Origin of the sequence: Streptomonospora sp. PA3 (genome assembly GCF_009728995.1) — a bacterium.
GTDB lineage: Bacteria > Actinomycetota > Actinomycetes > Streptosporangiales > Streptosporangiaceae > Streptomonospora.
Window position 1 is genome coordinate 533,745 of the sequence record NZ_VTZW01000016.1, and the last position, 55,648, is coordinate 589,392.

55 protein-coding genes (1 of these 55 running past the window's edge) are annotated in these 55,648 nt (G+C 71.1%); 22 read left to right on the top strand and 33 right to left on the bottom strand.

The window, feature by feature from the left end:
* The 4 genes in view from FZ103_RS18805 to FZ103_RS18820 are tightly spaced (at most 26 nt apart) and all read right to left on the bottom strand, a layout consistent with a single transcriptional unit that may run on beyond the window.
* Nucleotides 1-424, bottom strand: the 5' portion of a protein-coding gene (locus tag FZ103_RS18805) for a glycosyltransferase family A protein (protein WP_186356508.1). The gene continues 551 nt to the left of window position 1, outside the view; only the first 424 of its 975 coding nucleotides appear in the window; its start codon is at nt 422-424; its stop codon lies beyond the left edge, outside the window.
* Nucleotides 417-2,879 carry an FAD/NAD(P)-binding protein gene (locus FZ103_RS18810; RefSeq protein WP_343233599.1) on the bottom strand — a complete coding sequence of 821 codons (2,463 nt, stop codon included), beginning with the start codon at nt 2,877-2,879 and terminating at the stop codon, nt 417-419. The genes FZ103_RS18805 and FZ103_RS18810 overlap by 8 nt, the downstream gene beginning before the upstream one ends.
* The gene (locus FZ103_RS18815) at nt 2,830-3,951 is read right to left on the bottom strand and encodes an alanine--glyoxylate aminotransferase family protein (RefSeq protein ID WP_156002868.1); all 1,122 of its coding nucleotides are present in this window, start codon (nt 3,949-3,951) and stop codon (nt 2,830-2,832) included. The genes FZ103_RS18810 and FZ103_RS18815 overlap by 50 nt, the downstream gene beginning before the upstream one ends.
* Before the next feature lie 26 nt (nt 3,952-3,977).
* Nucleotides 3,978-4,922, bottom strand: coding sequence for an isocitrate lyase/phosphoenolpyruvate mutase family protein (locus tag FZ103_RS18820; RefSeq protein ID WP_156002869.1), 945 nt, complete (start codon nt 4,920-4,922; stop codon nt 3,978-3,980).
* Nucleotides 4,923-5,692: 770 nt separating this feature from the next.
* Between FZ103_RS18820 and FZ103_RS18825 the strand changes: the two genes are divergently transcribed.
* Together FZ103_RS18825 and FZ103_RS18830 are read left to right on the top strand one after the other, a co-directional pair.
* On the top strand, nt 5,693-6,619 hold the full coding sequence (locus tag FZ103_RS18825) for an NAD(P)-dependent oxidoreductase (RefSeq protein WP_186356509.1): 927 nt from the start codon (nt 5,693-5,695) through the stop codon (nt 6,617-6,619).
* A gap of 74 nt (nt 6,620-6,693) precedes the next feature.
* On the top strand, nt 6,694-7,812 hold the full coding sequence (locus tag FZ103_RS18830; protein ID WP_156002870.1) for an iron-containing alcohol dehydrogenase: 1,119 nt from the start codon (nt 6,694-6,696) through the stop codon (nt 7,810-7,812).
* A 101-nt stretch (nt 7,813-7,913) separates the two neighbouring features.
* On the opposite strand, the gene FZ103_RS18835 is transcribed toward FZ103_RS18830, so the two are convergent.
* The gene (locus FZ103_RS18835; protein WP_156002871.1) at nt 7,914-8,570 is read right to left on the bottom strand and encodes a maleylpyruvate isomerase family mycothiol-dependent enzyme; all 657 of its coding nucleotides are present in this window, start codon (nt 8,568-8,570) and stop codon (nt 7,914-7,916) included.
* 185 nt (nt 8,571-8,755) lie between these two features.
* On the opposite strand from FZ103_RS18835, the gene FZ103_RS18840 reads away from it, so the two are divergent.
* The 7 genes from FZ103_RS18840 (at nt 8,756) to FZ103_RS18870 (ending at nt 17,130) form a co-directional block, all read left to right on the top strand.
* Entirely contained in the window at nt 8,756-10,366 is a 1,611-nt protein-coding gene (locus FZ103_RS18840) for a nucleotidyltransferase family protein (RefSeq protein WP_186356510.1), read from the top strand.
* A 51-nt stretch (nt 10,367-10,417) separates the two neighbouring features.
* Nucleotides 10,418-11,299, top strand: a complete 882-nt coding sequence (locus FZ103_RS18845; RefSeq protein WP_156002873.1) for a hypothetical protein — start codon at nt 10,418-10,420, stop codon at nt 11,297-11,299.
* Complete coding sequence (locus tag FZ103_RS18850) at nt 11,296-12,525, top strand: MFS transporter (RefSeq protein ID WP_186356511.1); 1,230 nt, start codon at nt 11,296-11,298, stop codon at nt 12,523-12,525. The genes FZ103_RS18845 and FZ103_RS18850 overlap by 4 nt, the downstream gene beginning before the upstream one ends.
* Nucleotides 12,526-12,542: 17 nt before the next feature.
* Nucleotides 12,543-13,964, top strand: coding sequence for an NAD(P)/FAD-dependent oxidoreductase (locus FZ103_RS18855; protein WP_156002875.1), 1,422 nt, complete (start codon nt 12,543-12,545; stop codon nt 13,962-13,964).
* A gap of 54 nt (nt 13,965-14,018) precedes the next feature.
* Complete coding sequence (locus FZ103_RS18860; RefSeq protein WP_156002876.1) at nt 14,019-14,681, top strand: pyridoxal 5'-phosphate synthase; 663 nt, start codon at nt 14,019-14,021, stop codon at nt 14,679-14,681.
* Between the two features lie 194 nt (nt 14,682-14,875).
* On the top strand, nt 14,876-15,469 hold the full coding sequence (locus FZ103_RS18865) for a DUF402 domain-containing protein (RefSeq protein ID WP_222936786.1): 594 nt from the start codon (nt 14,876-14,878) through the stop codon (nt 15,467-15,469).
* Nucleotides 15,470-15,885: 416 nt separating this feature from the next.
* Complete coding sequence (locus FZ103_RS18870) at nt 15,886-17,130, top strand: acyltransferase (RefSeq protein ID WP_156002878.1); 1,245 nt, start codon at nt 15,886-15,888, stop codon at nt 17,128-17,130.
* A 70-nt stretch (nt 17,131-17,200) separates the two neighbouring features.
* Here the strand turns inward: FZ103_RS18870 and FZ103_RS18875 are convergent, their stop codons facing one another.
* From FZ103_RS18875 to FZ103_RS18885, 3 genes are read right to left on the bottom strand one after another with little or no spacing between them, the layout of a single operon-like run.
* Entirely contained in the window at nt 17,201-17,680 is a 480-nt protein-coding gene (locus FZ103_RS18875) for a hypothetical protein (protein WP_156002879.1), read from the bottom strand.
* The gene (locus FZ103_RS18880) at nt 17,677-19,158 is read right to left on the bottom strand and encodes a HAMP domain-containing sensor histidine kinase (protein WP_156002880.1); all 1,482 of its coding nucleotides are present in this window, start codon (nt 19,156-19,158) and stop codon (nt 17,677-17,679) included. The genes FZ103_RS18875 and FZ103_RS18880 overlap by 4 nt, the downstream gene beginning before the upstream one ends.
* 32 nt (nt 19,159-19,190) lie before the next feature.
* Nucleotides 19,191-19,865: a response regulator transcription factor gene (locus FZ103_RS18885; RefSeq protein WP_186356512.1), complete on the bottom strand. Its 675-nt coding sequence runs from the start codon at nt 19,863-19,865 to the stop codon at nt 19,191-19,193.
* Nucleotides 19,866-19,988: 123 nt separating this feature from the next.
* On the opposite strand from FZ103_RS18885, the gene FZ103_RS18890 reads away from it, so the two are divergent.
* A complete protein-coding gene (locus tag FZ103_RS18890) occupies nt 19,989-20,819 on the top strand; it encodes an SGNH/GDSL hydrolase family protein (RefSeq protein ID WP_255430101.1) in 831 nt (276 codons plus the stop codon).
* Nucleotides 20,820-21,010: 191 nt separating this feature from the next.
* On the opposite strand, the gene FZ103_RS18895 is transcribed toward FZ103_RS18890, so the two are convergent.
* A complete protein-coding gene (locus FZ103_RS18895) occupies nt 21,011-21,982 on the bottom strand; it encodes an NAD(P)-dependent oxidoreductase (RefSeq protein WP_186356513.1) in 972 nt (323 codons plus the stop codon).
* A gap of 126 nt (nt 21,983-22,108) precedes the next feature.
* Between FZ103_RS18895 and FZ103_RS18900 the strand changes: the two genes are divergently transcribed.
* On the top strand, nt 22,109-22,906 hold the full coding sequence (locus tag FZ103_RS18900; protein ID WP_222936788.1) for a GntR family transcriptional regulator: 798 nt from the start codon (nt 22,109-22,111) through the stop codon (nt 22,904-22,906).
* 173 nt (nt 22,907-23,079) lie between these two features.
* Here the strand turns inward: FZ103_RS18900 and FZ103_RS18905 are convergent, their stop codons facing one another.
* From FZ103_RS18905 to FZ103_RS18925, 5 genes are all read right to left on the bottom strand, one after another.
* Nucleotides 23,080-23,424 carry a DUF4387 domain-containing protein gene (locus tag FZ103_RS18905; protein ID WP_156002881.1) on the bottom strand — a complete coding sequence of 115 codons (345 nt, stop codon included), beginning with the start codon at nt 23,422-23,424 and terminating at the stop codon, nt 23,080-23,082.
* Entirely contained in the window at nt 23,417-24,793 is a 1,377-nt protein-coding gene (locus FZ103_RS18910; protein ID WP_222936789.1) for an acyclic terpene utilization AtuA family protein, read from the bottom strand. The genes FZ103_RS18905 and FZ103_RS18910 overlap by 8 nt, the downstream gene beginning before the upstream one ends.
* Nucleotides 24,794-24,973: 180 nt before the next feature.
* Nucleotides 24,974-26,251, bottom strand: coding sequence for an MFS transporter (locus FZ103_RS18915; RefSeq protein ID WP_156002883.1), 1,278 nt, complete (start codon nt 26,249-26,251; stop codon nt 24,974-24,976).
* A 306-nt stretch (nt 26,252-26,557) separates the two neighbouring features.
* Nucleotides 26,558-27,349, bottom strand: coding sequence for an alpha/beta fold hydrolase (locus FZ103_RS18920; protein ID WP_156002884.1), 792 nt, complete (start codon nt 27,347-27,349; stop codon nt 26,558-26,560).
* 160 nt (nt 27,350-27,509) lie between these two features.
* Nucleotides 27,510-28,319: a class I SAM-dependent methyltransferase gene (locus tag FZ103_RS18925; RefSeq protein WP_255430149.1), complete on the bottom strand. Its 810-nt coding sequence runs from the start codon at nt 28,317-28,319 to the stop codon at nt 27,510-27,512.
* Between the two features lie 188 nt (nt 28,320-28,507).
* On the opposite strand from FZ103_RS18925, the gene FZ103_RS18930 reads away from it, so the two are divergent.
* Nucleotides 28,508-29,434 (top strand): LysR family transcriptional regulator, encoded by a 927-nt coding sequence (locus tag FZ103_RS18930; protein WP_186356515.1) that lies wholly within the window; start codon nt 28,508-28,510, stop codon nt 29,432-29,434.
* Between the two features lie 70 nt (nt 29,435-29,504).
* On the opposite strand, the gene FZ103_RS18935 is transcribed toward FZ103_RS18930, so the two are convergent.
* On the bottom strand, nt 29,505-30,815 hold the full coding sequence (locus FZ103_RS18935; protein WP_156002887.1) for a sensor histidine kinase: 1,311 nt from the start codon (nt 30,813-30,815) through the stop codon (nt 29,505-29,507).
* Between the two features lie 109 nt (nt 30,816-30,924).
* Here FZ103_RS18935 and FZ103_RS18940 point away from each other — a divergent pair, with 109 nt between their 5' ends.
* Both FZ103_RS18940 and FZ103_RS18945 read left to right on the top strand, forming a co-directional pair.
* Complete coding sequence (locus FZ103_RS18940) at nt 30,925-31,839, top strand: ATP-binding cassette domain-containing protein (protein WP_156002888.1); 915 nt, start codon at nt 30,925-30,927, stop codon at nt 31,837-31,839.
* Nucleotides 31,836-32,594, top strand: coding sequence for a hypothetical protein (locus tag FZ103_RS18945; protein WP_156002889.1), 759 nt, complete (start codon nt 31,836-31,838; stop codon nt 32,592-32,594). Before FZ103_RS18940 ends, FZ103_RS18945 begins: the two co-directional genes overlap by 4 nt.
* Nucleotide 32,595: 1 nt before the next feature.
* On the opposite strand, the gene FZ103_RS18950 is transcribed toward FZ103_RS18945, so the two are convergent.
* Nucleotides 32,596-33,291 carry a response regulator transcription factor gene (locus FZ103_RS18950; RefSeq protein ID WP_186356537.1) on the bottom strand — a complete coding sequence of 232 codons (696 nt, stop codon included), beginning with the start codon at nt 33,289-33,291 and terminating at the stop codon, nt 32,596-32,598.
* A 64-nt stretch (nt 33,292-33,355) separates the two neighbouring features.
* Nucleotides 33,356-34,312 carry an NAD(P)-dependent alcohol dehydrogenase gene (locus FZ103_RS18955; RefSeq protein ID WP_186356516.1) on the bottom strand — a complete coding sequence of 319 codons (957 nt, stop codon included), beginning with the start codon at nt 34,310-34,312 and terminating at the stop codon, nt 33,356-33,358.
* Nucleotides 34,313-34,635: 323 nt separating this feature from the next.
* Here FZ103_RS18955 and FZ103_RS18960 point away from each other — a divergent pair, with 323 nt between their 5' ends.
* Both FZ103_RS18960 and FZ103_RS18965 read left to right on the top strand, forming a co-directional pair.
* Nucleotides 34,636-34,995, top strand: coding sequence for a phosphotransferase (locus FZ103_RS18960; RefSeq protein ID WP_222936790.1), 360 nt, complete (start codon nt 34,636-34,638; stop codon nt 34,993-34,995).
* Nucleotides 34,996-35,005: 10 nt separating this feature from the next.
* Nucleotides 35,006-35,899 carry an LLM class F420-dependent oxidoreductase gene (locus FZ103_RS18965; RefSeq protein WP_156002892.1) on the top strand — a complete coding sequence of 298 codons (894 nt, stop codon included), beginning with the start codon at nt 35,006-35,008 and terminating at the stop codon, nt 35,897-35,899.
* Nucleotides 35,900-36,263: 364 nt separating this feature from the next.
* Here FZ103_RS18965 and FZ103_RS24945 read toward each other — a convergent pair whose 3' ends face one another.
* Nucleotides 36,264-36,896 (bottom strand): isochorismatase family protein, encoded by a 633-nt coding sequence (locus FZ103_RS24945; protein WP_186356517.1) that lies wholly within the window; start codon nt 36,894-36,896, stop codon nt 36,264-36,266.
* 334 nt (nt 36,897-37,230) lie between these two features.
* Between FZ103_RS24945 and FZ103_RS18975 the strand changes: the two genes are divergently transcribed.
* Entirely contained in the window at nt 37,231-37,686 is a 456-nt protein-coding gene (locus FZ103_RS18975) for a MarR family winged helix-turn-helix transcriptional regulator (RefSeq protein WP_222936791.1), read from the top strand.
* Between the two features lie 150 nt (nt 37,687-37,836).
* On the opposite strand, the gene FZ103_RS18980 is transcribed toward FZ103_RS18975, so the two are convergent.
* From FZ103_RS18980 to FZ103_RS19010, 7 genes are all read right to left on the bottom strand, one after another.
* On the bottom strand, nt 37,837-38,277 hold the full coding sequence (locus FZ103_RS18980) for a hypothetical protein (RefSeq protein ID WP_156002895.1): 441 nt from the start codon (nt 38,275-38,277) through the stop codon (nt 37,837-37,839).
* 610 nt (nt 38,278-38,887) lie between these two features.
* Nucleotides 38,888-40,093 (bottom strand): sigma-70 family RNA polymerase sigma factor, encoded by a 1,206-nt coding sequence (locus tag FZ103_RS18985; RefSeq protein ID WP_343233600.1) that lies wholly within the window; start codon nt 40,091-40,093, stop codon nt 38,888-38,890.
* Nucleotides 40,090-40,440 (bottom strand): YciI family protein, encoded by a 351-nt coding sequence (locus tag FZ103_RS18990; protein WP_186356518.1) that lies wholly within the window; start codon nt 40,438-40,440, stop codon nt 40,090-40,092. Before FZ103_RS18990 ends, FZ103_RS18985 begins: the two co-directional genes overlap by 4 nt.
* A 53-nt stretch (nt 40,441-40,493) precedes the next feature.
* Nucleotides 40,494-40,982 (bottom strand): VOC family protein, encoded by a 489-nt coding sequence (locus tag FZ103_RS18995; protein WP_156002897.1) that lies wholly within the window; start codon nt 40,980-40,982, stop codon nt 40,494-40,496.
* Nucleotides 40,983-41,331: 349 nt separating this feature from the next.
* Nucleotides 41,332-43,395: a choline BCCT transporter BetT gene (gene betT / locus FZ103_RS19000; protein ID WP_156003020.1), complete on the bottom strand. Its 2,064-nt coding sequence runs from the start codon at nt 43,393-43,395 to the stop codon at nt 41,332-41,334.
* Nucleotides 43,396-43,714: 319 nt separating this feature from the next.
* Complete coding sequence (locus FZ103_RS19005; protein ID WP_156002898.1) at nt 43,715-45,241, bottom strand: GMC family oxidoreductase; 1,527 nt, start codon at nt 45,239-45,241, stop codon at nt 43,715-43,717.
* Between the two features lie 278 nt (nt 45,242-45,519).
* Nucleotides 45,520-45,951 carry a hypothetical protein gene (locus tag FZ103_RS19010; protein WP_156002899.1) on the bottom strand — a complete coding sequence of 144 codons (432 nt, stop codon included), beginning with the start codon at nt 45,949-45,951 and terminating at the stop codon, nt 45,520-45,522.
* Nucleotides 45,952-46,115: 164 nt separating this feature from the next.
* Between FZ103_RS19010 and FZ103_RS19015 the strand changes: the two genes are divergently transcribed.
* Nucleotides 46,116-46,787: a DNA alkylation repair protein gene (locus FZ103_RS19015; RefSeq protein ID WP_156002900.1), complete on the top strand. Its 672-nt coding sequence runs from the start codon at nt 46,116-46,118 to the stop codon at nt 46,785-46,787.
* Here FZ103_RS19015 and map read toward each other — a convergent pair.
* Nucleotides 46,753-47,595, bottom strand: a complete 843-nt coding sequence (gene map, locus FZ103_RS19020; protein WP_186356519.1) for a type I methionyl aminopeptidase — start codon at nt 47,593-47,595, stop codon at nt 46,753-46,755. The two genes, FZ103_RS19015 and map, sit on opposite strands and share 35 nt — an antisense overlap.
* 84 nt (nt 47,596-47,679) lie before the next feature.
* Between map and FZ103_RS19025 the strand changes: the two genes are divergently transcribed.
* Both FZ103_RS19025 and FZ103_RS19030 read left to right on the top strand, forming a co-directional pair.
* Nucleotides 47,680-47,949, top strand: coding sequence for a helix-turn-helix domain-containing protein (locus FZ103_RS19025; protein ID WP_156002901.1), 270 nt, complete (start codon nt 47,680-47,682; stop codon nt 47,947-47,949).
* A gap of 152 nt (nt 47,950-48,101) precedes the next feature.
* Nucleotides 48,102-48,974, top strand: a complete 873-nt coding sequence (locus FZ103_RS19030; RefSeq protein ID WP_156002902.1) for a fructosamine kinase family protein — start codon at nt 48,102-48,104, stop codon at nt 48,972-48,974.
* Nucleotides 48,975-49,052: 78 nt separating this feature from the next.
* Here the strand turns inward: FZ103_RS19030 and FZ103_RS19035 are convergent, their stop codons facing one another.
* The 4 genes from FZ103_RS19035 to FZ103_RS19050 are packed head-to-tail and all read right to left on the bottom strand — an operon-like array spanning nt 49,053 to nt 50,937.
* Entirely contained in the window at nt 49,053-49,448 is a 396-nt protein-coding gene (locus FZ103_RS19035; protein WP_156002903.1) for a hypothetical protein, read from the bottom strand.
* A 29-nt stretch (nt 49,449-49,477) separates the two neighbouring features.
* Nucleotides 49,478-49,894, bottom strand: coding sequence for a hypothetical protein (locus tag FZ103_RS19040; RefSeq protein WP_156002904.1), 417 nt, complete (start codon nt 49,892-49,894; stop codon nt 49,478-49,480).
* 21 nt (nt 49,895-49,915) lie between these two features.
* Nucleotides 49,916-50,401, bottom strand: coding sequence for a stress protein (locus FZ103_RS19045; RefSeq protein ID WP_156002905.1), 486 nt, complete (start codon nt 50,399-50,401; stop codon nt 49,916-49,918).
* A gap of 23 nt (nt 50,402-50,424) precedes the next feature.
* Nucleotides 50,425-50,937 carry a stress protein gene (locus FZ103_RS19050; protein WP_156002906.1) on the bottom strand — a complete coding sequence of 171 codons (513 nt, stop codon included), beginning with the start codon at nt 50,935-50,937 and terminating at the stop codon, nt 50,425-50,427.
* Nucleotides 50,938-52,107: 1,170 nt separating this feature from the next.
* On the opposite strand from FZ103_RS19050, the gene FZ103_RS19055 reads away from it, so the two are divergent.
* Both FZ103_RS19055 and FZ103_RS19060 read left to right on the top strand, forming a co-directional pair.
* Entirely contained in the window at nt 52,108-52,515 is a 408-nt protein-coding gene (locus FZ103_RS19055) for a YciI family protein (RefSeq protein WP_156002907.1), read from the top strand.
* Between the two features lie 6 nt (nt 52,516-52,521).
* Nucleotides 52,522-53,667, top strand: coding sequence for a DUF6596 domain-containing protein (locus FZ103_RS19060; protein ID WP_186356520.1), 1,146 nt, complete (start codon nt 52,522-52,524; stop codon nt 53,665-53,667).
* Between the two features lie 73 nt (nt 53,668-53,740).
* Here FZ103_RS19060 and FZ103_RS19065 read toward each other — a convergent pair whose 3' ends face one another.
* From FZ103_RS19065 to FZ103_RS19075, 3 genes are read right to left on the bottom strand one after another with little or no spacing between them, the layout of a single operon-like run.
* A complete protein-coding gene (locus FZ103_RS19065; RefSeq protein WP_186356521.1) occupies nt 53,741-54,478 on the bottom strand; it encodes an SRPBCC domain-containing protein in 738 nt (245 codons plus the stop codon).
* Nucleotides 54,479-54,483: 5 nt separating this feature from the next.
* Entirely contained in the window at nt 54,484-54,897 is a 414-nt protein-coding gene (locus FZ103_RS19070; RefSeq protein ID WP_156003024.1) for a VOC family protein, read from the bottom strand.
* Between the two features lie 2 nt (nt 54,898-54,899).
* The gene (locus FZ103_RS19075; RefSeq protein ID WP_156002908.1) at nt 54,900-55,496 is read right to left on the bottom strand and encodes a helix-turn-helix domain-containing protein; all 597 of its coding nucleotides are present in this window, start codon (nt 55,494-55,496) and stop codon (nt 54,900-54,902) included.
* Between the last annotated feature and the right edge of the window lie 152 nt (nt 55,497-55,648).

Here is a 55,648-nt window from a genome sequence, read left to right on the forward strand (position 1 = left end):
GTTCGCCGTTCTCGTCGACCACCTCGAACGCGGAGTAGACCATGTCGGTGGCCGGGCGGGTGTCGAAATGGCGGCGGGTCGCGCGCAGTCGGTCGGGGTCGGCCAGGTCGTCGGCGTCCTGGAACAGGATGAAGGGGGCTCCGCGTGCGGCCGCCCACTCCGTTCCGGTGTTGCGGCAGGCCCCCGGTCCCCGGTTGCCGGCGTGCCGCACCGCGTGCACCTTTCCGCCGGCCTGCTCGCGGACGGCCGCGAGCACCGGAGCGGTCTCCATCGGGGAGGCGTCGTCGACCACGATCGCCTCCCACTCCGGATCCGACTGCATGACCAGGCTCTCGACCGTCTGTTCGAGGAACCGGCACTGCCGCGGGTGGTCGGCGAAGAAGGGGATGACGAACACCGGGTGCGGCCGGGCGTGCTCAGCCATTGACCGCCTCCCCGCTCGCGCCCGACCGGCTTGCTCCGGCGTCCTGGCGGACATGTGCGGCGGGCGCGGAGAAACGGGGCTGAAGCTCCCGCCAGAACGCCTGGAACCAGCACAGAATGTCGCGCATGACGTGGTGGTTCTGCTGCGGTCTGAGTGCTCCAAGCTGGAAGAACATGACTCCTTCGCTCGGCGGCCCGATCAGTGTCAGCCTCGTCTCGACCGATCCGTCCGCACGGTAGGGGTGGAAGTCGGGCGTGAGGTCGAGGCCTCCGGGTTCGAACGCGGAGCCGTCGCGGGCGGGATTTCGCCACTTGCGCACCAGGCCGCGGCGGAGCATGTTCGGATACAGCGGACGCCGATCGGTTTCGGGGTCGAAGGGGTGCACCTTCCCGTCGACGAGTACGTCGATCCGGTGCGCCGCTCCGGTCTGGGGCCCGACGACGGTCAGTCCCTCGGCGGTCTTCTCCACGCGCGCGCCGGGTCCGGTGCTGACGTCGACGACGCCCGCTTCGACGAGGGCCAGGATCTTCTCCATCACCTCCAGTGCCGCGCCGTTGGCAAGACGGTTGTGGTACCGCATATAGGTCCCCAGGAACTCCCGGTGGGACTCGGCCGTCAGGCCGCCGAAGTCGACCGCGTCCGCCAGCACCGGGCGCAGGTCGCGCCACACTCCGTCGGCGGCCGCCTTCGCCGGATTCAGCACGTTGCCCTGCTCCGCCCAGAGGTGGTCGCGCCGCATGAATGCGACCACGGCGGCGGCGTACCCGTCCGGGGAGGTACGTTCGCGCGGCGGGATCGGGGTGATCGTGTCCGTCCACGAGAATCGGTGGTCCGCGGGATCGACGGACTGGCCCCAGGGGCCGCTCCCCGCAGCGAACGGGTCGGCGGTGGGGCGGCCTGCGGAGACGTCGGCGATCCACCGGTCCGCCGCCTCGGAGCCGAGCACGACGGTGAGGAACCGCCCGGCGGCGTTGACGGCCGCCCGTCCGTGGCGCTGTAGTGCGTCGGGCCCGCGGTCGCGCAGCAGCGACTCGAGTTTCGGTCGGAAGCCGTCGAACACGGCGTTCATCGACTCCGCCAGGCATCGGGGGGAGGCGTCGGGGCGGACGGCGCCACCGCTGGCGACGAACTCCTCGAACACCGGCGCGACGGGGACGCAGGCGGCATCGGCCCACGCGGCTCCCAGCAAAGTCGCGTAGTGAAGATAGGCCATCTCCAGCAGCAGGACGGGGAACACCTGGGTCTCGAAGTCAAGCTGGTGCCGCATGCCCTGGCGGCCGACCGCCACGACGCAGCCGCCGTTCCTCCGCAGCCGCTCGATGGTCTCTTCGACGAGGAAGACGCCGCGGTGCTCCAGCCGAGCGGGGTCCCGCTCCTTGGCGTTGTAAGGCCGGGCGAACGTGAACAGCCCCGAGCCGCTGAAGGCCACGATGCGCCGGGGTTCCCGGCCCGAGGGCCGGTAGTCCAATCCGCCCGTGCTGCGGCGGTCGAAGGCCCCGCCGCGCCCTTCCGTGAGGTGGAGGATGACATCGATGGCTGTCAGGCCCATACCGCCGCAACCGGTGACACTGCCGGGCGGCACGACCGATTCGGGGAGTTCCCGCTCCAGCGGGTAGGCCGTGGGCACATAGGTGGAGCCGCTTTCACGGGCGTAATCCAGCAGCGCCCGCGTATCGGCGAAGCGGCTCGGGTCGTTGGCGGAGTGGCCGGTGACCAGGAGCACGCGGTCCGCGTGGTAGCGCTCCCCCGATGCGGTGACCAGGCGCAGTGAGCCGCCGGTGTCGTCGAGGTCGGTCACTTCGTCGTGGTGCAGGTGGAGTCGCACGCCCGGAGCGTTGCCGACGATGCGCGTGAACTCCTGGAACGCCTCCTGCAGCGCCAATCCGTGCATGAACCGCTTCGGCCAGTCCTCGGGTTCGAGGGAGAACCGTTCGTCGCCGGTTTCTTCGAACCGCCGCCGGCACCAGCCGTGGAGTGTGTATCTCAGCCGCTCGTCGAGAAGCGGTCCCGCCTCCTGCACACTCTCGTCGGCGGCGAACGAGACCTGCCCGGCGATCCGGTTGAGGTAGCTGGTCTCCGGCTGGTCGGGGCTGTGGACCTCCCCCGCCCCGAAGAAGCCCGAGCTGTCGAAGACGCGCACCTCGAGCGACGGTGTCCAGTCGGCCGCCGACAAATGTGCGGCGAGGCGATCCATGACGTAGGTACAGCTCGGTCCCGCTCCGATGATCGCTAACCGCATTGGGGCCACGCGGATCCATCCTTCCTGGGGTCGTGTGGGGGCTCTCGGCGACCGCCTGTTCCCGGGGCGCGCCCTGGGCCTGCCGGCCGCCCCGTGAGTGCACCGCATGGAGGGTCCTGGGAGCGGCGGTCCACTCCCGTCGGCGGGTATCGGCCGCCGACCGGGATCACCGAGCTCCCTCCCCGAGAACCCGGTCGAGCGCCGACAAGAACTCATCGATGTCGGTTTCGTCGAGCCGGCCCATCGTGGCGACGCGGAATACGTCGGGAAGCCGGTCCTGGCACGCGTAGATCACGAAACCCTCGGCTTTGAGCGCGTCGTGAAGCGACGTGTAGGTGAACCCGTCGGGCACGTGGACGTTGGTGACTGCGCGGCACATGTGCTCCTCAGGCAGCAGGAAGCGCAGGCCCCGCTCCCTCAGCCCCGTCCGCAGCGCTTCCGCCAGACGCCCGTAGCGCTTCGCGCGGCCGGCCGTGCCTTCGGCGAGCGCCAGGTCCAGCGCACGGTCGAAGGCGTAGAGGATCTGCACGGCCGGAGTGAACAGGGGCGCGTTCGCCTTGTCCTGCGCTGCGTAGTGCCCGTACAGGTCCAGATACAGCGTTGCCGGGGAGCGGTCGGCCAGCCTTTCGAATGCGGCGTGCGAAGCGCAGACGAAACTCATGCCGGGAAAACCCTCCAGGCACTTGTTGGCCGTGCCTACGCACCAGTCGACCCCGTGCGATTCCAGGCCGAATTCCTCGGCACCCAGGCTGCTGATGGCGTCGACCGCAAGTTCGCATCCGTGGCGCTCGGCGATCTCACCGACCTCGCGCAGCGGGTTCAGCATTCCGGTGCTGGTCTCGTGGTGGACCATGCCCACATGGGTGAATCCGGGATTCCCCGCCAGGACCTCGTCGATCCGCGCAAGATCGAAGGGAACGGTCCAGCCGAACTCCAGACGCTCGTGGCGGACGCCGTGGACGTCGACGATCCGTTGGAGGCGCTGTCCGTAGTTTCCGTTGTCGAGAATGAGTATCTTGCCCTCGGGCGGGACGATCGACGCGAAGGCCGCTTCCAGCGCCGCGGTTCCGGATCCGGTCAGCAGGACGCTCGTGTGCCGCTCGGTTCCTTCGCACAACCGTGTCACCTTCGCGCGGACCGCGTTCATCAGTGCGGCGGCCTCGTCCTCCCGATGGCACACATCGGGATAGCTCAGAGCGGCCCGCACGCGCTCATCGGTCATGACGGGTCCCGGATTGAGCAGCGTCAAGCGGGGCGGTGGCAGGCTGGGGCCACTGGAATCCGCCATCTCCCATCCTTCCGGACTCGGCGGAGTCACTGGATCGCTTCCGCGAAGCTCGCCCGGCCGGTACCGGGGGACTCCGCTCCGCGGAGTTCCATCACCTTCTTGTTGAACCAGGACTCGGTGATCTCGATTTCTGCAGTCCGGGTCAGTTCGAACACCTCGTGGACACTGCTGATCTCGGGTTCGATCGGGAGGCTGGTGCCGTTCTTCTGGATCGAATTCAGCGCTTCGTCCATCGCGTGAATCGATGCCCTCAACGTCTGGTTCGCGTAGATCACGCCGCTGATTCCGGCGTTCTTGAGCTCGTCGATGGTGATGTCCGGGTAGGTCGTCGGAACGACGAGGACCGGGACCCGTCCCCCGCGCGATCGCCACAGCTCGGCGAACTCCGTGACCTGGTCCGCCGTCTTGGCCTTGGAGTGGACGAGAATCGCGTCCGCGCCGGCAGCTGTGTAGCGGCAGGCACGGTCGAAGGCGTCGTCGACTCCCACGCCGGCGATCAGGGACTCCAGCCGCGCGATCACCGTGAAATCCGGGTCCTCCGAGGCCTCTTTGACCATCGCGATCCGAGCGGCGAACTCGTAGCGATCGGCAAGCCGGTGCCCGTCCCGGAAGCTGTTGCGCTTGGGGTACTCCTTGTCCTCGATACACACCGCGGAGATACCTGCGGCCTCGTATTCGCGCACCATACGGCGGGCGTTGTTGATGTCGCCGAACCCGGTGTCGCAATCGCTGATGACCGGAAGCCCGCAAGTCCGGTTCACCACGGAGGCCGACTGCAGCATTTCGGTCATCGTAAGAATGCTGGCGTCCGGCACACCCCAGGCCGTCGAAATGCCGAGCCCGGATGCCCACAACGCGTCGAATCCGCGCCGCTCCGCCAGCAACCCGCCGATGGAGTCGTTCACCCCGACGATCCGCGTGACCTCGTCACTGTTCAGCAGCTCGCGAAATACCGAATTTTTATTAGGCAACCTTCACCCTCCTGTCAACCGAGCTCGTCCTCAGGTTGCTTCCAGCGCAGGTGCCGCGGCCTTTTAGGCGCACACCCCGCGCGATCCGGCCGCCCTCCGGCGGATCAAAAGGACCCCCTGCGCCGCACCGCCGCCACTCTCCACACTCCTTCACCAGCACGTTTCTCCCGATGCCGGGACCCTGCAGCCTTACGCCGGCGGCAACGTTCTCCAAGATTCCTGGGAGCGCTCCCAGGACGTGCGCAGAAGCCAGACTCAGGCACGCTCAAGCCAATGTCAAGCACTCGCCATCCGATTGGAGTTAGCCGGAAGTTCGCACGCCAGACACTTCCCCAGGGAAGCATTCGTCCTGGTCGTCGCGAGATACGGGCCCCCGACTCCGAAATCCGGCGATCTTGCCGGCGATCTCCCGGCTTCGCACTCCCGGAAGATCAATATCTTCCTGAACACCACATACAGCAGAGAACGAAAAACATCCCACCCCTGCCGCCCCGCTCCACTCCGAGCACGGTGGCCGCATCCGGACATTGCCAACTTCATTTTTCCGTTGTTACTGTCGCCGACGGCTTCCCGCATTCGCCTGCGCACCTCCCCTGCCGCTGCCTGGATTTCACGGAGACTTCCAGACGAAACGGGCCTGGAAAATCCTGACAACTCGGAGAGGAATCGACGTGGCGCATCCACTAGAGGCCGCCGGCAGCGGTGACACGGCCGGCGCGGAATCCGGCCTCCGGGCGGGGCCGGGCCGACCGCGGAGGGCGCGCGTGGTCGTGGCCGATCCACTGGATCCGGCGGCCCTGGCTGAACTGAGCCGCACCTACGACCTCGTCGATCGCCCCGGGTGCTCTCAGCCGGAATTGCAGACCCTGGTCCAGGAGGCCGAGGTGCTCGTGGTCCGCAGCGGCGTGCAGGTCACCGCCGAGATCATCGCGGCCGCGCCGCGGTTGCGCGTGCTCGCCCGGGCGGGATCGGGGCTGGACAACATCGATCTCGCCGCCGCGGCCGATGCCGGGGTAACCGTCTTCAACGTGCCCGGCGCTTCGGCGGGCGCGGTCGCCGAACTCGGGCTGGGGATGCTCATGGGTCTCATGCGCCAGATCCCCTCGGCCGACCGCGGGATGCGCTCCGGCCGGTGGCAGAAAAGGGCGCTGACGGGCAGGGAGGTCGCGGGCTCCGCGATCGGCGTCGTCGGCCTCGGACGGATCGGTATGCGGTTCGCCGAACTCGCGCTCCGCTTGGACGCACGCGTGCGCGCCACGGTGCGCCGGTCCGCGCCCGAACGCGCACGGGAGCTGGGTGAGCAGGGAATCGACCTGGTCTCCCTCGAGGAGCTGCTGGCGGAGTCGGACGCGGTCTGCCTCGCCGTGCCCCTGACCGCGGAGACCCGGGAACTGGTCGGCGGAGCGGAGCTCAGGCTCATGGGCGGATCCGCCTACCTCGTCAACGTCTCCCGGGGTGGTGTCGTGGACGAGCGCGCCCTGTTCGACGCGCTCGCGGCGGGGACCATCGCCGGTGCCGCCCTCGATGTGCACCAGCGGGAGGGCGGGACGACCCCCCTTGCCCAGCTGGAGAACGTGGTCCTGACTCCGCATATCGGGGCGATGACGCATGAGGCCCAGCAGCGCATCGGCAGAACCGTCGTCGACTTCATCGGCCGCGCGCTCGACGGTCGGCCGATACCCACGCGCCTGTGCTGAAGCACCGTTGGTCAGCGGCGCCGCGCCCCGGAGGCGGTGCGCGGCGTGTCCGCATCCGGCCGTTAGGAGAGTTCATGGACTTCGACTTCCACATACCGACTCGGATTCACTTCGGCAGCGGACGCCTCGCCGAAATAGGCGGACTCGCTTCGCGGCTGGGCCGAAAGGCCCTCGTCGTCAGCGGGCGTACCGCGATGCGGCGTGCGGGGGTGCTCGATCGGATCGCCGCGTCCCTCTCTGCGGCCGGAGTCGAGTCGGTGTTCTACGGAGAGGTCTCCCCGGATCCGCTCGCCGAGGAAGCGGACGCTGCGGCGGCACAGGCGCGTGATGAGGGATGCGACGTCGTCATCGGCGTGGGCGGTGGGAGCGCCATCGACGGCGCGAAGGCCGCAGCCGTGGGCGTGGTCGCCGGACCCGTCGGTCCGCTGGTCGGTACCGGGGTGCCGGACACACTGCGCGCCCTGCCGCTGATCGCGGTGCCCACCACCGCCGGCAGCGGTTCGGAGGTCACCAAGGGCGCGATCCTCACCGACGCGTCCCGCGACTTCAAATCGGGGATCCGCGGGCACGCGCTCTTCCCGGCGGACGCCCTCATCGATCCAGAGCTCACCGCCACCCTGCCGACCGAGGTCGCGGTGGAGACGGGGTTCGACACGTTCTGCCACGCGGTGGAGGGGTACCTCGCGTGCGGTACCGGACCCGTCAACGCGCCGCTGGCGCGGGAGGCCGTCGGAATCGTCGCGGAGTCGCTGCCCGCCATCGCCGCAGGCGCGAGCACACCGGCGCTTCGGGAGCGCATGGCGTATGCGGCTCTCCTGGGCGGGATCAACGTCGCGACCGCGAGCACCTGCTTGCCGCACCGCCTTCAGCAGGCCATGCCCCGGCTCCACGGCCGCCGGCTCTCGCACGGGCGCGGGCTGGCCGTGCTGTATCCCGCGTGGCTGCGTCTGATCGAACCGCATCGAAAGACGCGGTTGCGCGAACTCGCCGAGTGCATCGGCGCCACCGACTTCCGGTCGGGAGTGCTGGACCTGCTCGACCGGACCGGTTTGCGGAGCAGTCTGGCCGACTGGGGGTTCGCTCCGGACGACCTCGCCGCCTGCGAAGCGCGGGTCAGCGGAAACGTCGCCAACGATCCGACCCCCGACACGGGAGAAGCCGAGGTCCGCGCGATCTACGCGGGGTCTCTGTGATCGGCCCCGCGATCCGCACTGCCGCGGTCCGCACTCCGCGGTCGCCCCGCCGGCGCGCACTGCTCGCGACCGCGGGCCCCGACACGTTCGGGGGACCCGGCTCAGGGCCAGGCCGGCAGGCCGGGCAGGCCCGTGTCGGTGCTGCGCCCCAGCAGCCATGCGAGGCACTCGGACTCGGTCAGCCGTGCGGGAACGGTGACACCGGGGGCGCGGTCGGGCAACCGCTCGAGCTCTCGGGGCAGCAGGAACTCGACGAAGTCCACCGGCCAGTCCTGCGGCGTGTATCCGATGCGCAGATCGACACGGTGGATCTGCGCTTCGCGCCAGCGCGACACGAGCGCCTGGTGTGCCGGCTTCTCGCCCGCGCGGAACCGCAGGGGCCGATTCCACTCCGCCGGCGGTGTCGCCTCCATCGCGGAGACCAGCCGCTCCGCGGACGAGCGCAGGTCCGCGATCAGCGCGCCGGCGGAACGGCCCGCCCCGGCTTCGATCTCGGCCGACCGCTGCTCGGGTCCCCCCGGGTACTGCTCCACCAGGACGCCGGCGGCAGCCTGTTCGAGCATCCGCGACAGAGCGTCGGCGTGGCGGGCCAGGTGGGACAGCACGTGTCCGCGGCTCCAGCCCGGAAGCAGCGATGGGGCGCGTGCCGCCTCGTCGTCCGCCACCCTCTCCGCCGCGTGCTCGACAAGCGCGTTTTCGCAGTCGCGGACGCGGACGAGCCACGCACCGATCGATTCGGCGTCCGGAGTCCCGATCATCACCCGACCATCCCTTCCGCCGGCGGATCCGGGGCCTACGGCGGCCCCAACGCCGACCGGAGCCCGCCCCTGCGCCGGCCGATCACCCTAGCAGCCCGGCGAATTCCGTCACTCGGCCGTTCCACCGCCCGCGGAGCACGCGTTCTGAACGGCCACATCGGCACGGCGACGATCCGAGGAGAACCATGACAGAGCAGACGAGCGCAATGGCGGCGACCTCCTCCGACCGTGTCCGGCGGCTGCGGGAGGGGCTTGTCTGGGCCGCGGGCCGCCCCGGCGCGGCCCCCGACCTCCACGAGGCCGAACTCCCCCCTTTCCTGGAAGCGTTGGACGCGCATCGCCTGGACGGGCGGTTCCTGCGCAGGTGCGCAGCCGAACCCGACGCGTTTCCCGCCGAATTCACGGCGGCCGTCGCCGAACGGTTCGCCGGCGTCCAAGCCGGGGTCCGCAGTCAGTCGGAGGTGGCGGCTTCCGTCTCCGCCCGTCTCAGCCGTGACACCGGGCACCCTCCGATCGTGCTCAAGGGCAGCACGCTGTGGCAGATCACCGGGGATCCGTACACGATGCGGCGCAGCGGCGACATCGACTTCGTCGGCGCGGACCCGGAGGCGACCGTCGAAGCCGTCACGGCCGAGGACTACCGCCGGCATGGGCCGGTCGACATCCTCGACGAATACGCGGAACTGCGCTCCGAGGCCGGGCGGATCATCGAAGTCCACTCCTACTACGAGATCCCGCGGCTTCCCGCCGAGAGGGACCGGCGCCGGTACTCCCCCGCCGCGAACCCCGGTGGGTGGAGGCAGGAGCTCCGCCTCAGCGGACACCGGTGGGAGTATGCCCACCTGGACCGCCACCGGGCGCGCACCGCCGACCCGCCCGCATTGGTGCTCCGCCCAGAAGCCGCGATCTTCGTCAACGCGGCGCACATGTTCGGCGACTACGTCAGAACGCCGTTCGTGTGGCCCAAGGGGACGATCAAGCTGGACGAAGTGGCGACCGTCTGCGACCTGGCCGACCATTCCGCATTCGACCGCGGTCTCTTCCTGCGCCTCCTGCACGAGCTCGACGGACACGACGTCATCGCCTTCGTGCGCGCCCTCGCCCTCGACCTCCTGGGCCGGGATCCGCTGCCGGGACTGCCCGACACCGGATCGGACTGGCGGCTCCGCGAGCGCGCGTTCCCCGTGGACCTGTGGTGGGACGGCGTCGACGGCTACCTCGTCGACCTGGGGTGGCACCCGGAGCAACTGCTGATCCGCGACGAGCAGGTCTCCGCTGAAACCGTCCTGTACGGGCTCCACGTCAACGCCCTCGACGCCACCGCCCCCGACCGGGAGCTGCGGTTCTCCGCTTTGGACGGATCGGCCGCCGCGGTCGAGCATGCGGTGTTCCGCACGGAGAAGGGCGCAGCGTTCAGCGTCGCCGGCACCGTCGTCAGACACCCCTGGGGTCTGAGCATCGAGGTGGCGCTCCCTCCCGCTCCCACGGGCTGCATGAGCGCGATCTCCCTCAACTTCGGCGACTACCGCTACGAGGGCTTCTACACCCCCGAGGACGACGACTACCGCTGGGACGACTACTCGCTGTTCAACCCGGACGCCAACGGGGCCGACTCCGGTGCCTTCCGACGGGCCGGGCGCGACACGTTCTCGTTCACTCTGCCCTGGGACGCGCTCGGCGTGTCGAAGGACGCCGCCGCGGCCGCGCTCCCCTTGTTGCTGGGTGTCCGCCACCAGCGATTGCGCTGGGGGCCCATGCGGGCGGGCGCCGTCATACCGCTGCGCATAAGCGTCTAGGGCCGTCGTGGCCCGCCTCGTCTCAATGATCTTCGCAGAAAGGGAGCACAGGTGACGTCGTCTGCGCAGCGCGCTGTACCCCGCCGGCCCACCCCTCAGCCGCCGACGCCCTTCCTGATACTCAAGATCGGCGGAAGCCTCGTCTCGGACAAGGCCGCATCGGACAACATCGACCACGCCGCCGTGGCCGCGTACGCCCGGCAGGTCGCCGATCTGGCACGGAGCCGTCCCGGTCGGATGGCGCTGGTGGTGGGCGGCGGATCGATCGGCCACGGCGCGGTCCGGGAGCTGGATCCATGTGACCCCTTCGCAGCCCTCGTCCTGACCCGGGCCACCTTCGACGTCAAGTGGATCTGGACGCGGGAACTGCGCCGGCTCGGTATCCGCGCACTTCCGCTCCAACTCGCCGCCGCCTGTGTCCTGAGCCGCGGCCGCCCGGTCTTCGCCGACACGGCCGTCACCCGGCTCCTGGAGGTCGGCGGGCTGCCCGTGCTGTCGGGCGACAGCCTCCTCGACGACAGCGGCCGGCTCCAGGTCTTCGGCAGCGACTGGGTAACCGGGGTGATGCTCCAGCACAGCGCCGGCCCCCTCCGGATCGCGGCACTGACCGACGTGCCCGGGGTGCTGCGAGGCGGCCCGAGCGGGGCGGAGACCATCGCGGACCTCTCCCCCGACGACCTCGGCATCGCTCGGCGGCACCTGTGGGACAGCGGGGCGTGGGAGACCAGCGGCGCGATGGGAGGCAAGCTCGACGCGCTGGCGACGTGGGCGCGCCAGGGGGCGGAATGCTTCATCCTCCGCGGCGATCCCGACGCCGGCGACCTGGATTTTCTGTTCCGCCCCCGGGACGAGTGGCCCGCCGGCCTGCCCCACACGCGGATCGCCCCCGCTCAGGCGGCGGACCCGGCCGCCGCTCCGCAGGAGATCCGATGAGCCTGCTGGACCGCGCTCGCCGCCTTGCCCTGCCCTCCGCCGCGATCACCGCGGGAATCGTGGTCAACGCGACCTTCACCGGAATGATGGGCGTCCTGCTGCCCTTGCTGCTCGCCCAACGCGGCGTCGAAAAGGAGAACATCGCCCTCTTCTTCGTCGTCAACGCGCTGACAGCGGCCTGCCTGAACCTCGTGGTCGGCCGATGGCTGCGGAAGGCGGACGCGCCGCGGCAGGGCATCGCTGCGAGCTCGCTACTGGCGGCAGCGGGACTGGCGGTGCTGGCCGCTCCCCTGCCGGAGTGGACGATCTATCCCGCGGGCATGGCGGTGATGTGTATGAGCCTGGTCTTCCCGCAATACGTCGCTATCGCCGACAGCGCAAAGACCGGCTCCTCCGCCCGGACCATGGGCACGGTGCGCACGCTGTTCGTGTCGGGCTACGTGCTCGGGCTCGGGGTCTACTCCGCGGCCGCGCTGCTGGCCGAGGTCGAGCCCACCCTCCGACCGGTCCACACGGCGATGGCGATCGCGGCGCTCAACGCGCTGCTGTGCCTCGTTCCGCACAGGAAGCCGCCGGTTCCGGAGCCCGCACAGGCGGACGGGGAATCGGGCGGGCACAGCAGTCGCCCCAATCCGCTCCGGGTCATCGCCGTGGCGATCGCGGTCGTGCTGATGCTGCGCGCCGCGGACAGCCTGCGCCAGGTCTACCTGCCGCTGTACGCGCTCGCCACCGACGTGCCAGAACCGGCTATATCCGCCCTTTTCGCCGTGACGACGATCGTGGAACTCGTCGTGCTGGTGCCTCTCGGGATCATCAGTGAGCGATTCGGCAGCGTCCGCACACTGATCGCCGTATGCGCGTTCGGTGCGGTGTCGTTCACGGCCGTGGTCCTGTTCGGCGGCCTTCCCGCGCTGTTCGGGTCGCAGGTCGTGTACGCCGTGTTCACAGCGGGCTTCCAGAGCATCGCCGTCGTACTCCTCGGGGACGTGCTGCGTTCGGGCATCAGCGGCGGCGCGGGTGTCTACACGGCGGTCGTCCAAGCCGGGTCGATGATCGGATTCGTCGCGCCGCTCATGGTGCCCGGATACCAGGCCGAGGTGTTCTGGATCGGAGTCGCGCTCTGCGTCGCTCCGGCCGTACTGCTGGCCCTCCTCCCCCGGCTCGGCTTCACCGGCCCAGCAAAGGCGGAGGAGGCCCGGGTTCCGGGCTCAGGCCGCGCGCAATAACGCACAGAGAGGGCAGCATGAGGGAGAGCACACAGGTACTGGTCGCCGGCGGAGGCCCCGCCGGTTCGACGGCCGCGACACTACTTGCCCAGCAGGGATTCGACGTCGCGCTTCTCGAACGGGAGACGTTTCCCCGATACCACATCGGCGAGTCGCTGCCCGTATCCACGCTGCGGATACTCGACCTACTCGGTGTCCGCGAGAAGGTCGACGCCCACGGCTTCGTGCGGAAGTACGGCTCGTACTTCGAGTGGGGTGCTGAGCAGTGGTCGCTGCCGTTCAGCCACTTGGACGGCGAGGACAAGTACAGCTGGCAGGTCAAACGGTCGGAGTTCGACAAGATCCTGCTCGACCACGCCCGTTCCGTCGGCGTCGACGTGTCCGAGGGGACGCGGGTGGCGGATGTGGAGTTCGCCGACGGGGCACCGGCCGCCGCTCATTGGTCGACCGGCTCCTCCTCGGGACGCATCGGATTCGACTACCTGATCGACGCCTCGGGACGCGCCGGCGTGCTCTCGCGCGGCAAGCTCCAGGACCGGGTATTCCACGACGTGTTCAAGAACGTCGCCCTGTGGTCTTATTGGCGCGACGCATCGCCCACAGGGCGCGGGCCCCAGGGATCGGTCGCCGTCTGCTCCGTACCCGGGGGCTGGGTGTGGATCATTCCCCTGCATGATGGAACCACCAGTGTCGGCTTCGTCACCGGCAAGGACCGCCTGGCAAAGGAGCGGGAGCGCCTGGGCGGCCCCGACGAGGTCTACCGCGACGCGCTCAGGCGCTGCGAACTGGCGTCGCAGGTGCTGCACACGGCGAACCGGGTTTCCCCTCTGCAGGCGGAGACCGACTACTCCTACGCCGCGGCCAGGTTCTGCGGTTCCCGGTACTTCCTGGCGGGCGACGCCGCCTGCTTCCTGGATCCGCTGCTGTCCACCGGTGTCCACCTCGCCAACTTCAGCGGGATGCTCGCAGCGGCGGCCATCGGGAGCATACTCCGCGGTGAGGTGTCCGAAGACGACGCCCTGTCGTTCTACGAGCGCGTCTACCGGAACTCCTACACCAGGTTCCTCACCCTCGTATCGGTCTTCTACTCGGCTTACCGCGGCAAAGACGCGTACTTCTTCGAGGCTCAGTCCCTGACCCGGGAGAAACGGAGGGACCTCGGCGTCGGAAAGGCGTTCCTCGACATCGTCTCTGGTATCGAGGATCTTTCCGACGCCGACGACGAAACCGCTTTCGAATTCCTCCGGAACCGATTCACGGGAATGGAGGGCGGTTCACCTGTACCGCTCTCGCATCACAACACCTACCTTGACGAGCCCCCGACCGGCCCCGAGAGCGCAGTCTTCGGTATGTATCTGACACGCACTCCGGAACTTGGGCTACGATACTCCGCGAAGACTTCTCCCGTCCCGTATGCGACCCCTACCACCGACGCGTGAGGAAAAATGCCGGAACACACTTCTGAACAACACTCCGCCGGATTGTCCGAGAACATGCGCGAGGACACGCGCGCCCTCATGCGCGGCCTGGACGTCCTCAGCGGGCCGTTTCCCGACTTCGACCCGGACACCGCCCCCGACCATCCCGCACAACTGTTCGTCGCGTGGTTCATGAACGCCGTGGACACCAAGGTGGTCGAGCCGCACGCGATGACTCTCTCCACGGTCACCCCGGACGGACGGCCTGAAGCCCGCGTGCTGATCCTGAAGTCCGTCGACGCGGCCGGCTGGCGATTCGCCATCAGCAAGGCGAGCAGCAAGGGCCGCGAAATCGCGCAGAATCCCCACGTCGCCCTGACGTTCCACTGGCGCGAGGTCGGACGCCAGGTGCGGATTTCAGGCGTGGCCTGCGAGGAGAGCGCGGCAGACGGTTCCGCCGACTTTCTGGCCCGCTCCCGCGGATCCCGTGAGATGGCCCTCCTGCTCCGGCAGAGCCAGGTTCTCGAGGAACCGCAGCAGATCGACCGCGAACTGGAAGCGGTCCGCCGCAAGCTCGCGGAGGATCCCGACCTCGTCCCGCCGGAATGGACCTCCTATGTCGTCAAGGCCGACAAGGTCGAGTTCTGGCAGGCGGATGGCGGGCGCCGCCACACCAGGGTCCTCTACACCCGCGCGGACGAGACCGCCGCATGGTCGCGGTGCAGGCTGTGGCCCTGAACGGATTCACCGCGCCGATCACCCGCGGTTCCCGATTCGGCAGCCGCTGAACCTCCCCTGACGGGCCGCGGAATCGCAGGGGTGCAGGCGGACGGCGGGTCCGTGCAGAGGAGGCTCGGGGCCTCCCCTGCACGGACCCACGTGGGGTTGACCATCGAATCCGCCTGCATGCGGGTGGAGCGGAGAGGAACCTGATGAGCGAGCGCTACCGACCGGGGCAGGTCGTCACCCATTGGGAAACGGTGGACGGCGCCTCCTGGCTGAGCTATCCGGTCCGGGTCGTCGCCGACAACCCCGACCTGTTCGCCGTCTACCTCGCCGCGGGGACCCCCATGACATTCGGCGAGGGGACATTCCGCCTCGGCCCGCACCCGTGGCGCTCGTTCGGTCCGGCGTGGAAGTCGGCGGGCGTGGTGCAGCTGCACCGTCCCGGCGACTGGTATGCGGTGTGGGCGGTGACCGGTCGCCGGGACGGGTTCCGCGGGTGGTACGTCAACTTCCAAGAGCCTTTCCGGCGCGTTCCCGGCGGGTTCGAGACCCTCGACCACGACCTGGACCTGGAAATCCCGGCCGGCGATCCCGCCGCCTACCGCTGGAAGGACGTAGACGAATTCGAGGCGCGGGCCGCGCGCGGCGACTTCACCGAATCGGCGGTAGAGGCCGTCCGCGCCGATGCCGGACGCGTCGCCGCGATGCTCGACACGGGCACGACATGGTGGGACCGTTCATGGCTCGACTGGCGCGCCCCGAAGACATGGGATTATGAAGCCGTGCACGCCCCTCGTTGACGGAGGATCGCCGAGGGCGGATAGAGGTCAGGACAAGCCTGTCGCCACCAAGAGAGACGTGCGGGACGCCGCGGCACCGAGGTTGGGGACGCTGGCCCTTCGAACCGGGTCTTCGACTCCGTCTCCTGCCTGGCTTCTCCCGGCGGCGGGCATGCGGGACCGGTGCACGGGGATTCCGCTGTTCCGCACGCGTGTCCGCGGCGCGTGCCATCGGCGGTTCGCCGGCGTTCGTCCATTCCGTCGCGGCCGTGCCGCCGCGATCCGGTCCGAATCCGCGCCTACCCGCGGCCTTGCGACACGGCTGCGACATGACGGCGATATTCCGGTGAACCCGGGGCGGCACCGTCGCTTGCATGCACCTATCGCGCCTCCGTACCTCCTTCCGGCCTCCGGGAGTCGTCCCCGGTCCCGTGCGCATGCCGGCCCTGGACGGGTTGCGCGGCATCGCCGTGTCAGGGGTGCTGTTGTTCCACACCGGCAACCTGCCCGGCGGCTTCCTCGGTGTCGACCTGTTCTTCGTGCTATCGGGGTTCCTCATCACCGGGCTGCTCCTGCGCGAAGCCGAGACAGCCCGCGGGATCTCGCTCGTGTCGTTCTGGGGGCGCCGACTGCGGCGGCTGTTCCCCGCCCTGGCACTGGTGCTGGTCGTCGTGACCGTGACGGTCTGGGCGCTGCAGCGGGTCGGCTACCCGGTCACCGATCGCGGCATGGTCTCCACGACCGTGGCGGACGGCCTGTGGGTGCAACTGAATCTGGTCAACTGGCATCTGCTTGCCCAGGACGCGAGCTACTGGGACGCCTTCGGCCGATCGCGGGTGTTCGAGCACCTGTGGAGCATCGCGGTCGAGGAGCAGTTCTATCTGGTGTGGCCCTTCGTCATCGGCGCGATCGCATGGGTGGCGGCACGGTCGCGGCAGCGTGCCGGGACCGTCGATGCTGCCGCGCTGGCGGTCGCCGTCGCCGTCTCGGCCGTCTCGCTCGTCCTGATGGTCGCCCTGCTCGATCCCGCCGATCCCACGCGGGTGTACACCGGCACCGACACCAGAGCGTTCTCGCTGCTGCTGGGCGCCGCAGCGGCGACGGCACCGGTCCGCCGCGCGTTCCAGCACATCGTGTGGTCGTCCCGCAGTATCGCCGCGTGGGCGGTCGGGATCCTCACGGTGGGGATCCTCGCGTTCTGGGTGCTCGCGGACGGGACCACCACGCCGGGACTGTTCACCGGCGGTCTGTTGGCGCACGCGATCTCCTGCGCGATCCTCATCGGCTTGTGCGCCGCCGCCACCACCGCGCAGACGCAGAGCACCGCGGGGACGCCTCGCCTCCCGTTGCCGGTGGGGATGCTGCAGGCGGCGCCGCTGACCCGGCTCGGCGAAATCTCTTACAGCCTCTATCTGTGGCATTGGCCGGTGATCGTGCTCTTCTCCGCGCAGGAGCACCCGGAGCTGCCGCATTGGCTGCACTCCGCGATCGTCATCGGGATGTCGATCGCCTTCGCCACCGCGTCGAGGTATCTGGTGGAGGACCCGATCCGGTTCCGGGCGCGGTGGGCGCGAGGGCGCACCGGACTGGTCGTGTTCCTCTTCGCTTCGGCCGCGCTGCTCGCGATGTGGCTCGCACTGCCGATGCCCGCGGCGCCGCCGATCGACACCGGGCAGCTGTGACCCGCAGACGCATCGGCGGCGGCGGACGAGTCGGGATCGCGGTCCTGTCGGCCGCGGGCCGAGGGGCGGGTCAGCCCAGTACCGGGCAGGTTCGGGGCTCCAGTGCTGTATCGGTGAACCGGATGCCCGCTCGGGTTTCCGTGGAGCCTCCCGCCTGGATGTGGCCGGCGAGCGCGGTGCATACGATCTGATCCACACCGCCGGCGGTCACTTCGGTGGAGGCGACCGGCACCCGCACACTCATGCGCTCACCGCTGACGGTCACCTCGGTCCGGGTCACGGGCGTGGGGTCGATGCCGGTACGCACGTCCGAGTCGCCGGGGCCGGTCAACAGCACCGACACGGTCTCGGACACGGTCCCCAGCCGCCCGGTCTCCCGCTGCTGCGCGGTCAGGTTCCCGTCGTGGTCGAGGAAGTACAGGGTCATTCCGGGCGCGACACCCGTGGGCGCAGAGGGCCCGGCTTCGATGCCCGATGGCTGCGACCCGCAGCCCGCCGCCAAGGCGAGGACACCCCCGACCAGAGCCGCTGTGAGCGTTCGGTGGTTCATTCGCCCTGCTCCTGATGGACCTCGCCGGTGGCCGGCTCCGGGGCCCGTGGGAGCCGGAGCGTGAAGACGGCGCCGCCGCCGGGGTGGTTCGCGGCCGTGATCTCCCCGCCGTGGAGGAGCGCGTTCTCGCGGGCGATCGCCAGGCCAAGGCCGCTGCCGGGAGTGCGGGCGCGTGCGGCGTCGGCCTTGTAGAACCGGGAGAAGACATGCGGCAGAACATCGTCGGGCATCCCGGGGCCGGAATCGATCACCTGCACACTCGCCCCTTCACTCGTCGCCGTGATGACCACTCGCACCGGTGCGCCGCCGTGCGTGAGGGCGTTGCCGATGAGGTTCGCCATGGTCACGTCGATGCGACGCCGGTCAGCCATCACCGTGGGGCCGCCCGGGCCGGCGGCGGGCCCGGTGATGACCACGTCGTCGGACCAGCCGCGGGTGCGCACACAGGTGCTGATCACCTCGAACAGATCGGTCTCCTCCCAACGCGGTTGCGCTGTGCCGGCGTCGATCCGGGCGATGTCCAGAATGTCCTCGACGAGCTCCACCAGGCGCCGTGTTTCGATGACGGCCAGCTGTGCGGATTCCCGAGCCTCCTCCTCATCCGCGGAACGCGTGCTGTTCGCGCGCGGCAGTATGTCGTGCAGGACTTCGACCGTAGCGGTCAGGGTCGTCAGCGGCGTGCGCAGCTCGTGGGAGACATCGGCGGCGAAACGGCGGGAGTCTTCTTCCATCCTGGCCATCGACTCCATCGAGTCCTGCAGTGACGCGGCCATATCGTTGACGGTGCGGGTCAGCCGGGCCAGTTCGTCGACCCCGGCGGGTTCCGTACGTGCGGCCAGATCTCCCTGCGCGAGGCGCTGGGCCGTTTCCCGCAACCGGGCCACCGGACGCAGCACGCCTTGCGAGGCCAGCAGCGCGAGCAGCACCGCCAACGGCAGCACGGCCAGCGTCGTTGTCGCCGCACCGCGGACGAGACCGTCGACCTGCTCCTCCACGTCGGTGAGGTCGCGTGCCGCATACACCTCGATCCCCGAAGGGGCCTGGGTCCCGTCGGGTGCCGTGATCATCACCGGGGCGCCAATCAGCAGCCACGGCCTCCCGTCGATACGTACCCGCTGGGTCAGCACACGAGGATCCTCGCTGTCGGCTTGGGCGTTCATCGCCTGACGCAGTTCGGCCGGCACCACCTGCGCGCCCGAGGCGAAGACGCCATCGCCCGACGCCGCGTCGCCGTAGCGGACGAGCGAATGCTCACCCGCGGCGATCCGCAGCCGGTCGAGGGAACCGCGGCCTGGGGGATACTGCGCGGACGGGGCGGCCTGAGTGATCCGCCCGGCGAGGTCTTCGGTGTGGTAGCGCCGGTGCGCCTCGAACAGCGACGCCGTGGACTGCTGCACCCCCGCCCAGGCGGCCGCGGTCGCACCGAGTGCGGCGGCGAAGACGACAGTGACGATCAGCCGCCCTCGCAGCCCCGACATCCCGCGCAGGAGCCTTCGGATCCGGGAGGCCCTCACACCGGGCCGAACCTGTATCCGAATCCGCGCACGGTCTGTACGTACTCCGGTCGTGCCGGATCGGTCTCGATCTTCGCCCGCAGCCGCATCACGCCGTTGTCCACCAGCCGGGAATCGCCGAGGTACCCCTGCTCCCACACCTCTTCCAGAAGCTGCTCCCGACTGAACACCCGCCCCGGCGCTCTGGACAGGGCCAGCAGCAGGCGCAACTCCGTGGGCGTGAGCCCGACTTCCCGGCCGTCGACCGAGACCGCCAGCGCCTCGGTGTCGATGCGCAGCCCGCGGTGCGTGCGCACCCCGTCGGGATCGCCCACCGCCCGGCGCAGGACGGCACGGATGCGCGCGTCCAACACCGTGGGCCGCACCGGTTTGACGACGTAGTCGTCCGCGCCCGCCTCCAGCCCGGTGATCACGTCGAAGTCGTCGCCGCGAGCGGTCAGCACGATGATCGGAACCTGCGACGACTCCCGGATTCGGCGGCAGACCTCGAAGCCGTCCATGCCGGGAAGCATCAGATCCAGCACGATCACGTCCGCACCACCGATGCCGAACCGCGCCAGCCCGTCCTCACCGTCTTCGGCGGCCTCGATGCGGTGCCCGTGGCGTTTCAGGGCGAGCTGCAGCCCGCGCCTGACGAGCGCGTCGTCTTCGATCAGCAGGACAGTAGCCACGCCGCCGATCGTAGGAGACACGTCTGCCTGGGCTGCGGCCGAAGACCGGCGACGGCCGGTTCTGCGACACAACTGCGACACGCCTACACAACGGCCGCGACAGCAGGTTGCGAGAGTCCAACCATGCGAACGAACGCCGCGAACACCGCCGCTCCGACCACCACCGCCTCCTGGGGCCTCAGCGACCGGCTGTGCCGGGCAACGGGCGTCGCGTCGGTCCTTCTCGCAGCCATGGCGCTGGCCGCCTGCGGCGCCGGTGAGGCCGGCGACGCCGATAGCGGCGGATCGACCGATTCCGCACAGGCCGCCGACGCGGGCCTGTCGCCCGTCCTCTTTCTCGGCGACTCCGTCGCCGCAGGTCAAGCAGTCGCCCTCCAGCAAGGGCTGGCAGAAAGCGGCGTGACGTTCATAGACGCCACCTCCACCGGAGGCGGCAATCTCGTCGGACCCAACGCCGAGGCGCAATGGAAGGCGCTGCCCGAGACACTCGAACGGGCCGAAGGCGGCGTCGTGCTCTACCAGCTCACCACCTACGACTGGGGTGCCCCCGGCGAACAGCGCGCCGCATACGAACGCCTCGCCGAGACCGCCGCAAGCCTCGATGCCGACGTCCTCCTCGTATCGATGCCGCCCATTCGGCCCGACGAGTTCTACGAGCCCCACATGGACGAACTCGCCAACGCCGACGACGCCGCCCGACAGGTCGCGGAGGACCTCGACGGCGTCGACTACCTCGACGCCTCCGAGGTATGGGGCGATGAATACGCCAGGGAGCGCGGCGGCGCGATCGACCGCAGCGACGACGGGATCCACACCTGCCCCCAGGGCGCAGCCCGATTCACCGATTGGATCCTCGAACAGCTCGCCGACCGCTACGACGGATTCACCCCGGCAGACCCCGACACCTGGGCGAACACGGGCTGGTCCGACAGCGAACTCTTTCACGGCTGCTGATACCCCGGCCGACTGGAGCTCGTGCCCCACGCCGCCTTCGATGAGGCCTGCCGGTGGCGTTCGGCGCGGGGCGGGTTCGGCGACCTGGACGGAGGTGTCCTGCAGCGGAATACGGACGCCCTCGGACGGGGAGCAGGTCGCCGCCGTGGTGGCGCAGCAGGTGGCCGTGCGCGCGAGCGGCCAGGCGATTCTCAACGCGGTCGCGTGTCGCTCAGCACGTCGTTCACGGCGAACTGCGGTCGGCCCGCGAGCGCTGCCAGGAGCTCCTCGGCCCCTCGGCGGCCCGCAGCCGCCCGTGCTTCAGCGGTCTGTCCCGCCAGGTGGGAGTAGACGACGATGCCGTCGACGCCGCGCAGCGGGCTGTCGGAGGGAAGCGGCTCCCTGCTCGCGACGTCCAGGGCGGCGCCCGCGATCTCTCCCCGCCGCACGGCCGCGGCCAGCGCGTCCTCATCGACGATGGGTCCGCGCGCGGTGTTGATCAGCAGCGCCGTCGTCTTCATCCGCTTGAACGCCGATTCGTCCAGCAACCCCCGGGTCCGTTCCGTAAGCGACGTGTGGACCGAGACGTAGTCGGAGGCGGCCAGCAGCTCGGGCAGGTCCACGAACCGCACCGCCGGATCGTTTCGCAACCGGGCCGGCACGCCGGTCGTGCAGACCACGGCCATACGGAACGCGCGGGCCAGGGGCACCACCGCCCGCGCTGAAGCCCCGTAGCCGATGAGGCCGAGCGTGGAGCCGCGCAGTTCGCGCCCGTCCTCGCGCGGCCAGGCCCCCTGGGAGACGCCGTGCGCGGACTGCACCAGGCGCCTGGCCCCCGCGAGCAGCAGGCCGATGGTGTACTCGGCCACGGCGTTGGCGTTGACGCCGGGGAGGTTGCTCACGGTGATCCCGAGTCTCCCGGCGGCGGCGACGTCGATCGAGTCGTAGCCCACGCCCGTGCGCACGACGGAGCGCAGCCGCGGTGCGCGGGCGAGGACGTCGGCAGTCAGCGGTTCGTTGGCCACCAGGGCGGCGTCGACATCGGCGAGCGCGGCCGCGAGCTGTTCGGGGTCCCGCCGGCCGGCCATCGGCAGGTGCACGGTCTCCAGCCCGGCACGCCGCAGGAACCGGTCGACGTCGTCGCCGGGGCGGAGGTAATCCGTGGTGATCAGAACGCGCGGCACAGTCTTCTCCTCCTGGGGCCGGGCCCGGTAAGGCGCGATCGAGCGGGCCCGCCGCTGCACAGCGCCGGGCCTGCCACGGCCAAGGCCGCGAAGCTGGAAGGACGCCAGACCGTTGCTATAGCAAGATTGACAACATTAACAAGCATTCTTGCTGTGGCGTATATGGTGAATGCCGTGGCGAGAGAATCGTTGAAGGGTCTGACGGCCGAGACGCTGGCCGACCGCGCGTACCGCGCCATCCGCGACGCGGTCACGACCGGCGAACTGCGCCCTGGGCAGAAGGTCACCGAACGCGGGCTCGCCGAGCGGTTGTCGGTCAGCCCGACGCCGGTGCGCGAGGCCATCCGCCGCCTGGAGCAGGACGGCTTCCTCGAACGGACCGGGCCGCGCACGGTTCAGGTGGTGGCGTTCGCGGACGCCGCGAGGCAGGATCTGGCCGAGGTCGAGGTGGCCCTTCGCGGGATGGTGGCCCGTTTCGGAGCGCGGCACGCGACCCCGGCGCAACTCGATCATCTCGACGCCGTTCTCGACGAAGCCGACGACCTGCTGATCCTCATCCGGCAGCGCCACGAGGCGGGCCAGGACGTGTCGCGCCACGTGGGTCGGCTCCTCGATACGATGCAGCGATTCAACGAGGTGGTCGAGGCCTGCGCCAACAATCCCGTCCTCGTGCGCCTGCTCGACCAGACCCGGGTGTTCTCCTGGCCGGAGCGGCGCGCCCGCCTGATCGAGCGGATCAGCCGGAACGACAGGTTCGGCCTGGACCGCTACGGCAGCCACCGCGCGCTCGTCCGGGCGCTGAGGGCGGGCGACTCCGCGGCGGCCGAGGCCCTCGTGATCGAGGACGCCCGCGGCGGACTCGGAGATCTGCTCGCCGCACCCACGGCTCCGGCGGAGTCGGCGGAGTCCGCCGACCGGGCCTGAGTTCGCGCGCGAGGGACGCCGCACCGTTCGCGATCCCACTGAGGGCGGCCGGGATCGCCGCTCGCCCGGAGTCCTCCGGGTCGGCTGGGGACGTCGGACGGGCGCCGCCGCCTCCCCGGGCGGCTCGGTCGGGGAGGCGGCGCGCGTGCGGTTCTCCGCGCCCGGAGCCGGCGTCAATCGGTGCCTCCGCTCCCCCGCGCGTCGGCGGCGGGCGGGACCAGCAGTGCCAGGGGGACGTGGTGCTGGCCCGAGTGGACGTCGCGGTCTCGGAGCCCGCCTTGGGGGACGGGGCGGGGGAAGGAGATCTTCACGACGTTGAGATCGGGGATGCGGAAGATCCGCACCTGTTCTGCCGGGACGCCGTACAGCCGGGCGACCACCTCTTCGTTGAGGACGTCCTCGTCGGCGGCAGCGGCGTAGCCGGCCTCGTCGCGCATGAACAGCTCCATGGTCGTCCAGAACGGGCCGGCGTTCTTCGAACGGACTTCCAATGCGAGCTCGCCCAAGGTCTCAGGCATCGGCGGGGGCCTTTCGGTACTCGGTGCGGAACAGTTCGGTGGGGTCGTCGACGTCCACGACGTGGTTGAGGACGAATTCATAGGCCGGGCCGCGTTCGGTCTCGGCCGGTGAGAAGGGGAAGGCCGTGCTCGGCAGGTAGGCCATGTCGGCCGTGGGCAGGTGCAGCATGAGCGGGTTGGCGACCTTTGCGATCGCCGTGGCCGTGGCCTGGTCGGGCGCGCGGACCAGGAGCATCACGGCGACTTCGCGTGCCGGGCCGGTGGCCGGGTCGTGTTCTGCGAGGACGGCGTTGTGGCCGTAGAGCCGGATGTCGACGGCGTAGTCGCCGACATCCAGGCGCAGCGTCCTGGCGACCCACTCGCCCAGCACCTTGTGCAGGAGAGTGGCCCACTCCTCGATGTTCGCCAGGATGTGCGGGTCGCGGATCGCGGTGAACGACATGGTCTCGTACCCGCTGATGCGCGCCCCCTCCAGCTTGATCGTGTGCTGCGGTGCGGGTTCGAACTCCGAGCCCTCCACCCTGACGGTGCGCTCGTCGACGGCGCGGTAGGTCGCTGCGGTGACGTCGATCGTGCCCGCCGGTTCGCGCATCCGGAACGGGTCGGCGGTCTCGTAGAGCATGTGCGCGGCCACCGATGCGGGTGTGCAGGACGCGGCCGGGTTGAGCGGCTCGATGGTGAATCCGTGCGCATCGATGGTGGCCAGCACCCCGCCGGCGCGCGGGTCGGTGGTGCACTGGCCGCCGCATTCGACGATCTTCGCGGCGTGCCAGGCCGGACCGGGCGGCATGCCGCGCATGAGCGGGTAGGCGGCGGCCACGGCGGTGTCGGTGGCGCGTCCGGCCAGGACGACCTGGGCGCCGCCGCGCAGCGCGGCCTCGATGGGCTCGTGGCCCATCATGCCGACGATGCGGGTGCAGCCTTCCAGGGTCGTCGCGTCGAGGGCGCCGTGCGGCGGCAGCGGGTGGATCGCTCCGGCCGCCAGGCGCTCGACGAGTGCGGAGTCCTTCTGCTCGCTGTAGATCGCGGCGACGGCCAGGTCGAGCCCTTCCGCGACCAGGATGTCCGTGGTGATCTCGGCGATCCAGTCGACGCCGGCGTCGGTCCCGCCGGTGCCGCAGGAACCGACGATGAGGGGGATCCGGGCCTCGGCCGCCGCTTTCAGCAGGGTGCGCAGGTCCCACTCGACCTGTGCCCGCGTGGTCTTGGGCGTGGCGGATCCGAGGTAGAACGGCCCCGAGTCGGTGGAGCCGCCGTCGACCGCGATGACGTCGGCGCCGAGCTGAAGCCCGCGCTCGATCGTCTCGGGCGGGAACCCGCCTCCCAGCATGCCTGTCGGCACGAGGACGCGTATTGCGGTGTCGTTCACGTGGTCGCTCCTTGTCGTGGATCCTGCATGGCTCATGCGGTCGCCCCGCCGCGGCTCGCTCGGCGGCCGGCCGGACACGGCGCATCCGCCGAGGAACGTTCCTTCCAGGCACCGGTAGCCGTGGACCGCAGTTGCGCAGTGAGGGAACGGGCCTGCCGGCTCGGCTCTCGATGCCTCCTCTCACAGCGCCTGCGTCGTGGCGGCCCGGCGGCGCAGCGCCAGCACGCGCAGCACCACGGCGACCGCGAGCGCGGCGAGCAGTGCGGTATCCGCCGGCATGAGGCGCCATCCGGTGATGTCCACCATGGAGCCGACCAATGCCGGGCCGAGGAAGCCCCCGGTCATCCAGCCGACCGTGTAGAGGCCGGTGTAGGTGCCGAACGCGCTGGCCGACGGGGCCAGGTTCCACAGGATCACCGCACCGTTGACCAGGAATCCCGCGGCCCCCACCACGCCCACGCACAGGGCGATCACGGTCGCGGCCGGGGTGTTGATCAGCGTGGCGCTCGTGAGCGCGAGGGCGAACAGCGCCATACCCGCCGCCATCACCCGCAGCCGGCCGATGCGCTCGGACACCAGGGCCACGGGGAACGCGGCCGCAATGAACACCGCGCCGCTGGGCAGCGTGAGCCCGCCGGCGGTGCCGCGTGACAGTCCCAGTGCCTCCATGCCATAGGGCGTCATCAGCGACCGCGACGCGGCCCACGCGCAGCCGAACAGCAGGATGGCCACGATGACGAGCAGCCGTTCCCGGTGGGGGTCGCGGAGGATGTCGGCGAGAAGCTCGCCCATGCGCTTGGGAGGGTCGCATTCTCCCCGGTCCGCGGACGTGTCCTCGGCCACGGCGGCCTGATAGGCGGGCGAGGCGCTGTCGCGCACCTTCAGCACGAGCACGGCCGCCGAGACGAGCATCAGCAGGGCGGGCACGGAGAACGACAGCACCGGATAGGAGTCGACCAGGAAGAGGCTGATGAGCGCCGAGACGACGATGGTCAGGCTGGCGGCCGCCTTCACTGCGGCGTTGGCCCTGCTGCGCCGCTCGGGGCGGATGAAGTCCGGCAGCAGCGCCTCGGCGATCGGTTTGAAGCTGTTGCACACCAGTGCGTAGGCGAACATGAAGGCCACGAGCACGGGCAGCGACGGCGCCAACGGGATCACGGCGAACAGCACTGCCGCGACGGGCATGCCGACAGCCAGATAGGGGATGCGCCTCCCCCACCGGGTCCGCGTGTTGTCCGAGCGGTTGCCGAGCCAGGGCTGGATGAAGATGCCCAGCAGGTTGTCCATGCCCATCAGCGCACCGATGAGCGCGGCGCTGGCCACGTACTCGCGCAGCAGCGGCGGCACCTGCGCGTCGTAGAAGTTCCAGGTCGACTCCTGCGCGAAGACCGCGAGGACGACGAAGAAGGTGATCCTGCGCCCCGACGCCCGGCCGGCGTCGGTCTCCACTGCCGTCATAGGCGACCTCCCTCACCTGCGGCCGCCTCGATGTGACGCCGCTCACGGGCACGCTATTTTGCTATAGCAAAACTGTCAAAGGCTCTTTATGCTTTGTGCGGTGGAAGAGTCGCCCCCAGTGGCAGGGGCCGCCGGGCAGCCGCCCCCGTCGGCCGGACGCCGGCGCAGGAGGACCCGGGCGGACTCGGGGTCGAAGAGCCGTGGTCGGCGTGCACAGCGGCCCCGCGGAGCGCGGGCGGCGCGGAGTGGGACCGGGCCGCCGCACCGACGAGCAGGAGCGGGGATCCGCAGAGCAGGCCGCGCTCGTCAGCGCTCGCGCGGAGTTGCACGATCGAGCCAGTCCTGGACGAGCGCAGCGGCGACGCCGGGCCGCTCATGCAGGAGCGCGTGTCCGGCGCCGTCGATCACCGCGAGGCCGGCCCGCGGATAGCGGTCCAGCAACCGCACGGCGTCGGCGTATCCGACGGCGGAGTCCTGCCGCCCGGCCACGATCAAGGACGGTGGTGAGAAGGTGCTTTCGCCCAGGTCGACCGGCCATCCGGCGAAGATGCGCCCCAGTGCGGCCTCGTCGACGAGCCTCGTGCCGGGAACGACGCGGTCGCGGTAGCGGCGAGCGGTGGCACGCGTGCGCACGGCGAAGTAGTCCTCGAAGCCCGGCCGGTGCTCGGCTTCGAGGTCGTCGTAGGCGTCGTGGTCCTGGCGGACCACCGTGGGAGCGGGCACGGTGGTCGCCTGCTCCGCCAGGGGGCATACCAGCGCCAGACCGAGCACCGCGCCCGGCCGTCGCGCGGCCACGCCCCGGGCGAGGTAGGCGCCGTAGGAATGCCCGAGCACGAGGGCCGGCCCTTCGGCCACGCGTTCGATGAACTCGCCGAGCAGGTCGACGACATCGTTGTTGCCGGTCAGGCCGCCACTGGTTGAGTATCCCATTCCGGGCAGGTCGGGATAGATCCGCCGGTAACCGGCGCGCGGGAGGACGGCCTCCATCGCCGCCTCGATCTCGCGGTGGTCGACCCCGGCGCCGTGGAGGGCGACCAGCGGCACACCGGTCCCGTGTTCGACGTAGTGGATCTCCGAGGTGCCGATCCGGCGTTCCATGGCGTCTCCTTGCGGACCCGTCCGTCGCCGTGTCGTCACCGTGCCGACAGGCGGGGCGGTTGCGGGCGAGGGCGGTGGCCCCCAGGGACCCCGGTTCCGCCTCCACGGGGCGGCAGACCCGGCCGCCGCCGACGCCGGCCGCGGCTCAGGGCGCATGTGCTCATCGCCCGTTGCCTCGGCTGGGGACGGGGACATCTCGGGGGCTCGGCGGGTTGACCGCGGTGACGAGCCAGGCGCGTGCGCCGAGTCGGATCTCACCGGTGCGATCGCGGCGGTGGTCCAGTTCGGCGCGCAGCGCCGCGAGCGCGGCTTCCCGCCTGGCGGGGGCCAGTTCGGCCAGGCGGGCGCTGGAGAACCAGCTCACGAACTCCACCGCTTCGTCCAGGTCCGTGCCGTAGCGCACCGGTCTCTCGACCGCGTGCAGGCGGACTCGTGCGAAACCGGCGGCGCCGACCACCCCGCGCGCGGCGCGCGCGTCACCGAGGGAGAACGGCCCGGTCCCGGGCGCCGCCCGGCCCGGTGGCCCGAAGACGCCGTCGAAGACCCGGTCGACGAGCACCGCCCATTCGTTGCGCAGCCGCCCCTGCCAGACCAGCAGCGCCAGTCGCCCGCCGGGTCGCAGTGCCCGCCGCAGGTTGCCGAACGCCGTCGGCGCGTCGTCGAAGAACATCACCCCGAACCGGCTGACCACCGCGTCGAAGGCCGGCCCCGGCCACGGGTGGGTCTGGGCGTCGGCGCACAGGAAGTCGACGTTCTCGATCCCCGACTCGCGGGTCAACTGCTCGGCGCGCGCCAGCGACTCGGCACTGATGTCGACCCCGAGAACACGTCCCGGGGCGGCTGCGGGCGCGAGGTCTCGGCTGGTGGCGCCGGCGCCGCACCCGACGTCGAGAAGCATCTCGCCGGGCGATGGGGCGGCCGCGGTCCGCAGCGGTTCCTCGTAGTCGAGCAGTTCGTGGGCCAAGTCCATGGGCACACCCATCACCTCCGCGCGGGTTCACCGGCCGGTTCGCCGCCACCGGACGGCGGTGGCCGCAGCGCCGGGCGCCCGGGTCGTCGCCATGGGAACCACGCTAGCCGCGCAGATGCATCGCGAAAAGCGATGATCTCCGATCATGTCGATCGCTATCGTGCATGGACTCCGCTAGCCTTGATGCCGTGCCCGGCATAGAACTGCGCCACCTCGCCGCGCTGGCCGCCGTCGCCGACGAGCGGTCGTTCGGACGGGCCGCCGCTCGGCTCGGCTACACGCAGTCGACCGTCAGCCAGCAGATCGCCGCGCTGGAGAAGGCGGTCGGCGGGGCCGTATTCGATCGGCCGGGCGGACCGCGGCCGGTGCGTATCACCCCGCTTGGAGCGGTGGTGCTCGCCCGCGGACGCGAGGTACTGGCCAAGGCCGAGGAGACGGCGCGCGCGATCGAGCGGTTCCAGGCCGGTGAGGGCCGCATCGACATCGGAACGTTCCAAAGCGTGACGAACGTGATCCTGCCGGTCGTCGTGGGGCGACTGCGCCAGGAGTTCCCCGGCTGCGACATCCGCCTGTCCGAAGAAGAGGCGGAGAACCCGCGGTTGGGGAACCTGGACATGCTGTTCTACGACGGGCGCCTGGACGACGACGTCGAATCCGTCGAACTGCTCGCCGATCCCTATCTGCTCGTCGCCCGCGCCGGAGCGTTCCCCGACGGGCCCGTACCTGTGCGGGACCTGGACGACGCGCCGATGGTCGCCTGGCCGCTGACCTGCGACCAGCCGGCGATCGAACAAGCGTTGGCCAGGGCCGGTGCCCGCCCGCGCATCGTGTTCCGCACCGCGGGCAACGAGGCGCTGTTGTCCATGGTGCGGGCCGGCATGGGATCGGTGGTACTGCCCTGGCTCGCCGTCCACGGCGCCGAAGCCGGCGACGACGACCGGCTGCGCGTCCACGAACTGCGGCCCGCGCCCCGGCCGCGCCGGATCCACCTGCACTGGCCTGCCGGACGCACCCACTCCCCGCTCGCCGCCCGAACCATCCGGCTCGCCGTCGAGGTGGCGGCCGACCTGGAGGCTCGGGCACCGAAGGCGCACCCGGGGGCCGGACGGTCCTGAGTACGTCCCCGGCACGGAGCGGCGCACATCGTGCTGTGACCGGAACGGCTGCCCCAGGGCGTCCGGGGGTTCAAGCCCAGCCGCCGTCGGCGAGGTAGAGCAGTGCGAGGAGCAGCGCGATCACCGCGGGGGGCCAGAACGTCCCCGCCAAACCGCGCAGCAGGGCGCGGCGCGCGTCCGCCTCGGCGTGGCGCGACCGCAGCGCGTCGGACGGCGGGGCGGGGGCCACCGGGTTCTGCAGCGGGAGCCGCGCACAGACCGCGAACTCGCCGTCGGTCGGCCCGGCGCCGAGTCTGCCTCCGGCCAGGCGTACGCGCTCGTCCAGTCCGATCAGGCCGTATCCGCGCGGTGACTCCGGCGCGGGCTCGGGAAGGTCGTTGGCGACCCGCACGAACAGGTGGTCGGCGTCCCGGCTCAGCGTCACCCGAACCGGCCGGCCCAAGGCGTGTCTGGTCGCGTTGGTGAGGCCCTCCTGAACCACGCGGCGCGCGGCGCGGGCCGTGGCGTCGGGCACGGGCGGGTCCGTCGGGAGTTCGCCCACTCGATCGTCGAGGGTGACCTCGACTCCCGAGGCCGCGGCCCGTCGCACGAGTTCCTCCACAGGGACGCCGGCGGGCTGCAGCAGTGCGGTATCACCGTCGTCGCGCAGCATGCCGATGATCTCGCGCAGGCGGTCGGTGGCATCGGAGGCCGCTCGCCGCAGATCGGCCGCGGCGCGCCGCCCCTCGTCGCTGATCCCGGCGTCGACCTGGAGCGTGGCCGCGCGTACGGCGAAGAGGCTGAGCTCGTGGCCGAGGGAGTCGTGCATATCGGTCGCGATGCGGGCGCGCTCACGCAGCCGCACCTGATCGGCGACCCGCTCCTGCTCGCGCTCGAGCTGTTCGGCGAGGTTCCAGCCCGCCCGGAGCAGCCGGGCGTGCTGGTGCACGAGCTGGCCCACCGTCCACGGCAGAACGGTCACGAGCAGGGCGGTCGTGCCGAGTTGGAACCAGTCCCTGGCCGTTACCTCCGGCCAGGTCGCCTGGGCCGAGGCGACGGCGCCCAGGCACGCGGCGAGCAGGACCACGGCGCGCCGCCCGGCGGTGCGCCGACCGAGCAGGTAGGCCAGGAGGATTCCGGCGACTGCCAACTGGTCGGTATACAGGCTGCCCGCCGCGGCTACCGCCAGGACCGCCGGCGTGGCGGCGGCGACGGCGGGGAGGCGGCGTGCGATCAGCACGGCCGCGGTGATCGCGGGAACCGCGGCGGTGCGCAGCGCGATGTGCGACAACCGGGCGTCGGGCGGGAGGTCGGACGCGAGCAGCACCGGTGCCAGGGCGGCGGCCAGCGCGGCGCCGTCGACCGCCCAGCGGCTGCTGAGCAGCCCCCTGATCCAGTGCATGCTCCGACACTACGCCGGGCCGAGGCAGACCGCCCCCGACGAACGTCAGGGGTGGGAGGGTGACGATCGACTCGTGCCCTCCGCGCCGCCCACCCCTAGTTTCACCGGCATGATCCGACTGAGGCACCTGACCAAACGCTACGGCGACAAGACCGCCGTCGACGGGCTGAGCCTGGAACTGGAAGCCGGAGCGGTCACCGGCTTCCTGGGCCCCAACGGCGCCGGGAAATCCACGACGATGCGGCTCATCCTCGGGCTCGACGCGCCCACGTCAGGCAGCGCGCTCGTCAAGGGCGTGCCCTATGCCGAGCTGGAGCGGCCGCTGCGCACCGTCGGCGCGCTGCTGGACGCCAAGGCCGTGCACCCCGGCCGTTCCGGCCGCGACCACCTGCGCGCCATGGCGCTGAGCCAGCGGATCCCGCTGCGGCGCGTGGAGGAGGTGCTGGAGACGACCGGGATGGCCGCGGCGGCACGGCGCAGGGCCGGCACCTACTCGCTGGGGATGAGCCAGCGACTGGGGATCGCGGGCGCGCTGCTGGGCGACCCGGAGATCCTGATGCTCGACGAACCCGTCAACGGCCTCGACCCCGACGGCGTCCGGTGGATCCGCACCCTTTTGCGGTCGCTGGCTCGGCAGGGCCGCACCGTTTTCGTCTCATCGCACCTGATGAGCGAGATGGAGCAGATGGCCGACCGGTTGGTCGTCCTCGGCCGGGGCCGCCTTGTCGCCGATGCCGCGATGGCCGACCTGCTGGCGGGCACCGGCACCGCTGTGCGCGGCCCGGCTCTGCAGCCGCTTGCCGACGCCTTCGACAGCGCCGAGTGGAGCGGTCCCGACGAACTCTCCGTGGCCGGCGTAGCGCCCGAGGAGGTCGGCGCGCGTGCGCACGAGCTCGGCGTGCTGCTGCATGGGCTGGCGCCGGTGGAGCCGTCGCTGGAGGAGTCCTACATGAAGCTGACCGAGCAGAGCGTCGAGTACGCCGCCGACAGAACCGGGCGTGCCGAGGAGGGCGGGACCACATGAGCGCTGCTTCCACCCGTCGGCCGCTCCGCGGGGCCACCACCGGACCGGCGGTTCTCGCCGAGCTGCACAAGCTCGCGACCGTCCGGTCCACGTGGTGGTTCACGGGCGGCGCGGCCGCGGCCATGCTCGCGATCGCTCTCCTGGCCTCCGACGACGGTGATCCCGCCACTGCGCTGGCGGTGCCCATCGCCACGCAGGCCGTGTCGAACTTCGTCCAGTTCATCCTGGGCGCGCTGGGGATCGTGGGTGTCACCGGCGAGTTCGCCTCCCGCAGCATCACGGTGACGTTCGCCTGCACACCGTCGCGCACGCGCGTCATGGTCGCCAAGGCGCTCGTCGTGGGCGGGGCCGTGTTCGCGGCCGGCTTCGCGGTCGCGGCACTGGGGGTCGGCGTGGCGGCGGTGCGGTTCGACGAAGCCGCGGGGATCGGCGCGGCCGAGGCGGCCGACGTGGCGGCGATGGGCCTGTACCTCGCACTCCTGGCGATGCTCGGCCTCGGTCTGGGGACCCTGGTGCGCCGCACGGCCGGTGCGCTGGCGATCCTCGTGGTGCTGCTGGTCATGGTTCCCGAGCTGCTGGGGTTCGCCGCCCGGAAGTTCGGTCTGGCCTGGCTGGAGACGGCCGCCGACTACACGCCCGCACCCGCCGGCTGGCAGCTCATGTCCGGCCGGTGGGAGTATGCGCTCGTGCTGCTGGCCTGGGGCGGTGGCGCGGTGGCGGCGGGCGCTTGGGCGCTGAAGGTCCGGGACGTGTGACCTAGCCGCTCGCGGCGCCGGGACCGGCTCCGCCTGCGGGGTCGGCGTCGGCCACGATGCCGGCCTCGTGGGCGAGTACCGCGGCTTGTACCCGGTTTCGTGCGCCGATCCGGGCTAGCACCGTGCTGACATGGGCTTTCACCGTTCCCTCGACGAGGAAGAGCCGCCGGCCGATCTCGGCGTTGGACAGTCCGGCACCGACCAGTGCGAGTACCTCGCGCTCGCGGGGCGTCAGCGCTTGGAGGCGGTCGAGAGCCGATGAGCGCCGCGTCAGCGCACTGCCGCTGACCTGCTGCATCACCCGGCGGGCCACTTTGGGCGAGAGGTAGGACGCACCCTCGTGCGCCGCGCGGATCGCCGTCATCAGCTCGTAGGGGTCTCCCGATTTCAGCACGAATCCCGACACATCGGAGTCCAGCGCACCGGCGATGTACTCGTCCTCGGAGAACGTGGTCAGGATGACTACGGCCGCCGACGGCGCCACGCGCCTCAGTTCGGCGGCCGCGCTCAGCCCGTCCATGACCGGCATGCGGATGTCGAGGAGTACCACGTCGGGCCGGTACGCGAGTGCGGCATCGATCGCGGCCCGCCCGTCGCCTGCTTCGGCGACGACCTCGATGTCCTGGGCGGCCAGGATGATCGAGCGCAGCCCGGCCAGCATCATGGCCTCGTCGTCGACCAGGAGTACGCGGATCACAGCGGTCATCCTAGACTCCCCGCCCTCAGGCGGACCGGCAGAGCCGCCGGGGACGCGGTGCGCGCTAGGGGATCCCGAAGACGATCTTCCCCCGGTTGTCCCCCGCCGCGAGCCGCGCGAACGCCGCCGGAGCCTCGTCCAGGCGATAGACCCGGTCGACGGCGGGGACGAGAGCACCGCCGGTCACCAGGGCGGTGACCTCCTCAAGGTCGGCACGAGACTGCGGCACCGCCAGCACCCCCACGTGCTTCCCCGTGGTCCAGCGGATCGGCGGCCCGGCGAGCAGGGCGGCGACCAGCACACGCGTGTACCCGCCGACCACGAGATAGGCCCCGCCGGGACGCAGCGCCCGGTGCACGCGGTGCGGCGAGCGGTGCGCCACCAGGTCCACGATGCGGTCGTACCGGGAGCGGTGGTCGGCCCAGTCCTCCTCCTCGAAGGCCACCGCGTGGTCGGCGCCGGCGTGCCGCAGATACTCCGCCTTGTCCGCGCGGTCCACGGCGGTCACCGTGGCACCCCGGTGCTTGGCCAAGCCGGTCACCAACGCGCCGCCCGCCCCTCCGGCGCCGTTGACCAGCACCTGCATGCCGGGCCGCAGTCCGCGCGTGGACCGCAGCGCGATGCACCCCGCCTGCGGGATCGCGGCCGCCTGCGCGAAGGAGAGCCCCGGCGGCTTGCGCGCCAGCAGCCGCGGCGGCGTCGCGACGTACTCCGCCAGCCCGCCGCGGTAGCCGGCCAGCTCCCCGAACACCTCGTCGCCCGGCGCGAAGTCGGTCACCGACGCCCCTGCCGCGGCCACAACCCCGGCGACGTCCGACCCCGGAACCGGGCTGCGCGGGCGCCGCAGCCCGCCGAGCCGCGCGTAGAAGGGCCGTCCGGCGAGGTTCTCCCGGTCCGATCCGTTGAGGGAGGCGGCCCGCACCCGGACGAGGACCTCGTCGTCTGCGGGGACCGGCTCGGGGATGTCGTCGACGGCGAGGACGTCGGCCGTCCCGTACCGATCCTGGATCACGGCTTTCATGCGGGAGGCTCCTGTCTCGCACCGGCGCCCGGCACCTCCCCCCGGTTCCGGGAGGGCCTGGCACGGCCGAATGCCGAACGCGCCGGAGGCCACCGGAACGACGAGCATGGCGACCGGGACGAGCTGGTTGCAGAATATCCGCAACCGGCTCGCTGCGGGCGATCGCGAACGTGGCGCAGCTCCTCTTCGCACGTCGTCGCAGGCGCGGGCGGCCGGCCGGCTTGGGCACCTCCGTCTCCGGCCCGACGGAGGTGCCCAATGCCCGTCCGCCGTATCGAGCGGTGCCGGCGTGCCGGCGAATGCGGCGATCGAAAGGCCTGTCGATGGACGAGTCCACCTCCGATCAGCACCTGGTGCGGGCGCTGCTGCGCGATCAGCACCCCGATCTCGCCGACCTCGAACTCCGAGCCGTCGACGGAGGCTGGGACAACCGGCAGTGGCGCCTCGGCGAGGAGTTGGCCGTGGGCCTGCCGCGCACGCCCGCTCTGCTGCGTACAGAGCAGATGTGGCTGCCGGTGCTGGCGGAACGCCTGCCGCTGCCGACGCCCGCCCCGGTGCGGATCGGCGAACCCTCGGCCCTGTTCGAGCACACCTGGACGATAGCGCGCTGGGTCGAGGGTGATCCTCATGATCACGCGCATCCCCGCTGTGCCGGTCCCGCGCGTTGCGAGGCGGAGCGGTAGCCTCTGCGGCATGGCCGCAATCGACTTCAGTTCTCGCGTCGGTGTCTGGTGGACCAGCGACCGGTGGTCGATCAACGAGGTGATACCGCGTGCTCGCGAAATCGAGCAGCTCGGCTACGGCTCGCTGTTCTACGGTGAGGCGGGCGGCAAGGAGGCGTTCACCCAGGCCGCCGCGCTGCTGGGCGGCACCGAGCGGCTGGTGGTCGGCACCGGCATCGCCAACATCCACGCCCGCAGCGCGCCGGCCGCCGAGTCCGGCGCCAGGACGCTCGGCACTGTGCACCCGGGGCGGTTCGTGCTCGGCCTGGGCGTCAGCCACGCCCCGCTGGTGGAGTACAGCTACGCCGGCTCCTACTCCAAGCCGCTGAGCACCATGCGGGAGTACCTGGCGACCATGGACGCCGTCCCGCCCGAGGTCGAACCGGACGCCCGGCGCCCGGCCCGGCTGCTGGCCGCGCTGGGCCCGAGGATGATCGAGCTGTCGGCCGAGGCGGCCGACGGAGCCCACCCCTACCTGGTGACCCCGGAGCACACCGCGCGCACCCGCGAGCTGCTGGGCCCCGACAAGTGGCTGGTCAGCGAGCAGGCCGTCGCGCTCACCACCGACCGGCAGACCGGTCTGGAACGCGCGCACCAGCACCTGCACGTCTACTCGCAGCTGCCGAACTACCGCAACTCCTGGCTGCGCCAGGGATTCGACGAGTCCGACCTGGTCGTCGGCGGCTCGGACAAGCTGGCCGAGGCGATGGTGGCCATGGGCGACACCGACGCGGTCGCGGCGCACGTCAAACGGCATCTGGACGCCGGCGCCGACCACGTGGTCGTCCAAGTCCTCGGCGAGGATCACTCCGCCGACCCGCTGCCGGCGCTGCGCGAACTCGCCTCGGCCCTCAGCCTCATCTGAGCACACCCGACCCGCCGGTCCGGCCGTGTGAGCCGGATGGCGGATGTGCGGTCCGGGCAGACGCGACCACGGACACTTCGTCGTCGAGGATCCCGATGACCGGGGAGAGCGGCGTCCTGTCGATATGGACAGAGCCCGCCCGCGGCCTGATCCGCGTCATCCCCGAGCACACGAAGACCCGGATCGTCACCGTCCGCCTGGAGAACCGGCCGGCGGATCCGAGCAGCGGTTCCGTGGGCGCACGCGGTGGTTCGCTGGCCTTCCGGGGTCGTGCGGCGATCAGGAGGCGGCCGCCGGCGTGGCGCCGACGACCGCCTTGCCGATCACGTCGTGTCGGCGCGCTGTGTGTCGCGGAGTCGCATGACTACTTCGCCGCGTACGCCCGGACGGACTCGGTGTGGGTGTGCAGATGCTTCCACGACGGCAGGTGCTCGTAGACGATCTGGCCGAAGCCCGGCGCGAGGGGCTGGTCCACCCAGCCGCGCAGGAGCTCCGAGCCGACGGCGAGCCAGTTGGTCGGAACGGCGCCGGCCTGGATCATCCGCTGCATCGCGTAGTCGTGCGTCTCCTTCGTGGTGGCGGCCGAGGCGTCGGCGACCGCGTAGACCTCGTATCCCTTGCGCAGCGCGGTGAGCGCTGTCAGGGCGAGGCAGACGTCGGTCTGGATGCCCGCCATGACCAGCTTCTTGCGGCCGGTCGCCTCGACCGCCGCGGTGAATCCGTCGTCGTCGAAGGCGTCGAAGACCGGGGCGCGGTAGTTGATCGGGTGGTCGCCGAGGACCGCGGCGAGTTCCGGGTACAGCGGGCCGGCCGGGAAGTCCTCGGGCCCCGACGTGACGACCAGCGGCACGTCGAAGAGTTTGGCGGTCTTGGCCAGAGCCAGGGTTCCATTGAGGTTCTCGTCGATCGTGTGCGACCCGATCAGGTTCGAGAATCCCACCTCGTGGTCGATCAGGACGACCGCACTGTTGTCGGGGGTGAGGGGCGTGTTCGCCATGGTGCTTCCTCGTGGTGGTTCGTGCCCGTACCGGGATCCCCGAGTACCGCGGGATCTCTCCGGTTTGGGAGGACGCTCGGCATAACTGTCTGCGCAGACAAATAATTCCCCCGCCGCCGCCCCGCGCACGAACGGCTTCGTGAGTCGAGCGCGGCGACCGAGCACGTCGGCCGGATGTGCCCGGCGGTCCCCGCGGCCGGGGCGGGAGCCGGCGGGCAGCGGGCCCGGCGAAGCCGGTCCGGTCGTGCTCACCGACGGCGAACGGATGGAGATACTGCCTGCGCAGGCATGTTTCGCCGGTTCGGAGGCGCCGGTGCCGCGATAGTGTTCGGGCATGGCGACCCCGCGGCTGACCGAGCTCGAGGACGAGGCGTGGCAGGGCTTCCTGTACGCCCACGACCGCATCTGGCGTGATGTGGAGGCCGGCCTGGCCTCCGTGGGTGTCTCCATGGCCGAGTACAGCGTCATGGCGCTGCTCGCCCAAGCCGGGCGCACCGGCATGCGCATGTCGGAGCTGGCCAAGCGCCGTGTGATGTCCACCGGCGGTTTCACCCGGCTGGCGGACCGGCTCGAGAGCCGCGGGCTCATCGAGCGCCGCCGCGCCGCCGAGGACGGGCGCGGCTTCGCCGCGGCCCTCACCGACGAGGGGCGGGCTCTGCTGCGCAAGGCGTGGCGGCAGCAGTACCGGGACCTGCGCAGGCTCTTCTTCGATCGACTGGACGAGGACGATCTGCGCGACCTGGCGCGCGTCTGGTCGCGGCTCGATCCGGAGGCCGACGACCGGGAATGACTCCGCCCCGATCGCATCCGGTGCCGAGGATGCGGGGACGGCGTGCGCGGCACCCTCCGCTCTTCGCGGTCCGTGGCGCTCCCGCCGGGCTGCGGGGTGCCCTCCTGACAGTCGGCCTCCTCGGCGGCAGGAGGGTGGCGATCGGAAGTACTACCCGGACTGGGGACTCAGGGTGCCGCTGGAGTCGATCCCGCCCATAACCGAAGACTCGCCGCTCCACGAGTAGCGGAGCTCCTCGCCGCTCTTCTCCAGCACGACCGTGCCGTTGACACAGCCGCTCCCGCTGGGGAACTCCAAGCGGAACTCCAACCGCTTCTCCTCGACCGAGTTCAGGCCGAGCTCACCGGTGCAGCCGCTGCTGGGGATCTCCAGGCTTCCTTCGGCACTGCCCTCCTTCAAGGTGATGGTGACGTTGAAGGTAGAGCTGCCTTGTTCGACCTCCCCGCTCCAGGTCCCCGCCCACTCGGCGGGGACCTCGGCGTCTGTCGAACCTTCGGCGGTGCCTGTGGGGGGATCGACGAGGGCGACGCCGATGGCCAGACCGCACAGCGTGAGAACGCCGAGGCCGCCGAGAGCGCCCAGAAGCACCACGCACGCGAGGGGAGAGACCTCACCGCTACTCGCGGAGTTCGGACGCTGCGGCCCGCGCTCGCCCCACGAACCGGCCCCCGTGCCCAAGTACGGCGCTGGATCCGGTTTGCTCTTCCAGCGGTCCGGGTCGACCGGGGGCCATCCCCAGTCCCGTCCATCCCGGTCCAGCCAGTCGGGACCGCCGTCTCCGTCGCTCATCACGGCTCCTGGTGACCATCGGCGTCGTCTCACAGGCGGCGCCGGCCCCGCGGAGAGGAAAGGATCAGGAGTGAGGGGCGTGTCGTAGCGCTCAGGGGGTTCCCGAACATCTGCGCTGCGACGGTCCACCCGTGTGAGCCGCCCGCCGGGGCTCCCTCCGCTCGAATCGCAATCCTGATCCGCCGACGCACCGCACGCGTTGGCGTTTTCCCGTCCGGTTTACCCGGCCTTTGCCACGGTAATACGGGACGACGGGGTACGCCTTGCGATGCCCGTCGTGGAAGGTGAGCACGCGCAAGCAGACCTGCCCGGCGGCCTACTCGCCGTAGGCGGGAAGACTGCTGTGGGTGCACAGGTGCCGGTCCCCGGGATAGAGGAGCAGCGTGGCCTGCTCCACCTGATCCGCGAGCGCTCATGTCCAGCTGAGGCGTTCCCGCAGCAGGGCCTGCTGGGCCGGGTTGGCGGTCAGGTCGAGGGCGCGGAGGTCGGCCGCGCGGGCCTCGTCCGGGCGGGCCAGTTCGCGGAGCACGTCGGCGCGGACCGCGTGGTACAGGTGGTAGCGGTCGAGCGCGTCGGCCAGGGCGTCGAGCTCGGACATCGCGGCCCGCGGACCGGCGGCGTAGCGCAGGGCGACGGCACGGTTGAGCCGGGCCACGGGTGAGGGAGCGAGGTGCAGCAGCATGTCGTACAGCAGCACGATCTGCTCCCAGTCGGTGTCCTCCCAGCGCTCGGCCTCGGCGTGGCAGGCCACGATCGCGGCCTGCAGCTGGTACGGGCCGGGACGGTGCCGCATGGCGGCGCGGGTCAGCAGCCGGGTCGCCTCCGCGATCTCCGTCCGGTCCCAGCGGGACCGGTCCTGGTGCTGGAGCAGGACCAGCCCGCCGGCGGGGTCGAAGCGGGCGGTGCCGCGGGCGCGGTGCAGCCGGATCAGCGCGAGCAGCCCCGCCGCCTCCGGATCGGCCGGCATCAGCCGGTGCAGCAGGGTGGCCAGCCACTCGGCATCGTCGACGAGGTCGCGTGCGGCCGACCGCTCTGCGGTGGCCAGATAGCCCTCGTTCAGCAGCAGGTAGATCACCGCGAGCACCTCGCTCAGCCGAGCGTCCAGCTCGTCGCCGCCCGGGACCCGGTACGGGATCCCGGCCTCGGTGATCTTCCGTTTGGCGCGGGTGATCCGCTGCGCCACCGTGCTCTCGGGCACCAGGAACGCGCGTGCGATCTGGGCGGTGGTCAGGCCGCACACCACGCGCAGGGTGAGCGCGATCTGCGCCGACCGGGGCAGCGCCGGGTGGCAGCACGTGAAGACGAGCCGCAGCCGGTCGTCGGGCTCGGAGTCCGGATCGCGATGGATCAGCCACTGCAGCTGCTCCAGCTTGCTGCGGTAGTTGCTGTTCCGGCGCAGCGCGTCCACCCCGCGCCGCCGGGCGACGGTGAACAGCCACGCATCGGGCCGCCGGGGGATCCCTTCGGTCGGCCAGCGCTGGAGCGCGCTCACGACGGCGTCTTGGACCAGGTCCTCCGCAGTGGCGAAGTCGCCGATCAGCGGGACCAGGGACGCGGCCAAGCGGCCCGCGTGCTCCCGTACCACGCGGGCCAGCTCGGCGTGCGACGGCTCGGTCACGGGCCCGCCGGCGCCAGCGGGCGGATTTCGACAACCGGGCATCCCGGCCAGGCCTCGACCATCCGCAGCGCCTCGTCCAGATCGGCGACGTCGATCTCGACGTACCCGCTGACCACCTCCTTGCCCTCTACGAAGGGCCCGTCGGTGATGACGGGCTCGCCGCCGTCCAGCCGGACCGTGGTCGCGGTGTCGGCCTCCTGCAGCTTGCTCCCGCCCCGGATCCTGCCGGCGTTGTCGGCGAACCACTGGTTGACCCGCTCATAGGCCCTCTCGCGCTCCGCCGGGCCCATGGCCTGCAGCTCGTTGGCGAACTGCTCGGTGTCCACGAACAACAGTACGTACTTCACGCGTCCCGCCTCCTGGTCTGCGACCGCTCGCCACCGTGTATGGCCGGCGCCCGCTACGCCTGGCCCTCTTCCCGCATCTCGCCCATCCGCCGCGCCAGCTCTTCCGGCTCGACGTCCTCCACGTGTGTCGCGATGGTCCACCCGTGCCCGAACGGGTCCACGATGAACCCGTCCCGGTCGCCGTAGAACTGGTCTTGGGGCGGCCGCCGAAGGTCGGCGCCGAGCTGCACGGCCCGCTCGACGACCGCGTCCACGTCCTCGACGTAGACGAACAGGAACGACGGAGAGCCGGCGAGGCCGCCGGCCGGCGGCGCCTTCGTCCCCTGCTCCGAAGCTTCGTCCTCGACGATGAGGACCGAGTCGCCGATCCGGATCTCGGCGTGGGCGATGGTCCCCCCGGGACCGGGGAAGCGCATCCGCTCGGTCGCCTGGAAGACCGCGGTGTAGAACTCCAGCGCCTTCGCCGCGCCCTGGACGACCAGGCAGGGCGTGACACGGCGGTAGGTGTCGGGAATCGGTTGCGGTGCTGCTGTCGGTGCCATGGGTGTCCTCCGTGCTCAGGTGTGCCTGCAGCGGCGGGGCGTTCCCCGTACCCCGGGGTATCCCCCTTCGCCTGCCTCTCACCTGATAGACGATCGGCGGCCACCCCGATACGACACTTCCCGGCGCCCGGTTTCCGAGCTGGCCCATCGGCGCCGGTCCCCGGCCCAGGAGCGGCCCTGGCCGGGCGGACCCGACGGTTCGGCCGAACGGTTCCGGCGGCGCGGTCCTTCCCGCCGGCAGGCCGGCGGCGCCGCAGCAGCAGGATGGCCCCCGGCACCGACACCGCGGCGCGCCCCGGTGCTCCGCGGCGGCGGAGCCGGGGCGCGCCCTGGCGATCGGGTTGGAGCCTCAGCGGCCCTCGTCGTCCTGGTAGACCTCGGCCGTGCCGGGGCCGTGGTCGGGCATCGCCGACCCGGCGACGGCCTCGCGGTGCAGCCGCAGGAACTCCAGGTGCTTCTCGTACTCGTCGAGGATGTTGCTGATGAGCTGCTCCTTGCTGTAGCCCATCACGTCATAGCCCTGGCTGCCCTCGGTGAGGTAGACCTCGAAGCGCACGTAGGTGTCGTTCTCGGTCAGCGACCGGATGGCGAACGCCGGAGTGGGCACCTCGATGGGCCACACCCGGTAGCTGAACTCCTCCTCGGCGCCCATGGGCACGCGCAGCTCCAGGTGCGGAATCCCGGTGTCCTCGTCGGTCCCCTCGACGACCGACGGGGCCGCGCCCTGCTCGCGCAGCTCCTCGGCGACCTCCTGGAACGCGGGGCGGCACACCTCCTCGACGAACCTGGCGCCCGCGTGCCTGCTGGGGAAGTTCATCACCCGCGCGAGCCGCTGCCGCCAGGTGCGGTGGGACGGCGACAGGGACAGGGTGGTCCGCGACGCCTCGGTCCGGAAGGACTCGACCCGCAGCGCCTTGTACAGGCCCCAGATGACCAGGAGCATCACGAACGAGAACGGCAGCCCCAGGATGATGGTGGCGTTGGTCAGGGCGGTCACGCCGCCGACGATGAGCATGGCCAGGGTGAGCAGGCCGGTCACCGCCGCCCAGTAGATGCGCAGCCACGGCGCGGCGTCGGTGATCGGCGTGGGCAGGTGGGAGCTGAGGTTGCCGGTCACCAGCGCGCCGGAGTCGGCCGAGGTGACATAGAGCAGCAGCCCGACGATCGTGGCCAGCCCGGCGGTGAAGGTGAAGCCCGGGTACTGCTGGAGCAGCGTGTAGAAGCCCTGCTCGGGGGTGTCCATGGCGGTCTCGCCGAACTCGATGTTGCCGTTCATGACGATGCTCAGCGCGCTGTTGCCGAAGATCGACAGGAACGTCAGCGTGTACAGCAGCGGGATGACCAGCGTCGCCGCGACGAACTGCCGGATGGTGCGGCCGCGCGAGATCCGGGCGAGGAACATCCCCACGAACGGCGCCCAGGCGATCCACCAGGCCCAGAAGAACAGCGTCCAGGTGTTGAGCCAGCCGATCGGTTGGTCGTAGGCGAAGGTGTTCAGCGTGATCTCGGGGAACCGGCTGATGTAGTCGCCGATGTTCAGGATGAGGGCGTTGAGCAGAAAGATCGGGTCCTCGGCGAACAGCACGTACACCATCAGGACGATGGCCAGCACGACGTTGAGCTCGGAGAGCCGCCGGATGCCCCGGTCGACACCCGCGACGGCCGAGACCGTGGCCACGATCACGGCGACGGCGATCAGTCCGATCTGGGCCGAGACCCCCTCGGGGACCCCGAAGAGGACGTTCAGCCCGTAGTTCAGCTGCACGACGCCGATCCCCAGCGACACCGAGATGCCGATGACGGTGCCGATGATGGCCGCGAGGTCCACCGCGTCGCCGATCCCGCCGTGGATGCGCCTGCCGATGAGCGGATACAGCGCCGAGCGGATCGCCAGCGGCAGGCGGTAGCGGAACGCGAAGTAGCCCAGCGCCATGCCCATCAGCGCATACATCGCCCACCCGGTGACGCCGTAGTGGAACAGCGACCACACCAGGGCCTGCCTGGCCGCCTCGATGGTCTGCGGGTCGCCCTCGGGCGGCGCGAGGTAATGGGTGATCGGGCCGGAGACGGAGAAGAACAGCAGGTCGATGCCGATGCCCGCCGCGAACAGCATGGAGGCCCACGCGAAGACCCCGTAGTCGGGGGTGGAGTGCTGCGGTCCGAGCTTGACCTTGCCGTAGCGGGACACGGCGACGAACACCACGAACAGCAGGTACACGGTGGCGACAAGGAAGTAGTACCAGCCGAATCCCCGCGAGATCCACCCCACGACCGTGCCGATGACGTACTCGGCCCCCGACGGCGTGATGATCGCCCAGATCGAGATCGCGAGGATCACTGCGGAGGCCCCGAAGAAGACGACGGGCTTGAGCGTGCCGTGCCGGCTCCGCTGTTTGACCGCGGTCGCCGGCATCCCCGGCTCAGGCGCCCTCGCCTGCCCTTCGCTGCTGGACACGGATTCCACCTCTCATCGCTGTCATACCGGTACTAGCGAACTGGGGGGCGGAAGCAAGATACGCCGATTGTGCCGAATTGGGCGACTCGGCGGGCCCCGCGGCGAGACCCGGGCGCCGCCCGCATCCCCCTGTATCGGCGCAGAGCAGGCCGCCGCACCGGGCCGATCGATGACATACCTCATTCCCGGCGTGCGCTGCGTCAATCCCGGATGCGCCGCCGCGAACCGCCGCGCGGCCGATCGGTGCCGACCCGCCCGCGGTCGGCGGCGGCCGGGCTCACCGGTCGTCGCGGATCAGGTCGGCGGCCCGCTCGCCGGTCGCCAGCACGGTGACCATGGGGTTGGGGGTGGGCAGGGTCGGGAAGACCGACGCGTCGGCGATGCGCAGGCCCGACAGCCCGCGTACCCGCAGCCGCGGGTCGACGACGGCCAGGTCGTCGTCCTCGGCACCCATGCGGCAGGTCCCCGCGGGGTGGTACACGGTGTGGGCGGCGCGGCGGCCGAACTCCGAGAGCCCTTCGTCGGTCGTGACCCCGGGTCCCGGGGCGACCTCCCGCTTCAGCCAGGACGTGAAGGGCTCGGTGGCGGCGATCTCGCGGGCGATCTTCAGCCCGTCCACGATCGTCCGCGCGTCATGCCCGGCGGGGTCGGTGAAGTAGCGGAAGTCCAGGGCGGGCTTGACCGACGGATCGGCGCTGGTCAGCCAGAGCTTGCCGCGGGCGCGGGAGCGCGGGATGTTGGGCGTCATGCAGATGGCGTGCTCGGGCACGGGGTAGCCCAGCCGCTCGGTGTTCTCCGTGAAGGGCACCAGGTAGATGTGAAACATCAGGTCCGGCCGCGGATCGCCGGTATCGCGCCGCACGAACAGGCCGCCGTCGGAGTCCATCACCGTGGCGTCCGGCAGCGGGTCGGTCTCCCACATGATGATCGACTCCGGGTGGTCGAGGAGGTTCTCCCCCACGCCCGGCAGATCGTGGCGCACCTCGATGCCCACGTCCCTCAGCTCCCGGGCGGGACCGATCCCCGAGTGCAGCAGCAGCCGCGGGGTGTCGATCGCGCCGGCGCAGAGCACGACCTCGCGGTCGGCGCGGACGGTTCGGCGCTGCCCGGAGGACGTGAGCACCTCGGCGCCGGTGGCGCGGCCGCCCTCCAGCAGCAGGTTCGCGGCGCGGGTCTCGGTCAGGAGCGTGAGGTTCTCCCGCACGCCGAGGACGGGGTGCAGGTAGGCCACGGAGGCCGACGACCGGTACCCGGTGTAGGGGTCGTAGGCCACCGGCAGGAAGCCGACCCCGTCGCTGAAGCCGCCGCCGTGGGAGGTTTCGGCGTTGAAGTCGCGGATCACGGGTACGCCCGCGGCCCGGGCCGACGCCTGGATCCAGTCCTCGACGATCGGATTGCGGTCCTTCGGTGCCACCGGGACGATGTTGCACTTGATGCGGTCGCAGTAGGACTGCACCGTCGCGTTGTCCCACCCCGTTGCGCCGGCCGCCTCCCAGTCGGCGAGGTCCTCGGCGAACGGCCGGAAGCTGATCAGCGTGTTGTGCGAGGAGCATCCGCCCAGCACGCGGGCGCGCGCGTGGCGGATATGGGAGTTCCCGTGCGGCTGCTCCACGGTCGGGTAGTCGTAGTCGAGCTCGCCGCCCAGCACGTCGAGCCAGTTGCGCAGCTTCAGCACGCGCTCGTCGCCGACGTCGGAGGGACCGCCTTCGATGAGGCAGACGGTGGTGCCGGGATCCTCGGTGAGCCGGTTCGCCACCACACACCCCGCCGTACCGCCACCGACGATCACGTAGTCATAAGGCATGCTCGTTCTTCCTCACCGTGGCGTCGGGCAGGGCTGTCGGGCGACCCGGCGCCGCTGCGCGGCCCCGGGTCGCGGTCGATGTGCGCGGCCTGCGGCGCGCCGCTGGCAGCGGCCCAGGCTGCCTGCTCGGCGGCCGCCACGCGGGGCGGATCACTGGCCCCGTGCTTCCCGATAGCTGCGCCGCCTAACGTCGCTTTGCGGTTCCTTACCGTCCGGGGACGAGCTGTTGGGCCCCGGCGAGCCGGGACGGCGGCGCATGCGGCCGCACCGGGCCGCGGTCAGTCGTCGATGGGGACGGTGTAGGGCTCCGAGCAGCCCAGGGACGGGCTTTGCAGGAGGCCGGCGGTGACGCTCGCGCCGGCGCCGGGCGGGTCGCTGACGGTCAGTTCGCAGACCGCGCCCGTGCCGGTCAGCGGATACCAGAACCACGTCTCCCCGACGGGGGCGCGGTCGGTCTCCTGCCAGCCGCCCTTCGTGTGGCGGAAGGCGGTGAGTTCGACGGTCGCCTCGTATTCGCCGGCGCGGTGCGCGGTCAGGGCGACCTTCAGGTCCGAGCCGAGTGTGGCGGTGGCGATGCGGTGGGTTTCGGGGCCGGCGGCGGAGGTCTCGGCCGATGCGGCCGAGACCGCGGCGGTGGCGAGCAGCAGGGTCGCTACCGCGGCGAGCGCGGCGCGCCCGGCGCGGATCCGAGTGGGGGGCGGGAACGGCATGGCGCCTCCTCAAGGCACGATCGGGAGCGGTGATCCGTGTCACACTCCGCTCCTGATGGTGTGACGCCGTGTATCGTCGGCGGGTTGTCGCGCCGGCGTCTGCACGGGTGGCCGGAATGCGCCGGAGTTAGGCTGAACCCAGGCGTGCTGGACAGGAGGCTGGGATGGCCGAGACGACGGTTGCCGAGGTGATGGCCGAGCTGGCCGCGCTGGAGGACCCCAAGACGCGCGAGGTGAACGAGAGGCACGGCGACGATCACGGCGTGAATCTCGGCAGGCTCCGTGCCCTTGCCAAGCGCCTGAAGACCCAGCACGAGCTCGCCCGCGGGCTCTGGGAGACGGGCGACACCGCGGCGCGCCTGCTGGCGCTGCTGATCTGCCGCCCGAAGGCCTTCGAGCGCGGCGAGCTGGACGCCATGCTGCGTGACGCCCGCACCCCGAAGGTGCACGACTGGCTCGTGAACTACGTGGTCAAGAAGAATCCGCACGCCGAAGAGCTGCGCCGGACCTGGTCTGCCGACCCGGATCCCGTGGTCGCGAGCGCCGGCTGGGCGCTGACCACCGATCGCGTGGCGAAGCGGCCCGAGGGCCTCGACCTCGCGGGGCTGCTCGACGTCATCGAGGCGCAGTTGAAGGGCGCCCCGGACCGCCTGCAGTGGGCGATGAACCACTGCCTGGCGCAGATCGGGATCGAGCACCCCGAGCACCGCGCGCGTGCCATCGACATCGGCGAGCGCCTGCAGGTGCTCAAGGACTACCCCACTCCCCCGAACTGCACGTCGCCCTTCGCGCCCGTCTGGATCACCGAGATGGTGCGCCGGCAGGAGGCGAAGTAGGGCGGTCTTCGCGCTCACGCTCGGGGCGCGCGCCTCGCTCGGCTTCGCCGCGGGTGAGTACCCGGGGGCCGTCCTCGGTGATCGCCACCGTGTGTTCGGAGTGGGCGGTGCGCGAGCCGTCCGCCGAGCGGATGGTCCAGCCGTCGGTGTCGTAGACGATCCGGTCGGTGGTGCGGGCGAACCAGGGTTCCAGCGCGAGGACCAGGCCCGGGCGGAGGGCGGGGCCGCGGCCCGCCCTGCCCTTGTTCGGCACGTGCGGGCCCTCGTGCATGGTGCGGCCGAGGCCGTGGCCGCCGAACTCGTCGTTGACCGGATAGCCGTAGCCGCGGGCCACCGCCCAGATGGCCGCGGAGATGTCGCCGAGGCGGTTGCCCGGACGCGCCGCCGCGATCGCCGCATCCAGCGCCTCCTCGGTGGCGCGGACGAGGCGCAGGTCCTCCTCGGCGGCGGTGCCCACGACGACGGTGCGCGCCGAGTCGGCCACCCAGCCGTCGATGCCGACCGCGATGTCCGCTGTGAGCACGTCCCCGTCGCGCAGCGTGTAGTCGTGCGGCAGGCCGTGCAGGACGGCGTCGTTGACCGAGAGGCAGATGACGTTGCGGAACGCGCCCCTGCCGAAGGAGGGAGAGTAGTCCCAGTAACACGACTCGGCCCCGCGCCGCTCGATCATGCCGCGAACGTGGTGCTCCAGATCCAGGAGGTTGACGCCCACGTCGGCGAGCCGGCCCACCTCGCTGAGGACCTCGGCGACGAAGCGACCCGCCACGTGCATGCGTTCGATCTCCGCGGGCGTCTTCAGTTCGATCACGGGTACCGTCCAAGGAGTAGTGGTATTTCTATACCTTCACTGTAGCGCTTGTCGGTATAGAAATACCAACGCTATGCTGGCCCCATGGTCCGCCAACCGCTCACGCCCGAACAGATCGAAGCCGGCAGGCGCCTCGGCGCCCTGCTGCGGCGCGCGCGGGCGGGACGCGACCTCGCGGACGTCGCGTTCGCGGCCGGTATCTCGCCCGAGACCCTCCGCAAGATCGAGACGGGCCGCCTGCCCTCCCCCGGGTTCGGCACGATCGTCTCCCTCGGCGAGGCGCTGGGCGTGCCGGTGCAGGAGCTGGCGGACACCTGGCGCGGCAGCGGCCTGCCGCTGGAGGCCGTCTCTTAGCCGCCGGTCCCGCCGTCGGCGAGGACCCGGTGCACCGCCCGGGTCCGCGTGTGCGGGTCCTGCGGAGCGGACGCAGCGTTCCGTGCCGTGGGGCTCGCGGCAGTAGCGTGGGGCCCACGACCGTGATCCCCTCCGCCCCAGTGAGCCGCCCCATGCCCGACGGAACACCCGCACGCTCTCCGGCCGCGGCCGTCTTGGCGGCAGTCTCCCGCGACGTGCGCTCCTGCGCCCCGGTGGGGGCCTCGCACGCCTGGACGCTGCACCAGGGGGAACTGGACGACGGGCGGCGCTTCTTCGCCAAGGTCGCCGAGGGCCACGCCGAGGCGCTGGCCGCCGAGGCCGCCGGGCTGCGCTGGCTCGGCGAGGTGCCCGGCGGGGCCGCCGTGCCCGACGTACTCGCCGCCGACGGCGGAGTACTGGTGCTGGAGCGGGTGGAGGAGCACGGTGCCGGCGCCGCGGCAGCCGCCGACCTGGGCCGGCGCCTGGCCGCCACGCACCGTGCCGGCGCCCGGTCCTTCGGCGCGCCCTGGCCGGGGTGGCTGGCCACACTGCCGCTCGACAACACCGCGGGCGATCACTGGCCCGACTGGTACGCCCGGCACCGCCTGCTGCCCTATCTGCGCGACGCCCGCGACCGCGGGCACCTGGACTCCGGCGACGTGGCGCGGCTGGACCGCGTCCTCGACGGCATCCGCGAACTCGCCGGCCCGCAGGAGCCCCCGGCGCGCATCCACGGCGACCTGTGGAGCGGGAACGTGCTGTGGGGCCGCGGCGGGGCGGTGCTGATCGATCCCGCCGCGCACGGCGGGCACCGCGAGAGCGACCTGGCCATGCTTCAGCTGTTCGGCGCCCCGCACCTGGAGCGCATCCTCGCCGCCTACGACGAGGCCTTCCCCCTGGCCGACAGATGGCGCGACCGCGTGCCGCTGCACCAGCTGCATCCGCTGCTGGCCCACGTGTGCCTGTTCGGGCGCGCCTTCCGCGGCCAACTGCTCGACGCGGCCCGGCGCCTCGGTGCGCAGTAGGGAGCAGGGCGCTGGAGGGGACCCGCTGCGGCGTGGGCCCGGCAGGATGCGACCCGCGCCGCAGCGGTCATGCGGCCCTCATCTGGCGTGGAAGTGCACCACGTTGTCGTCGCGCTCGTAGACGCCGAAGAACGCCCAGTTGCGGTAGCCGCCGTCGCCCTGGCGGACGAACTCGCCTTCGCCGCTGAAGACGACCCAGTGGTAGTCGTGCTCGGCCGGCCAGAAGTTCTCGCACGGCTTGGCCCGGGTCGTCCCCCGGGTCACCACACCCTCGAAGTGGCTGGACTCCTCGGCGGTCGCCTTGTAGACGATGATGTTCTTCGAGGTGTCCGAGCCCCAGCCCTGCAGCTCGTCGATCTTCGTGCGCAGATCGCAGGGGTCGAGGTAGTCGGATGCCTGCGCGGCCGCCGGTGCGCCCGCCGCCGCGGCTCCGGCCAGCGCCAGCAGCGCCGCCGTCCTCTTCATCGTTTTCATTCGTGCTCGGTCCTTTCGTTGGGCTGTCGTCAGCGGGGGAAGAACCGGACGTGGTTGCCGTTGCGCTCGAAGACGCCGTAGAACGCCCAGTTGCGGTAGCCGCCGTCGCCCTGGCGGGTGAATTCGCCGCCGCCGCTGAAGACGACCCAGAAGAAGTCGATGTCGTTGCCGAAGAAGCCGTCGCATTCGTCGGCGGTGGTGTGCCCCTGCGCGACGATCCCGTCGAAGCTGCTGGAGGCCCGGGCCGACTCCTTCCAGACGATGATGTTGTACTGGTCGTTGGCGTCCCAGCCGCGCAGTTCGCGGAGCTTGACCCGCAGGTCGCAGGCGTCGAAGTCCGCGGTCGCGGGGGCCTCCGCGGCGGCGGGCCGGGGCGCGGTGACCGCCGCGCCCGTCAGGGCGACCGCCGCGGCGGCGGATGCGGCGATCAGCTTGGCCATCCTCATGTTCTGCTCTCCTCTCCGGGCTCAGGGGCGGTGGAACCGCACGGTCATGCCGTCGCGGTCGAACCAGCCCTTCATGGCCCAGTTGATGTAGCCGCCGTCGCCGGTGTTGGTGAACTCGCCCGCCTCGGCGATCCAGAGCCCGTAGTTGATGGAGCCCCACCGGACGTTGGCGTAGAGGCGCTTGGCCTCCAGCCGCTCCTCGTAGCCCTGGCTGAGGTTCATCATGATCACGTTGTAGCGGCCGCCGCTGGCCTGGAACGCCTCGTCGACGGCGCGGCGGACGAACTCGCCGCGGTTGTCCTCGTCGATGGCGCTGATCGCCCTGCCCACCTGGAAGCCGTTGGCGCCGTCGTCGAGGTGGACGGTCACGGCCGGGCTGTCGGCGGCCTGGACCGCCGCAGCGGACGGGGCGGTGCCGGCGGTCTCGGCCTGCGCCGCGCCGGCGGGTGCGCCCACCAGGGCGATCGCGGCCAGCGGCGCGACGGCGAGTGCTTTGCGGAACCTCACGTGTGCGCTCCTCTCGCCCGCGGTCAGAACTCGCGGAAGTGGACGGTCATGCCGTCGCGGTCGAACACGCCGCGGAAGGCCCAGTTGATCCAGCCGCCGTCGCCCTCGTTGGTGAACACACCGGAATCGAAGACGAGCACCCGGAAGGCGGGGTAGCCCGAGGCGTGGACCGTCGCGTCGTAGACGATGTTGTCCAGGTCGTAGGAGTAGGGGTGGTCGGCCTTGACGACCATCACGTTGTAGGTCTGGCCCGCGTCGTAGAACGCGCCTTCCATCAGGCTCTTCACATAACCGCTGCGGTTCTGGCTCCGCTCGATCGCGGCGACGGCGATGTCGTAGATCCGGCTCGTGATGCCGATGGTCGCGCTGGCCAGGTCGATCTTGACGCCCATGGCCTGCGCCTGCGCGGCCGTCTGCGAGGCCGGCGCCGCCGGCGCGGCGGGCTCCGCCGTCGCGGCCTGGGCCGGCGCCAGCACGCCGGCGGCCGCGACGGCACTGACCACCACCGCGCCGATCCTTGTGCGAATGGGGGACATGGTTCTCCTCTCGCATTTTCCGCGGCCCTGCGGGTCGGGCTGCGGCGGACCGATCGTAAGCATTCGAGAGCGAGCGGGTCCAGATTATCCGGGCCATTTTCTAAAGCATTTCGGCATTTCTGTATTTGCGCTGCTCAAAAACTAGACCAGTTGTCGCGCGAAACGTGGTAGGACGATCCTCCGACTGCTCCCCGGACAAAGAAGCGGAAGTGTATGGATTCCTCGCCGCGGACGCCAACCTCCTGGCGCCGGTTTTCTCCAGTGACGATGATCACTGCGCAGCCGACCGTTTTGTTGCGCCGGAGAACCGTCGGCACCGCGCCATGCCGGCACCTGCCGGCCCGGCGGGCCGACCGACCGGACATCCGCGTCCCGGTCGGCGCGGACCTCCAACCGCCTCGGCGCCCGGCTCGCCGGAAAGCCGTATCCAGCGCAGACACGGCCTTCCGCGCCCAACGCCGGACGGCCGGGACGCGGCTCCGCAGCCGTTTGCCGGACGTTCGACTCGCCGACCGCCGACCGCGGCCCCGTCACACGGAAGCGGACCGCGGAGGCGATCCGCGTATCATCGATTCAGGACATATGCGGAGAATCTCTGCAAACCTGGCCACCATCCGCGGTGTTTACGCAATGGTGTACACAACGTTTTCCGCGGCGTCCCCAGGATCCCTCCGGCCGGACGCCATTCCGGCGCGGTCCATGCGCCGCCGCCGAACTTCCGCCGCGGATGTGCGGCGCGATCGGCGACGCCCCAGGGCCGGAGACCGGAACGCGCAAAGAGCGCGTTCCCGTGGAACCGTGATTCATCGATCCGATGAATTGAAGAACAACAAATTCCGCCGCCCTGTTCTGCGGCGGTACCGCGGGACGACCGGTTCCCCGGACTCTCCTCCGGCGAGTCCCATGCACGGCCGCGGTACCCGTCGGCCTGCCTGCCTGCGCGCCGGTCGGGCGGCGCATGGTCCGCCGCGACTGGATCGTGCCGCCGGGCCCGCCTCCGCGGCCGGTGCCCGCGGGCGCCGAGCGCCCCGTGCCGCGCCGGCGGCGCCGCAGGGTTCGCGGTGGAGATCGCCGGAAAATATTCTCGGTGGGATGTCGAGATCCCGAGTGCGGCTCCGTCCCCGGAGTGAACGCGGCCGCAATGGGCCCAACCGCACCGAGGAGAAAACGATGGCCAAGTACCTGCTGCTCAAGCACTACCGGGGCGCGCCGGCGTCGATCAACGACGTGCCGATGGACCAGTGGAGCCCGGAGGAGGTTTCGGCCCACATCAAGTACATGCGCGACTTCGCCGCCCGGCTGGAGACCACCGGCGAGTTCGTCGACGGCCAGGCGCTCTCGCCCGAGGGCACCTTCGTCCGCTACGACGGCGAGGGCAGGCCGCCGGTCACCGACGGCCCGTTCCCGGAGACCAAGGACCTGATCGCCGGCTGGATGGTGATCGACGTCGAGACCTACGAGCGGGCGCTGGAGCTGGCCGGCGAGCTGTCCGCGGCTCCCGGCGCGGGCGGCAAGCCGATCCACGAGTGGCTGGAGCTGCGCCCGTTCCTGACCGAGCCGCCGACCATCACGGAGTGACGCACGGTGGACGCGTCCCTGCTGCGGGCCATTGCTCCCGCGGTGATCGGCGTCCTCGTCCGCCGCGGAGCCGACTTCGCGACGGCCGAGGACGCCGTGCAAGACGCCCTGGTCGAAGCGCTGCGTGTGTGGCCCGACGACCCGCCGCGCGACCCCAAGGGCTGGCTGGTCGCGGTGGCCTGGCGCAGGTTCCTCGACGCCGCCCGCGCCGATTCGTCGCGGCGGCAGCGCGAGGCGCTCGTCGAAGAGCAGCCCGCGCCCGGACCGGGCGCGGCGGCCGACGACACGTTGCAGCTGTACTTCCTGTGCGCGCACCCGTCCCTGACACCGGCCTCGGCGGTCGCGCTGACGCTGCGCGCGGTCGGCGGTCTGACCACGCGGCAGATCGCGCAGGCCTACCTCGTGCCCGAGGCGACCATGGCCCAGCGCATCAGCCGGGCCAAACGGACCGTCGCGGGAGTCCGGTTCGACCGGCCCGGCGACGTCGCCACGGTGCTGCGCGTCCTGTACCTGGTGTTCAACGAGGGCTACTCCGGCGACGTCGACCTCGCCGCCGAGGCGATCCGGCTCACCCGCCAACTGGCGACCGCGACCAGGCACGAGGAGGTGGCGGGCCTGCTCGCGCTCATGCTGCTCCACCACGCGCGGCGCCCGGCGCGCACCCGCGCCGACGGCAGCCTCGTGCCGCTCGCCGAGCAGGACCGCAGTCTGTGGGACACCCGCATGATCGCCGAGGGCGTCGAGGTGCTCCAGGCGGCCCTCGCCCGCGACCGCCTGGGCGAGTTCCAGGCGCAGGCCGCCATCGCCGCCCTGCACGCCGACGCCCACTGTGCCGATGAGACCGACTGGGTGCAGATCGTCGAGTGGTACGACGAACTGGTGCGCATCACCGGCAGCCCGGTGGCCCGCCTCAACCGCGCCGTCGCCCTCGGCGAGGCCGACGGACCGCGAGCCGGCCTCGCCGCCCTGGCCGAACTCGACCCGGCGCTGCCCCGCTTCACCGCCGCATCGGCCTACCTGCACGAGCGCGCCGGCGACCTGGCGTCGGCGGCGCGGCTCTACGCCGAAGCCGCCCGATCAGCGCCCAACCTCCCCGAACGCGACCATCTCACGCGGCAGGCCGCGCGGATCAACGCGCAACTGCGCGGTTGAGCGGCCGGCACGCCGCCCCGCTCAGCCGGCGGGCGGCAGCGACCGCCCTGAGGCGCGAGGGGCATCCGGCGCTTCACGCCCCGGCGATGCGGTCGAGCCAGGACTGCCAGGCGGCGGTGCGGGACTCGCGGTCGGTCTCGATCCCGTAGAGGTACTGGACCGCGCTCGCCATGCCGTGCAGGTCGTCGACCGTGAAGCGGACGAAGCCGTGCTCGGTGCGGATGCCGAGCAGCAGCCTGCCGCGGAGGTCGACCACGCCCGCGACGGGTTCGAGGCCCTCGGGGGTGAGGCGCACCCGCTCCCCCAGTGCCGGATCGGCGCCGAGCCGGGCGGTCAGGTCGGCCCACACCGCTTCGCCGGGCCGGTCGGTGAACGCGGTGGCGACCACGTTGGCCACCGGCAGTCCGGGGAAGTACCGGAAGTACTCGGCCAGATTGTGGAGGAACACGTCCCACCCCGCGCTGAAGCCGTCGTACTCCGCCTCCCAGTCGTCGCCGCCGAAGAAGCCGCTTTGGACGAGGCGGAGCACGGTCGTGCCGCCCTCCCTGCCCTCGACGAGGAACTCCAATGTCATCGAGGGCTCGCCGTCCGGTCCGGGCGCCCCGTAGACCACGCGCCTGCCCGGCTCCCACTCCAGCACCCGGCCGGCCTGGGAGTTGCCGCCGCCGAAGTCCGCCTCGATCCCCCCGCCGGCGTCGTCGTGGGGCACGAACCAGAGCGACATCCCCTCCGGAGTCGAGACCGCCTGCCAGACCTGTTCCGGGGTGGCGGCGAGCTCGATCCCCTTTTCCAGCCTCCGGCGCTCGTCCACCGCGATCAGTCCTGCTGGGCGAGGAGGATGAGGTTGCCGCAGGTGTCGTCGAACACCGCTTGCGCGCCGAAATCGGTCTTGGTCGGCTCCTGGGTGAAGCGGACACCGTGCCCCGTCATCCGCTCGTAGTCCTGCTGCAGATCCGCGGTGCCGAGCATGGTGAAGGGCATGCCCGCGTCGTAAAGCGTCTGCTTGTAGACCTGCGCGGCGGGCTTGCCGCCGATTCGGATACCGGGGTTGCCGTCCGGTTCGAGCAGCAGCTCGACGCCGTCGGGCGCGTCGGGCGAGACGACGGTCAGCCATTTGGCGCCGCCCCCGACCGGGATGTCGGTCTTCTTCACAAAGCCCAGCACGTCGGTGTAGAACGCCAGTGCCTTGTCCTGGTCGTCGACCAGAATGCTGGTCACGGGAACGAACATCGTCATCGATCCTCATCTTCTCGTCGGACCTGGGGATGCACGGCGACGACCACGCGGTGCGCCCGCCCGCCGGCGGCGGACTCGTCGTGGTACTTCGACACCAGCGACGCCACCGCTCCGGCCAGTTCTTCGGCGAACGCGGCGCGGTCGGCCGCGGAGGCGAAGCGGACCTCGCCGTCGAGGGCGAAGGTCGCAAGCCGCTTGCGGGCCCGGGTCGCACCCGTGATCAGCTCGCCCACGTCCCGCACCAGCCGCGCGGCCACCGCGAGCAGCCACCGTGCCGAAAGCTGGTCGCGAGACCGCTTCGGATCGGGCTCGACCGCGGCAAGGACGCTCGGCGAGATCACATACGAGGCCGCGGTCGCCCGCAGCATGCGCTCGGTGAGGTTGCCCTTGCGGCGCTCTTCGACCAGCTCGACCAGCCCGTGCCGCTCCAGCGCGCGCAGGTGGTAGTTGACCTTCTGCCGGGTCAGTCCCACCCGCTGGGCCAGCGTGGTCGCCGACCCGGGTTCGGACAACTCGGCGAGCAGCCTGGCGCGCACCGGGTCCAGCGAAGCCTCGGCCGCCTCCGGATCGTCGATCACCGCCACGTCGTGCATGGTCACACCATCACGCGGACAAATTAATTTGTCAAGGACCGACGGCTCCGATCGCAGGGCGCGACTCCCACCGCGGCGATCGCCTCAGGCGGAACCGATGAGAGGAGGACACGCACCCGAGCGCCTCCTCCGCCCAGGCCGGCCACCGCGTG

Coding starts and splice junctions, on each gene's coding strand:
- FZ103_RS19010 (WP_156002899.1), bottom strand. CDS start 45,951: ATGCCGTTCCCGCCCCCCACTCGGATCCGCGCCGGGCGCGCCGCGCTC.
- FZ103_RS18880 (WP_156002880.1), bottom strand. CDS start 19,158: ATGTCGGGGCTGCGAGGGCGGCTGATCGTCACTGTCGTCTTCGCCGCC.
- FZ103_RS19075 (WP_156002908.1), bottom strand. CDS start 55,496: ATGCACGACGTGGCGGTGATCGACGATCCGGAGGCGGCCGAGGCTTCG.
- FZ103_RS19005 (WP_156002898.1), bottom strand. CDS start 45,241: ATGCCTTATGACTACGTGATCGTCGGTGGCGGTACGGCGGGGTGTGTG.
- FZ103_RS18940 (WP_156002888.1), top strand. CDS start 30,925: ATGATCCGACTGAGGCACCTGACCAAACGCTACGGCGACAAGACCGCC.
- FZ103_RS18920 (WP_156002884.1), bottom strand. CDS start 27,349: ATGGAACGCCGGATCGGCACCTCGGAGATCCACTACGTCGAACACGGG.
- FZ103_RS19030 (WP_156002902.1), top strand. CDS start 48,102: ATGCCCGACGGAACACCCGCACGCTCTCCGGCCGCGGCCGTCTTGGCG.
- FZ103_RS19025 (WP_156002901.1), top strand. CDS start 47,680: ATGGTCCGCCAACCGCTCACGCCCGAACAGATCGAAGCCGGCAGGCGC.
- FZ103_RS18905 (WP_156002881.1), bottom strand. CDS start 23,424: ATGCCTGAGACCTTGGGCGAGCTCGCATTGGAAGTCCGTTCGAAGAAC.
- FZ103_RS18915 (WP_156002883.1), bottom strand. CDS start 26,251: ATGACGGCAGTGGAGACCGACGCCGGCCGGGCGTCGGGGCGCAGGATC.
- FZ103_RS18925 (WP_255430149.1), bottom strand. CDS start 28,319: ATGGACTTGGCCCACGAACTGCTCGACTACGAGGAACCGCTGCGGACC.
- FZ103_RS18855 (WP_156002875.1), top strand. CDS start 12,543: ATGAGGGAGAGCACACAGGTACTGGTCGCCGGCGGAGGCCCCGCCGGT.
- FZ103_RS18810 (WP_343233599.1), bottom strand. CDS start 2,879: ATGAGTTCTTGTCGGCGCTCGACCGGGTTCTCGGGGAGGGAGCTCGGT.
- FZ103_RS19070 (WP_156003024.1), bottom strand. CDS start 54,897: ATGTTCGTTCCCGTGACCAGCATTCTGGTCGACGACCAGGACAAGGCA.
- betT (WP_156003020.1), bottom strand. CDS start 43,395: ATGCCGGCGACCGCGGTCAAACAGCGGAGCCGGCACGGCACGCTCAAG.
- FZ103_RS18815 (WP_156002868.1), bottom strand. CDS start 3,951: ATGGCGGATTCCAGTGGCCCCAGCCTGCCACCGCCCCGCTTGACGCTG.
- FZ103_RS18865 (WP_222936786.1), top strand. CDS start 14,876: ATGAGCGAGCGCTACCGACCGGGGCAGGTCGTCACCCATTGGGAAACG.
- FZ103_RS18995 (WP_156002897.1), bottom strand. CDS start 40,982: ATGGCACCGACAGCAGCACCGCAACCGATTCCCGACACCTACCGCCGT.
- FZ103_RS18840 (WP_186356510.1), top strand. CDS start 8,756: ATGACAGAGCAGACGAGCGCAATGGCGGCGACCTCCTCCGACCGTGTC.
- FZ103_RS19035 (WP_156002903.1), bottom strand. CDS start 49,448: ATGAAAACGATGAAGAGGACGGCGGCGCTGCTGGCGCTGGCCGGAGCC.
- FZ103_RS18870 (WP_156002878.1), top strand. CDS start 15,886: ATGCCGGCCCTGGACGGGTTGCGCGGCATCGCCGTGTCAGGGGTGCTG.
- FZ103_RS19015 (WP_156002900.1), top strand. CDS start 46,116: ATGGCCGAGACGACGGTTGCCGAGGTGATGGCCGAGCTGGCCGCGCTG.
- FZ103_RS18890 (WP_255430101.1), top strand. CDS start 19,989: ATGCGAACGAACGCCGCGAACACCGCCGCTCCGACCACCACCGCCTCC.
- FZ103_RS18955 (WP_186356516.1), bottom strand. CDS start 34,312: ATGAAAGCCGTGATCCAGGATCGGTACGGGACGGCCGACGTCCTCGCC.
- FZ103_RS18935 (WP_156002887.1), bottom strand. CDS start 30,815: ATGCACTGGATCAGGGGGCTGCTCAGCAGCCGCTGGGCGGTCGACGGC.
- FZ103_RS24945 (WP_186356517.1), bottom strand. CDS start 36,896: ATGGCGAACACGCCCCTCACCCCCGACAACAGTGCGGTCGTCCTGATC.
- FZ103_RS18860 (WP_156002876.1), top strand. CDS start 14,019: ATGCGCGAGGACACGCGCGCCCTCATGCGCGGCCTGGACGTCCTCAGC.
- FZ103_RS18850 (WP_186356511.1), top strand. CDS start 11,296: ATGAGCCTGCTGGACCGCGCTCGCCGCCTTGCCCTGCCCTCCGCCGCG.
- FZ103_RS19055 (WP_156002907.1), top strand. CDS start 52,108: ATGGCCAAGTACCTGCTGCTCAAGCACTACCGGGGCGCGCCGGCGTCG.
- FZ103_RS19040 (WP_156002904.1), bottom strand. CDS start 49,894: ATGAGGATGGCCAAGCTGATCGCCGCATCCGCCGCCGCGGCGGTCGCC.
- FZ103_RS18835 (WP_156002871.1), bottom strand. CDS start 8,570: ATGATCGGGACTCCGGACGCCGAATCGATCGGTGCGTGGCTCGTCCGC.
- FZ103_RS18965 (WP_156002892.1), top strand. CDS start 35,006: ATGGCCGCAATCGACTTCAGTTCTCGCGTCGGTGTCTGGTGGACCAGC.
- FZ103_RS18945 (WP_156002889.1), top strand. CDS start 31,836: ATGAGCGCTGCTTCCACCCGTCGGCCGCTCCGCGGGGCCACCACCGGA.
- FZ103_RS18975 (WP_222936791.1), top strand. CDS start 37,231: ATGGCGACCCCGCGGCTGACCGAGCTCGAGGACGAGGCGTGGCAGGGC.
- FZ103_RS18830 (WP_156002870.1), top strand. CDS start 6,694: ATGGACTTCGACTTCCACATACCGACTCGGATTCACTTCGGCAGCGGA.
- FZ103_RS18875 (WP_156002879.1), bottom strand. CDS start 17,680: ATGAACCACCGAACGCTCACAGCGGCTCTGGTCGGGGGTGTCCTCGCC.
- FZ103_RS19050 (WP_156002906.1), bottom strand. CDS start 50,937: ATGTCCCCCATTCGCACAAGGATCGGCGCGGTGGTGGTCAGTGCCGTC.
- FZ103_RS18960 (WP_222936790.1), top strand. CDS start 34,636: ATGGACGAGTCCACCTCCGATCAGCACCTGGTGCGGGCGCTGCTGCGC.